Source organism: Elusimicrobiota bacterium, from assembly GCA_016182905.1.
Taxonomy (GTDB): Bacteria; Elusimicrobiota; Elusimicrobia; order UBA1565; family UBA9628; genus GWA2-66-18.
The window spans coordinates 1-55,755 of the sequence record JACPFR010000019.1 but is presented as its reverse complement, the minus strand read 5'-3'; the positions used below and the strand labels follow the sequence as shown (position 1 = coordinate 55,755).

Here is a 55,755-nt window from a genome sequence, read left to right as displayed (position 1 = left end):
CGCTCGGCGAGTTCCTGAGCCAGCTCGGGCCCGCGATCGAGCCCATCGAGCCGAACTACGAGGTGCTCATCGTCGACGGCGGCTCCACCGACGGCACGGTCGAGATCGCGAAGAAGGCGGGCGTGCGCGTGGTGCGCCAGAGCAAGCCCGGCTACGGCAACGCCTACCGCGAGGGCATCGCCCTGTCGCGGGGGAAGTACATCCTCGCCCTCGACGCGGACTCCTCCCACCCCAAGAGCCTGTTCGGGACCTTCTGGGCGAAGCGCGAGGACTACTCCGTGGTCATGGGCTCCCGCTACCTGCCCGGGGCGGGGGACACCCGTCCGTGGGGCCGGCGCCTGCTCAGCCGGATCCTCAACGCGGTCTACCGCACCGTGCTCGTCTGCCCGCTCACCGACATCTCCGGCGGCTTCCGCCTCTACAAGGCCGCGGACGTCCAGGCGGTCGAGAGCGAGGGCCCGTATTACGACGTCGTCGCCGAGATCATCGTCTTCCTGTGGGGGAGCGGCAAGAAGGTCCTGGAGATCCCCTACCTGTACGTCCCGCGCGAGCAGGGCGAGTCGAAGGCCCGCATCTTCAAGTTCGGCATGAGCTACCTGGAGACGCTCTACAAGCTGTGGCGACGGTTCAAATAGGCCGCAAGGCGCCGGCCGCCGGCGTCGTCCTGCTGGGGCTGGCGCTCGGCCTCTGGGGCATCCGCTGGGGGCTGCCCGGCCCGGAGCGCCTGGGGCGCGTGCTGCCGCCGGGGCTCGACGGCCCCGCCTTCCATCAGGAGCTGGCGAGCTCGTGGTCCGCGATGCACGCGAGCCTGGGCGAGAACCTGATGGTCAACCCGAAGTCGTTCGGCACCTTCACCGGGATCGTCGAGACTCCCGCGGGGTGGAAGACCCCGCCCAAGGAGCTGCTGAACTCCTACCGCTCGTTCTACCTCCGTTCCGAGCACGAGGACGAGCAGACCATCCTGCTCGCCCTGTCGCGCATGAAGCCGAGGCGGCTGCAGTTCAACCCGCACCTGTTCACCTACGGCGCCCTGCACATCTACTCGGTGGGCGCGGCGCTGGCGCTCGGCGCGGCGACGGGGCTGGTCACGCTGAAGAGCTCCCTGCTCCATTACCTGGCCAACCCCGCGGACATGGGCGGGATGTACCTCGCCGGCCGCCTCCTCTCGGTCGCGGCGTTCGTCGGCTGCGGCCTGATGCTCCTGCGCCTGGGCCGGCGCCACGCCGGGGGCGGCGAGGCCGGAGTCCTGGCCGCGGCGCTCTTCCTGATGACGCCGGCGGCCGTGGTTCAGGCCCACGTCCTCAAGACGCACACCTTCTGGGCCTTCCTCGCGCTGTGGACGGTGGACCGCTGCGCCGCGGTGCTCGCGCGCGGGTCCCTCAAGGACTATGCGGCGGCGGGGACCGTCGCGGGCCTGGCGACGGCGTCCTTCCTCGGCGCCTGGCCCGCCTGCCTCGTCGTCGGGGCGGCGGGGGCGATGCGCCTGGCCGGCCTTCACGCGCCGGACGGGAGGCCGCGCCCGCCGCGCGGCGAGATCGCGGGCCTGCTCGCCGCGGGACTGTGCGCCGTGGGCGTGTTCTTCCTCGTCAGCCCGTACTGGCTGACCAATCTCGGCGAGGCGACGGCGGAGATGAAGGTGCTCAGCGGCTTCAGCGCCATGAACCCCTCCCACGTGTGGCTGTTCGCGACGAACGCTCTGCTCCGCTCGGTCACGGCTCCGGTCCTGACCTTGATGCTGGGCGGCGCCGCGCTGGCCTTGCTCAAGGGCCGCCGCGAGCCGGTGCTCCTTCTTTGCGCCTTCGCCTTCCTGCTGGCGCTGGCCTCCACGGCGACCGTCGGCGGCGTGCTCGCGACGCGCCAGGCGCGCTACTTCATCGGGTGGCTCGCGGTCGGGTCCCTGCTCGCGGGGCGCCTGCTGGCCGAGCTGCGCGCGCTGAAAGGCCCCGCGGGCCGCTTCGGCACGGCGACCGCGGCGATCGTCCTGGCCGGCCTCGCGTGCCAGGGCTTCTCCTACGCGTACAATTTCTCCCTCGGCGAAGGCGCCCGTTCCAATCATTTCCTCTCCGGGGAGTGGATCGAGAAGAACGTGCCGGAAGGCGCCCAGATCGGCCTCCTCCGCTATCCCCAGCCGTCGAACAGCCCCTTCTTCCGCTACGACCGCTACCGGCTGAAGTTCATCGAGCCCGGGCTCGCCGCGTCCTTGCCCGAGGCCCAGCTGCCGCGCTGGCTGGCCTTGACCGTCCCCGATTACGACGACCGCCCGGCCCTGGCCCCCGTCCTGAGCCGCTACGAGCGCCGCGCCGTGTTCCCGCGCGCCCGCCTCTTCCCGTGGATCGCGCTCGACCCGAGCTCGACGACGGCGAACCCTCTCGTCGAGATCTACGCCCTGAAGGGGAAAGGCCCATGAGCCGGCGCGAGCTGACGATCGGCCTGCTGCTGGCGCTGGTCCTGCGCCTGGGCTTCACCCTCCACGCCTATCATAAGGACGTCCAGCCGACGCCGACCGGCAAGTACGAGTACGAGCCGATCGCCCGCGGCCTGCTGGCCTCCGGCGTGTACAGCGACCCGCCCGGGGGCGTGCCGACCGCGCGGCGCGAGCCGGGGTACATCCTCTTCGTCGCGTTGATCTACAAGATCTTCACGACGCACCGGATGTACGTCTTCCTCGCCCAGGTGTTGCTGTCGACGCTGACCGCGGGGATACTCTACGGTCTCGCGGCGAGGCTGTTCTCCCCGTTCGTCGGACGCTTTTCCTTCTGGGCCTGCGTCTTGTACCCCTACTTCATCTACTACGCCGGCTATTTCTTCCGGGAGGACTTCCTGGCGTTCCTGCTCGTCCTGCTCCTCTATGTCCTCGTCCGCTGGAAAGGCCCCTGGGCGGCTCTCGGGGCGGGGTTTTTGGCGGGATGGCTTTGTCTCGCCAACGGCGCCTGGGCCGTCGCCTGCTTCTGGTCGGTCCTGGCCCTGTTCGTCACGGGAACGCCCGGACTGAGGCTCAAGCGCGCCGCGGCCTTCGCTCTGCCCCTCGTCCTCATGATCGGCGCCTGGGCCGGGCGCAACTGGCTCGTGTTCCGCGAGGTGATCCCGTTCTCCTCCAACGTCGGCGCGGAGATCTACATCGGCATGACCGTCCCCTACGAGGCGCTCGGCACCGAGGAGCAGAACCGCCTCCTCACGTCCGACGCGACCTTCATGAGGATCGCCGCGCTCCAGGGGGAGATTCCCGTGCACAAGGCGTTCATGGCCGCGTCCAAGGCCTACCTCCTCGCGCATCCGTTCGAGTTCCTCGCGTCGATGGCCGAGCACGGCGTCAAGCTCTGGCGCCTGGTCCCGCACGCCCGCGCCTACACGCACTCCTACCTCGTCGTCGCGCTGACGGCCCTCGCGTCCGACGGCTGGCTCATCCCGCTGGCCTTGTTCGGCCTCTGGATCGAGCGCCGCGACGCCTGGGTGCGCTGGTTCTTCGCGCCGATGCTCGTCTCCGTGACCTTGTCCTTCTCGATCAGCCAGGCCCCGATCCGCTACCGCGTGCCGCTGATGATCATCGTCCTGATGCTCGCCGGAGCCGGGTGCGAGGAGCTGCTGCGGCGACGACGACGGCGCGCTTGACTCCGTTCCGTCGTCCTGCTATCATGAGAAGGCAGTCCTCGTTCCCTCCCAGGAGACCCCTCAGATGGCCGAAATCCAGCTCACCGACGACACCTTCGACAAGGAAGTTCTCGAGTCCGCCCAGCCCGTGCTGGTCGACTTCTGGGCTCCGTGGTGCGGTCCGTGCCGGATGCTGACGCCCATCATCGAGGAGATCGCCAAGGAGTACGCGGGCAAGGTCAAGGTCGGCAAGCTCAACACCGACGAGCATCCCAACGCGCCCGGCCGCTTCCGCATCTCGGCCATCCCCACGATTTTGTTCTTCAAAGGCGGCAAGATGGTCGAGCAGCGCGTCGGCGTGCAGTCCAAGGCCGACATCAAGAAGCTCCTCGACGGTCTTCTCGCTTCATAGCCGTTCCTTAAGACTTCCAGCCGTCCTCTATCCGACCTCCGGTCGATGAAACCCCGTCTTTACCTGATCGACGCCCACGCTTACCTTCATAGGGCCTATCACGCCTTGCCGCCCCTGACGAACTCCAAGGGCGAGCCGGTGGGGGCGCTGTACGGCTTCGCGCGGACCTTGATCCAGATCCTCAAGCGCGACAAGCCCGAGGGCATCGCCGTCTGCTTCGACACGCCGGGCGCCACCTTCCGCCACAAGGCCTACGAGCTGTACAAGGCCACGCGCAAGGAGATCGACGGGGACCTGATCACCCAGCTCGGCCAGGCCAAGCCGCTCACCGAGGCGCTGGGTTTTCACTGCATCGAGAAGGTCGGCTATGAGGCCGACGACATCATGGCGACCATGGCGGCCAAGGCCGTCGCCGAGGGTTGGGACGCGGTGCTGGTGACGGGAGATAAGGACGCGCTGCAGCTCGTGCGGCCGGGGATCAGGGTCTTCAACGTCTCGAGGGACGCCTGGATGGACGAGGCCCAGATCGAGGAGAAATTCGGCATCATGGCCAAGTCGGTGCGCGATTACCTGGCGATCGTCGGGGATTCGTCGGACAACGTGCCGGGGCTCAAGGGCGTGGGGCCCGTGGGAGCGGTGAAGCTGATCAAGACGTATGGAAGCCTGAAAGGCGCGATCGAGGCCGCGAAGAAAGGGGATAAGGCCCTCACGCCTAAATTGACGCAGGCGCTCATCGATGGGGAGAAAACGGCGGATCTGGCGCTGTCTTTGATCGCTTTGGATGAAAAAGTGCCGCTCGAGGCGAGCGTCGAAGACTGCAAGGTTAAAGATCCCGACCCCAAAACGTTGGCCGCCGGTCTCGAAAAATTCGAATTCCGAACCTTGGCCAAGGATCTTGGCGCTCCCCTGCCGCCACGCGCCGAAGGCATGCCGACCTCGCCTGCGCCGTCTGTTAAGGGGCCGATATCCGCGCCTGCCATTGCCGTTGAAAAAGTCGATTTGAAGTCGATCGCCAAGGATTTGGCCAAATCGAAGGCGGTTCTCGCCATCGCCATCCCCGACTCCGCCGGCGAAGGCGAGCTCCTGTCCGTGTCGCGCGTGCGCGCGGGCCTCGGCCTCGAGAACGGCAAGGTCGCCGTTCTGGACGAGCACCAGCTCAAGGAGAAAGCCGCGCTCGCTTCGCTCGCGGGTAATGCATTAAAAGTCGGCTGGGATCTCAAAGGGACGCGCCGTGCGCTGGACGTCGTTGGAGTCGACCTGAACGGCCCCGATTTCGACTATAAACTCGCCGCGTACTGCATCGACCCGACGTCCGCCCGCGATCCCAAGAACGGCGACCCCGAGGCCGCCGTGCTCGCGCGCGCCGCCCAATGCTCGGGCCGCGACGCCGTCGTCGCGAAGATGAAGGAGACGAAGGTCTACGATCTTTTTCAGAACGTCGAGATGCCCCTCTCTTCCATTCTCCTCGGCATGGAGCGCGCCGGCATCCTGACCGACGCGGACTATCTGCGCGGCCTCTCCAAGGAGTTCCTCCTCGCCCTGGCCGCGCTTCAAAAAGAGATCGACGCTCTCGCGGGCGCGCCCCTCAACGCCCAGTCGCCCAAGCAGCTGGGCGAAGTCCTGTTCGACAAGCTCAATCTCCCCGTCCTGCGCAAGACCGCCGGCGGCGGACGGTCGACGGACGAGGAGACCCTGCAGTCGCTCGCCGCCCAGCACGCCTTGCCCGGCAAGATCCTCGAGTACCGCGAGATCGCCAAGCTCGAGTCCACCTACGTCCGCGGCCTGCTCGAGCGCATGCGCATGCAGACGAGCCGCGTGCACACGACCTTCGACCAGACCGGCAGCGTGACCGGCCGCCTCTCGAGCCTCGACCCGAACCTCCAGAACATCCCGATCCGCACCGAGGCCGGCCGCCGCATCCGGCGCGCGTTCATCGCCCCGAAGGGCAAGGTCCTCGTCTCCGCCGACTACTCCCAGATCGACCTGCGCGTGCTCGCCCACGAGTCCCAGGACGCGACCCTCATGAAGTCCTTCGCCGAGGGCGAGGACATCCACCTGCGCACCGCCGCGGAGATCTTCCACCTCGATCCCAAGGCCGTGACGACCGACCAGCGCCGCGCCGCCAAGGCCATCAACTTCGGCATCGTCTACGGCCAGACCGCCTTCGGCCTCTCCAACCAGCTCGGCATCTCCCAGCAGGAAGCCTCGACCTACATCAAGAACTACCTCGTGCGCTACCCGGGCGTGTCCGCCTGGGTGGAGAAGAACCTGGCGCAGGCCAAGGCCGACGGCTGCGTGCGCACCTTGCTCGGCCGCGTGCGCTGGCTGCCGGAGCTGGCCGCGAAGAACGCCGCCGTGCGCCAGTTCACCGAGCGCGCCGCGCGCAACACGCCGATCCAGGGCGGCTCGGCCGACATCATCAAGCTGGCGATGATCGACATCGCCAAGGAGCTGGCGAAGGGCAAGAAGGACGCGGTCATGCTCCTGCAGGTGCACGACGAGCTCGTCTTCGAGTGCGCGAAGAGCGAGGCTCCCGCGTTCGGCGCCTGGGTCAAGAAGGTGATGGAGGCCGCGATCACGCTGCGCGTGCCCGTCGTCGCCGAGGTCAAGATCGGGCCGAACTGGCAGGACATGGAGAAAGCCAAGTGACGCGCATATTCCGCCACGATCCCGTCGATTTCCGCAGCCTGCCTCCGGCGATCCGGGCCCTGATGATCGCCAACGTCGTCGGCTTCGTCGCCGGCCTCGTGGTGCCCGACCTGCACAACCTGTTCGGCCTGGTGCCCCAGCAGGTCCTCTTCCACCGCTGGATCTGGCAGCCGCTCACCTACCTCTTCCTCCACGGCAACCTCTGGCACCTGGTCTTCAACCTGTTCGCGCTCTGGATGTTCGGCATGCCCGTCGAGGCCCAGTGGGGGGAGCGGGACTTCCTCAAGTATTACTTCCTGTGCGGGCTCGGGGCGGCCGCCGCGCACCTCGCGATGTCCCCGCATTCCGGCATCCCGGTCATCGGCGCCTCGGGCTCCGTGTACGGCCTGCTCGTGGCCTTCGCGATGCTGTACCCGGACGCGGTCGTCTACCTCTACTTCCTGATCCCGATCAAGGCCGCGCACATGGCGCTCCTGTTCGGCGCCATCGAGTTCTTCGCCGGCGCCACCGGCTCCACCCCCGGCGTCGCGCGCTTCGCCCACCTCGGCGGCATGCTCACCGGCTACCTCTACATCCGCTGGTGGTGGGTCGCCAAGATCCAGCTCAAGGCCCTCTGGCGCCGCGCGCGGAGCGCCGAGCCCGAGGACGACCCCGCCCCGCGCCCCGTCCCGCGCCGCGCGGCCAAGCCGAAGGCCGCCTCGCCGGACGCGGACATGGCCGAGGTGGATCGCATCCTCGACAAGATCTTGTCCGACGGGCTGGAGTCGCTCACCGACGAGGAACGCGGGATCATGCATCGCTATTCGGAGCGGAACAAGCTCTCTTGAAGCCGAAGCGCTTCGTCGTGGGGCTCACCGGCGGCATCGGGACGGGAAAATCGTCCGCGTTGAAGGCGTTCGAGCGGCTCGGGGCCGCGACGGTGTGTCTCGATCAGATAGCGAAGGAGCAGGCCAAGCCGGGACGGGAAGGCTACAGGGCCATCGTGAAGGCGTTCGGGCCGTGCATCCTGAACGACGACAAGTCGATCAACCGCGCGCTCCTGGGGCGCGTGATCTTCAGCGACAAGCGCGCGAAAGCGGGCCTGGAACGAGCGACTCATCCGTCGATCTTGAAAGAAATGAGACGGCTCATCGGTAAGTTGGAAGGACTCGTCGTCGTGGATGCTCCGCTCCTCTTTGAAAAGAACCTTCAGAAGGACTTCGACGCGACGATGCTCATCTCGTGCAAGCCTCAAAAACAGCTCCAGCGGATCATCAAGCGGGATGGCTTGAGCTCGAAGGAAGCACGGCTGCGAATCAAAGCCCAATCACCCTTGGATCAGAAACGGAAATTGGCCGATGTCACGATACGTAACGACAAAAACATCGAGGATTTGAACACAGAAATCAATTCTTACCACGAAGGCTTGACGCTCCTTCTTGGAGGACTCCCCCATGGAAACCACGACTAAACCTATGACCGAAACTCCCAAGATCCCGGCGCCGGTCCCGACCGCGGCGGCGGCCGCCGCGCTCAAGCCGCTGGAGACGGCCGAGATGGCCAAGAAGACCATGGCCGAGCTCAACGCGATCGCCAGGGAGCTCAAGCTCGAGGGCCTCAGCGGCCTGAAGAAGCAGGAGCTGATCGCGAAGATCGTCGAGGGCCAGCTCAAGGCCAACGGCATGATCTACGACGAGGGCGTCCTCGAGATCCTGCCCGACGGGTTCGGCTTCCTGCGCTCGCCCGACTACTCCTATCTCCCCGGCCCGGACGACATCTACATGTCGCCGTCCCAGATCAAGAAGTTCGGCCTCCGGCGCTGCGACACCGTCGCCGGCTTCGTGCGCCCGCCCAAGGACGGCGAGCGCTTCTTCGCCTTGCTGCAGGTCAAGAAGATCAACGGCATCGACGCCGAGACGATCAAGGACCGCCCGCTGTTCGACAACCTCACGCCGCTGCACCCGAACGCGAAGTACACGCTCGAGACGACGCGCGAGGAGGTCATCGGACGCCTGCTCGACCTGATCTGCCCGATCGGCAAGGGCCAGCGCGGCCTCATCGTCGCCCCGCCCAAGACCGGCAAGACCATCATCCTGGGCAAGATCGCCAACGCGATCGCCAAGAACCATCCCGGGACGGTCATCCTCGTCCTGCTCATCGACGAGCGGCCCGAGGAGGTCACCGAGTGCAAGCGCACGATCAAGGGCGAGGTCATCGCCTCCACCTTCGACGAGCCCGCCGAGCGCCACGTCCAGGTCTCCGAGATGGTCCTCGAGAAGGCCAAGCGCATGGTCGAGCTGGGCAAGGACGTCGTCATCCTGCTCGACTCGATCACGCGCCTGGCGCGCGCCTACAACACCTGCACGCCGTCCTCCGGGCGCGTGCTGTCCGGCGGCCTCGAGGCGACCTCGCTGCAGCGCCCGAAGCGCTTCCTGGGGGCGGCCCGCAACGTCGAGGAAGGCGGCTCCCTCACCATCTTGGCCACCGCGCTCATCGATACCGGCTCGCGCATGGACGAGGTCATCTTCGAGGAGTTCAAGGGCACCGGCAACTCCGAGGCCTACCTCGACCGCAAGCTCGCCGACCGCCGCATGTTCCCGGCCATCGAGATCAACCGCACCGGCACGCGCAAGGAAGAGCTGCTGATGACCGAGGACGAGCTCAACAAGATCTGGATCCTGCGCAAGGTCCTGGCGCCGCTGTCGTCCGTCGAGGCCATGGACCTCCTCCGCGAGAAGATCCTGGGCACCAAGTCGAACAAAGAATTCCTAAAATCAATGGAACTCTCCAACATGGTCGGTTGATGATCAAAGCCGTCATTTCGCTGGCGCTCCTCGTCCTTCCGGTCCGGTCCGCGGTCATCGCGTCCGGGGATCCGGGCGCCGCCGCGTTCCAGCGCTTCTCCGTCCTCACGCCGCCCGGCCCCGACGAGCCCCGCCCCGAGATCCTGGCGAAGTCCCGGCGCCTGCTCCACGCCGAGCACCGCGTGAGGAAGGGCGAGGGCTGGATCGGCAACCTGGCGAAGAACTACGGCTCGAACCTGGCGGCCTTCCAGGCCACCAACAACAACGAGTTCGTGCTGATGTACCCCGGCATGCGCATGACCGTCTTCAACGGCGACGGCCTGCTCTACGAGGTGCGCCGCTCCTCGGAGACGCTCGACACCATCGTCGCGCGGTTCAAGTCCGGGACCGCGGAGCGCCGGAAGTTCAAGGAAGACGTCATCAAGGCGAACAACTTCCCCGGCATCGCCCTGCTCGAGCCCATGGAGTTCGAGCGCGGCGAGCGCGTCCTCCTCCCCGGCATCCGCGTCAACTTCGACACCTACCGCTTCCCGTTCGAGTCCCAGGCCCCGCCGCGCATCTCCTCCCGCTTCGGCTCGCGCTACCATCCGGTGCTCAAGCGCCGCCGCAACCACGACGGCCTCGACATCCCCAAGCCCTACGGCACGCCCATCTACCCCGCCCGCTCCGGCCGCGTCATCGAGGCCACCTGGAACGACGGCTACGGCCAGGTCGTCGTCATCAAGCACAACAACGGCGAGTCCACGCGCTACGGCCACATGTCGAAGACGATGGTGAAAGTCGGCGATATGGTCCAGCGCGGCAAGACGATGATCGGCCGCGTCGGCTCGACCGGCATCTCCACCGGCCCGCACCTCCACTTCGAGGTGCGCGACCGCAACGGCAAGGCCGTCAACCCCACCTCGAAGATCGGCAAGCGATGAGGCTCTCCGTCCGCGAGTGGGGCGATCCGAACGGCCCCGCGGTCGTCCTGCTCCACGCCTTCCCCATGTCCGGCGCGATGTGGGAGCCCCAGATCTCCGCGCTCAAGCGCTTCCGCGTCCTGATCCCGGACCTGCGCGGCTTCGGGGGGACCCCGCTCGCCGCACCCTGGCTGATCGAGCACGCCGCCGCCGACGTCCTGGAGTCGTTCGACGGCAAGGCCGTGTTCGTGGGCCTCTCCATGGGCGGTTATGTCGCCCTGCAGATCGCCGCCGCGGCGCCGGAGCGCGTCGCCGGCCTGGTCCTGTGCGACACCCGCGCCGAGCCCGACGCCAACGAGAACAAGGCCAAGCGCGCCGCCGCCATCGACTTCGTGCGCAAGAACGGGGTGGAGCCCTTCCTCGGCCCGTTCCTCAAGGACGCGATCGCGAACCTCCAGGCGTCGTCTTTCCTGCACGGCGTGGCCGCCAAATCCTCGCCCGAGGCGGTGATGGCCGCCCTGGCCGCCCTCGCCGCCCGCCCGGACGCCGTCCCCGGCCTGTCCAAGATCACCGCCCCGACCGCGGTGCTCGTCGGCTCCCAGGACAAGATCACGCCCCTGCCGCTCTCGGAAGCCATGCGCTCCCGCATCCCCGGCGCGGAGCTGCACCTCATCCCCGACGCCGGCCACTTCACCAGCGCCGAAAACCCCGCCGCCTTCAACGAGCGCCTGCTCTCCTTCCTGAACCGCCTCTAAGGGAACAATTCGGCCCCCTCGATCGTATGAGAGGATGGATAACCGTTCCCTTGAAATGTATATACAGTTGTATTACAATGAATCGAAGATCGCCTGGTCCGAGGAGAAAAACCTCGAGCTGATCCGACTACGCGACGCATCGTTCCCGGAGCTGTTGCGGGCTCCGACGCTCGAACTTCGCGACAATGCCGCGAGGCCCCATCAGCGACTCGCTCGTCTGGTTTCGAGAGTACGTTTGGGTTCTCCCTTTCGTTCATGGGGAAAACGTGATCTTCTTCAAGACGGCATATCCGAACAGGCTCTATACGAGGGAGTGGAGACGCAGGAGGACGTCATGAAGCCGGTCAAATTATCGAAATACGAACGGCAGCTCGAGCGCGAGATCGAGCGTGGTGAATGGAAGCCCGTCTCCAGGGAGGAATTCGATTCCTTCGTCGCCCTGTTGAAGCGCGCGCGCAAGGACGTCGCCATCAGCCTGCGTCTCAACAGCAACGACCTGGCTCGCATCAAGGATAAGGCGAAAGCCCAAGGCGTGCCGTATCAGCGGCTGATATCGGAACTGATCCACCACTACGCCATGCAATAGCGTGGGAACAATTCGGCACTCTCGATCGTATGGAGGGATGAGCTCCATTTTCGAAGCCATAATTAAGTATGGCGATATATACATACCGCTGGCATGCTGTCCATGCGCGGTCCGTTCGCTTCACGTATCGCGGCGACCGCATCCGGATCATCGGCGCCGGATATTGGCGGAAGTGGAGGACCCTTTATGAGAAAGCGAATCGTTTACACGGATGAGCCTTCCGGGAAGCTGCGCGTCATCAAGGATTTCCTTCCTCCCCCCGAGGTCCTCGCGCACAGCCCGGTGCGGATCAAGGTCACCATCGCCCTGAGCAAATCCAGCGTGGACTACTTCAAGAAGGTGGCGCAGAAGTACCACACGCCCTACCAGACCATCATGCGCCGCCTCATCGACGCCTACGCCGCGGGGCACCTGGGCCCTTGACAAAGCGTACGATTTCCGGTACGCTTCTAAGGGAGACCAAAAATGACCACTCTAACCGCCAGCACTGCCAGAGCCAAGCTCTACAAGCTCCTCGACCAAACGGCTGCCTCGCATGAGCCTGTTCAAATCACGGGGAAGCGCTCGAGCGCTGTTCTCGTCTCCGAAGAGGATTGGCGCTCGATCCAGGAAACCCTCCACTTGCTTTCCATCCCTGGGATGCGTGAGTCCATCCGCGCCGGCCTCAAGGCGCCCGTCAGCAAGCTGTCCAAAAAGCTCGCTTGGTGAGTTGGCAACTCGTCTTCACCAAGCAGGCACAAAAGGACGCGAAGAAGCTGTCTTCCGCGGGACTAAGACCGAAGGCGGAAGCACTGCTTGAAGTCCTGCGGAAGAACCCGTTCCAGAACCCGCCCCCATATGAAAAACTGGTTGGGGATCTTGCGGGCGCTTACTCCCGACGGATCAATATCCAGCACCGATTGGTCTATCAGGTTTTAACGGAAGAAAAAACGGTTAAAGTCATCCGGCTTTGGACCCACTACGAATGATGTCGTCTGCGCATAACCAGATTCGATTCTGCTGACCGCCGCCTCGGATGGGGATGGACTTTGGATAGCGGCGGCAGCAGATCGTCTGCGTTATGCCGACAATCGCGCGCGCCCGATGATTTATAATACGTGTATGAAAAAACTCGCCCCGTATTCCGAGCACGCCTACGCCGCGCTGCGCTTCATGTCGGGCTGGATGTTCGCCTTCCACGGCGCGCAGAAGCTGTTCGGCGTTTTGGCGCCCGCGCAGATGCCTCCGCTGACCATCGGCTCGCAGATGTGGTTCGGCGGGATCATCGAGTTCCTCGGCGGCCTGATGATAGCCGTCGGCTTCCAGACCCGCTGGGCGGCCTTTATCTCCAGCGGCACCATGGCCGTCGCCTATTCTCAATTCCACTGGAAATTTCAGTTCAATTCCGGGTTCTTCCCGGCCGTCAACCAGGGCGAACTGGCGGTCGTCTACTGCTTCGTGTTCCTCTTCATCGCCTGCCAGGGGCCTGGAAAATTCTCCGTCGGGCGCGATTAATTTGCTATACTGACGTTATTATGAAGAAGAACCTGCACCCCCTCTATCGCACCGTCGTGTTCCAGGACGTCTCGGCCAACAAGGGCTTCCTGACCCGCTCGGCCGTCATCGCCAAGGACACCGTCGTCTGGGAGGACGGCAAGACCTACCCGATGGTCAAGCTCGACATCTCCGCTCTCTCCCACCCGTTCTACACGGGCCAGCAGAAGGTCATGGACACCGCCGGCCGCATCGACCGCTTCAAGAAGCGCTTCGTCTCGTCCGAGGGCAAGACCGTGGATCGCAAGGTCGCGAAGACGCAGGCCAAGCGCCTCGTCCACGTGGGCCATACCGCGAAGCGCGAAAAGGTTCTCTCCACCGCCGTGAAGAAGGAAGACAAGGACGCGAAGAAGGCCGCTCCGAAGAAGGACAAGCCCGCGAAGAAGGACTAGCGGTCTCGCTCCGAAACGGGCCCCGGCCAGAAATGGCCGGGGCCTGCTTCTTTTGACGGCCCCCGCCTCACCCCTTAAACCATGGATCCCAAGATCGCCAAGCTGGACAACGACTACCGCGAGCTCGAAGGAAAGCTCGCGTCGGGAGCGCTGTCGGCCGCCGAGATGAAGGAGCTGGCCGTGCGCCACTCCCAGCTGGCGCCGATGATGGCCAAGGTGCGCGAGTTGCTGCGCGTCGAGGGCGAACTCGAGGGGCTCAAGGCGATGGAGGCCGACCCGGACATGAAGGCCATGGCCGACGAGGAGAGGCCGAAGCTCGAGGAGCGCTGGAACGCGCTGTCGAGCGACATCGCGGCGGATCTTCTCCCCAAGGATCCCAACGACTCGAAGAGCTGCTATCTCGAGATCCGCGCGGGCGCGGGCGGCGACGAGGCCGGGCTTTTCGCCGGCGAGCTGCTGCGCGCCTACATGCGCTTCTGCGAGACCAAGCGCTGGGGCGTGGAGACCCAGGAGCTCAGCACGAACGGCAAAGGCGTCAAAGGGGCCGTCATTTTCGTGTCCGGCAAGGACGTTTATTCCTGGCTGCGCTACGAGGGCGGCGTGCACCGCGTCCAGCGCGTGCCCGCCACCGAGGCCGCGGGGCGCATCCACACCTCCACCGTGACCGTCGCCGTGATGCCCGAGGTCGAGGAGTCGGCCGAGATCGTCATCCGCCCCGACGAGCTGAAGGTCGACACCTACCGCGCCGGCGGCGCCGGCGGCCAGAACGTCAACAAGGTCGAGACCGCGGTGCGCATCACCCATCTCCCTACCGGCTTCATCGTCGAGTGCCAGGAGGAGCGCTCGCAGGGCCGCAACCGCGAGAAGGCGATGAAGCGCCTGTACGCGATGCTCGCCGACGCCGAGCGCATCAAGGCCGCCGCGGCCAACGCCTCCCAGCGCAAGTCCCAGGTCGGGACCGGCGACCGCTCGGAGAAGATCCGCACCTACAACTTCCCGCAGTCGCGCGTGACCGACCACCGCCTCGAGCGCTCCTGGCACAACCTCGCCGGGATCATGGAAGGCGACATGGGCCAGGTCTTCGAGGCCCTGCGCGACGAGCAGCGCCGGCTCCTGATGGCTGAGTCGAAATGAGGACCGACATGAGCGCCGAGACCCGCGGTGCCGTTGCCGCGGCGTCGAAATGAAGGCCGACATGAGCACCGAGACCCGCGGCGCCGTTGCCGCGGCATCCAAGTGAACGTCGCCGAGGCCCTGAGGAAGGGCGAGACCTATCTCGTCGACCGCGGCGTCCCCGAGCCGAGGGCCAACGCCGAGTTCCTGATGGCCGAGATGCTCGGCGTCGGCCGCCTCACCGCGGTCGCCCAGGGCACGCGCGAGCTGACGGCCAAGGAAGGCCATCAGTTCCTCGACTGGCTCAAGTGGCGCGGCAAGCGCATCCCGATCGCCTACATACTGGGACATCAGCCCTTCCTCGGCATCAAGATCGAGGTCACGCGCGACTCGCTCGTGCCCCGTCCCGAGACCGAGGAGCTCGTCATCGAGTGCGAGCGCCTGGTCAAGGCGTCGGGCGCCGCCTCGCCGAAGATACTCGAGATCGGCACCGGCACGGGCTGCATCGCCATCGCGTTGGCCCAGCTCCTCCCGTCGGCGACCATCTTCGCGACCGACCTCTCGAAGCAGGCCCTCGACCTCGCCCTGAAAAACGCCATCGCCCATCACGTCGGCAACCGCATCCGGTTCGTCCGTGAAGACCTGTTTTCGGACAAGCAGGGACTGAGAGGCTGGGCCGACCTGATGGTCTCCAACCCTCCCTACATCCCGACCAAGGACCTCGACGGCCTCGAGCCCGAGGTCCTCAAGGAGCCGCGCATGGCGCTCGACGGCGGCAAGGACGGCCTCGACGCGATCCGCGCCATCACCGCGATGGCGCCGAAGATGCTCAAGCCGGGCGGAGTGCTGGCCATGGAGATCGGCGCCAAGCAGGGGCCGGCCGTGACCAAGCTGTTCGCCGCCGCGGGGCTCAAGAGCATCGTCATCAAGAAGGACGCCCAGGGCCTCGAGCGCTTCGCGATCGGCGCGCTGCCGAACTGACCTCCCCGCGTCCTCCGGCCCCCCGACGCGCATGCAATTGTGGAAATCCTCAGAGCATGCAGAAATGGTAAATTGGCTTTCCCATGGATAAGCTCGTCATCGAAGGCGGAATACCCCTCAACGGAACGATCAAGGTCAGCGGCGCCAAGAACGCGGCCCTCCCGATCCTGATCGCGACCCTTCTCACCGACGAGCCGTGCGTGATCGAGAACGTCCCCTCGACCCTGCGCGACCTGCGCACCACGTTCCGCCTGCTCGAGAGCCTCGGCAAGAAGGTCGTCGTCGAGGGCTCGACCGTGAAGGTCCTGTCCACCGGGTCATTGAAGACTCAGGCGCCCTATGAGATCGTCAAGCAGATGCGCGCCTCGGTGCTCGCCGCCGGCCCGCTGCTGGCCCGCTTCGGGCTGGTGCGCGTGCCGATCCCCGGCGGCTGCGCCATCGGCCTGCGGCCGATCGACATCCACCTGAAGGGCTTCGAGGCCATGGGCGCGCGCCGCATCGCCGACCAGGGCGACATCATCATGTCCGCGCCGAGGCTCGACGCGACGGCGATCAAGCTCCGCTTCCCGAGCGTCGGCGCCACGCAGAACCTGATGATGGCCGCCGCGGCCACCGAGGGGAAGACGGTGATCAAGAACGCGGCGCGCGAGCCGGAGATGGAGGACCTCGGGCGGTTCCTGCAAAGCCTCGGGGCCTTGGTCCACGGCGCCGGGACGGCGACGGTGACCGTCGTCGGAAAGACGAAACTGCACGGCGCGCGGCACCGCGTCATACCGGACCGCATCGAGGCCGGGACGTTCTTGCTCGCCTGCGCCGAGACGCGCGGGCGCGTGAAGCTTTTGGGCGCCGACGCGTCGCACCTGACCGCGGTCCTCTCGGCGCTCAAGAAGGCGGGGGCGAAGGTCAAGACCGGCAAGGCGTGGATCGAGATCTCGATGGACCGGCGGCCCAAGGCGGTGACCGTCGTGACCAAGCCTCATCCCGGCTTCCCGACGGACCTTCAAGCTCCGTGGATGAGCTTGATGACCCTCTGCAGCGGCTTCGCCAAAGTGACGGAGACGGTTTTCGAGAATAGATTCCTGCACGCCGCCGAGCTCGGCCGCATGGGCGCCCAGATCGCCGTGTCGGGGCGCACCGCCGTGGTCGCCGGCCAGGAGCGCCTGTCGGGCGCGCCGATCATGGCCTCCGACATCCGCGCAGGCGCGGCTTTGCTCGTCGCCGGGCTGGCGGCCAAGGGCAGGACCACCATCGCGCGCGTCTACCACATCGACCGCGGCTACGAGGCGGTGGAGCAGAAGCTCTCCGGAGCGGGCGCCCGCCTCGAGCGGCAGAAATGACCTTCGCCGCCGCCCTCGCGGTCCTCGAGGAGCGCCAGGAGACGAAGATCGTGCTGGGCCTGGACCGCGTGCGCGCGCACCTCGCCGCGCTCGGCGACCCGCATCTGACCGTGCCCGCGTTCCACGTCGCCGGGACGAACGGCAAGGGCTCGACCTGCGCGATGCTCGCCTCGGTCCTGACCGCCTCCGGCCGCCGCACCGGGCTCTTCATCTCGCCGCATCTGCTCGACGTCCGCGAGCGGATCACCGTCGACGGGCGGAAGATCTCCGAGGCCGGGTTCTCCCGCCTGCTGGCGCGCGCGCTGCGGGCCGACGGGAAGAAGCGCCTGACCTACTTCGAGCTGCTGACCTCGATCGCCTTCCAGCACTTCGCCGCGAAGCGATGCGACGTGATGGTGCTCGAGACCGGGCTCGGCGGGCGCCTCGACGCGACGAACGTCGTTCCCGCGCCGCTCGCCGCGGTCGTGACCTCGGTCGACTACGACCATCAGGCGTACCTGGGGGAGACCTTGGCCGCGATCGCGCGCCAGAAGACCGGCATCTTCAAGGCCGGCCGCCCCGCCGTGCGCCCGGACCTCCCGGTCCTGCGCCGCGCCGCGCTGCGCGGCACGCCGGTCGTCGTGCGCAAGCCGTGGAAGGCCGTTCGCGCCGACTGGAGGAAGGGCTCCCAGACTTTGCGCGCGCCGTCCGGCCGTTCCTACGAGCTGTCCCTTCTCGGCTCGCGTCAGGGCCATAACGCGGCTTTGGCCCGCGCCGCCGTCGAGGCCTCGGGCCTCGAGGTCTCCGAGTCTGCCTGGACCACGGGCCTTGCGAAGGTGGCGTGGCCGGGACGCTTCCAGGCGATCAGGCTCGGCAAGAAGACCCTCATCGTCGACGGCGGCCACAACCCCGAGGCCGCCCGCGCGTTGGCCGCGACCTGGAGGTCGTCGCCGCTCTCGAGGAAGCCGGCGCGCTGGATCATGGGCATCATGAAGGACAAGGACGCGCGCGGCGTCCTCTCGCCCTTGGCGCCGTTCATCAAGGAGGCCGTGCTCGTCCGGCCCCCGAGCCCGCGCGCGCTCGAGCCTCTCGACTTCGCCGGGCACGTCCGCCGCGCCGCGCCGAAGGCGCACGTGACCATCGAGCGCGATCCCGCGACCGCGATCGCCGCGTGGCGAAAAGACAAGAGGGCCCCTCAGGTCGCCGTCTGCGCGGGTTCCTTGTACCTCGCCGGCGCCGCCCTGAAGGCCGTGAAATACAAATGAAGAAATTTTCCGTCGGTATCGACGTCGGCGGCACCTACACGAAGATCGGTTTGGTGACTCCGTCGGGTTCTATCGTGGAGTCCCTCCAAATCCCCACCGAGCCATCCAAAGGCCCCGCCGATTTCAAACGCCGCGCAGCGGCGATCGTGAAAGCATGGACCTTTGGATCCGTCGGGTTAGGCTTGGCGGGGGGCGTGGATGCAAAGACCGGTTCTCTTCTCTTCGTTCCTAATTTGAAGGGCTGGACGGGTTATCCGTTCAAGAAGGAGTTCTCGAAGTCGTTAGGCGTTCCCGTGCACGTGGAGAACGACGCCAACGCCGCCGTCTGGGGCGGCTACAAAGTCGCTTTGAAGGGCGTCCCTCGCACCGTCATCGGCGTCACCCTCGGCACCGGCGTCGGCGGCGGCCTGATCATCGACGGCCGCCTCCACCGCGGCGCCACCGGCTCCGCCGGCGAGATCGGCCATCTCACCCTCGAGCTGGACGGGCCCCCGTGCCACTGCGGCCGCCGCGGCTGCCTCGAGGCCTACGCGGGGACCTACGGCATCCTGCGCTCGGCCAAGGCGCACATGCGCCGCGTCCCGTCCCCGCTGACGCCGAAGGCCGTCGCCGATGCCGCCCTCGCCGGGGACCGCGGCGCGCTCCGGGTCTGGGACGAGGTCGGCACCCGCCTCGGCCAGGGCCTCGCCGGCCTGATCCTCGTCCTCAACCCCGACGCCGTCCTCCTGCTCGGCGGCGTGGCGCGCGCGGGCCGCCTCGTGCTCGACCCGGTCCGCCGCGTGTTCGCCGCCCAGCCGTTCCGCGAGCCTTTCCGGAAGGTCGTCCTGTCGTCCCCGGCGGAGCGCGACTGGGGCGTGGTGGGCGCCGCGCTCCTGTCCCGGGAGAAGCGGGGGTGATCCGAGCGGCCCTGCTGTTCCTGCTCCTCGGCGGCGCCGCGCGCGCCGAGGAATACGCCCTCCCCGAGCCGCCTCCCGGCCCGCGCCTGGACTACGCCGCCGACGAGGTCGAGTTCGACGCCGACCGCCAGCAGCTCCACCTCCAGGGCCACGTGGTGCTCAACGAGTCCACCTGGACCGTGAAGGGCCAGGAGCTGTGGATCGACACCGAGCGCCGCCGCGGCCGCTCCGAGGGCCCGCTCCTCGTCGAGGACGGCATCTCCGCCGTGTACGGCGAGTCCGGCGAGTTCGACTTCGCCAGGCACACGGGCCGCCTCCAGCGGACGAGCGCGGGCCACGCCGACTGGCGCATCCGCGCCAAGGAGGCGAAGGTCGGCGAGAACCGGCGCCTCGACTACCTGGGCGGAGAGTTCACGAGCTGCGGCAATAAGCCGCCGCACTACCACTTCCGCGCCTCGACCATCACGGTCAAGCCGAAGAAGCACATGATCGCGCGCAACGTCCTGTTCTACCTGGGCGAGGTCCCGGTCTTCTATCTCCCGTTCTTGTACAAGTCCCTGTCCCAGAGGCACTACCTGCGCTGGAAGAGCCAGCCCGGCTACGACCAGCGCAACGGGCCGTTCCTCAAGAACACCCTGACGACCGACCACGGCGACACGATGTACAGCAAGCTCTACGCCGACTACTACCTGAAGCAGGGAGGCGGCTTCGGCGGCGAGCTGCATCGCCGGGAAGGCGAGGACTCCCGCGGCGCGCTGTTCGGCTACACGATCAAGGAGACCTCGACCGGCGACCGCCGCTGGGCGGTGCTCGGCCAGCAGTACCAGGCGCTGTTCTCCTCGACCTCCTTCCAGGGGCGGCTGCAGGTGCAGTCCGACTCGGACTTCAACAACAACTACTCCCGCGGCAACTCCTTCCGCGTCACCTCCGAGCTCGTCAACGGCGGCGCTTTCACCCATCGCTTCGCGCAGGCCACCGCGCGCCTCTCGTACTCGCGCGTCGACACCGCCGACGAGAGCCGCGTCCGCTTCCTGAAGACCAGCGAGAGCTACCCTCGCCTCGACGTCATCAGCCAGCCCCTGCGCTTCGGCCGCCTGCCCTGGCTGAACACCCTGAACGGCTTCGCCGACAACACCTTCGCCCGGGGCCGGTCCTACATCGAGAAGACGGTCGGCGCCGGCTGGGAGGGGACGCGGACCTTCGCGCTCATGCGCGGCGTGAGCCTCACGCCGAAGCTCGGCTACCAGGAGACCTACTACAACCGCTTCGAGCAGGCGGCCGTCTCGGGCTCGACGGTCGCCGCGTTCGACGCCGTGATCGGCCGCCCGTCGGCGTCCGGCACTCTGCGCTTCGACACGCCGGTCGGCGGCGTCGACCTGACGCAGTCGTACCGCGAGCGGCTCCGCGCGGGGGAGTTCCGCCAGGACCGCGGCGCCGTCGACAAGGGCGTCGAGGAGAACCTGCTCACGCTCACCGACGTGTTCATCCCGGCGCCGCGCATGTACGCGCGGCTTTCCTCCGGCTACGACTTCCGCACCTTCCGGGACCGGACCATCGGCTTTCGCCGGCGCGTCCAGCCCATCACCGCCGACGCGAGCTGGGCGCCGACCTCGCGCCTGAACCTCACCGTGCGCGACACCTACGCGCTCGACGACGGCAACCAGGCGGCGATCGTGGACGCCCGCTGGGGCGACGACGAGGGAGCGGCGATCGGCGGCGGCTTCTCCTGGAACGCGCTCGATTCGCGCAAGTACGTCGGCAGCCTCGATTTCGCGATCGCGCCGTCGAGCCCGACCTGGCGCCTGGCGTTCGGCATCCGCGGCCAGGCCGAGAGCTCCCGCGGCGTCGGCGGCCTGCACGGCTGGCGCGTCTTCGAGAAGGAGTTCTCTTGGACGAAGCGCTGGCACGACTTCTACACCAAGGTCGCCGGCCGCTTCCGCCCCGGCGGCGTCGGCGAGGCGTCGGTCCGCGTCGACTTCAAGTTCGGCACCTTCGACCCCAAGCAGGCCCCGCGCCGCGACTGGGAGACCGAGCTCTTCCCCGAGCGCGCCGTCCAGGACGACCTCCGCCCCTAGAACGGAGGAGCTCCCCGTCCGAGCACGGGGAGCTCCGTGAAACGCGCCAAGTCCGAACGTCGGGCTCTTTCTATAGCGTGTCCTCCTGTTTCCGTCGTGATCAGGGTAGCAGGCGGACGCGGATCGGACAACCAAACATCCGCCAAACTTCGAAATGCTAATATGGCGTTCACCATGTCCAAACCACTCTGGCTCGTCACCGGCGGCGCCGGCTTCATCGGCTCCCACCTCGTCGCGGAGCTCGCGCGCCGCGGGGAGCGCGTCCGCGTCATCGACAACCTCTCCACCGGCTCCTTGGACAAGCTCGCCGCGGTCCGCTCGAGGATCGACTTCCTGAAGGGCGACATCACGCGCCCGGCGGACTGCGCGAAGGCCTGCAAGGGCGCGACCTACGTCCTGCACGAGGCCGCGATCCGCTCGGTGCCGAAGTCCATGGACCGGCCGCAGCCGTCGAACGAGGCGAACGTCACCGGCACGCTGAACATGCTCGTCGCCGCGCGCGACGCGAAGGTCAAGCGCTTCGTGTACGCCTCGTCGAGCTCCGCCTACGGCGCCTGCAAGGTGTTCCCGCAGCGCGAGGACATGCGGCCCCAGCCGATGTCTCCCTACGCCGTCTCCAAGCTCGCCGGCGAGCACTACGCGATCGTGTTCGCCAAGTCCTTCGGCCTGGAGACCGTCTCCCTGCGCTACTTCAACGTGTTCGGCCCGCGCCAGGACCCCGAGTCGCTGTACTCGGCCGTGATCCCGAAGTTCATGGAGCAGGCCTACCTCGGCGTGCCCCTCGACGTGCACTGGGACGGCAGGCAGTCCCGAGACTTCACCTTCGTCGCCAACGTGGTGCGCGCCAACCTCCTCGCCGCGAAGGGGCCGAAGTCGACCTCCGGCGAGGTCTACAACGTGGCCAACTCCGAGACCTACAGCCTCCTCGACGTGGTCGAGGGCATCGAGGCGATCATCGGCCTCAAGCTGAAGCGGCGCCACCACCCGATGCGCGGCGGCGACGTCCGCCGCACCTGGGCCGACAACCGCAAGATCCGCAAGCAGCTCGGCTACGAGCCCCTGGTCGGCTTCGACGAGGGCCTGCGCGACACCTGGAACTACTTCGTGAACGAGTACTTCCCCAAGAAGCACGGTAAGAGGAAATGAAGGTCCTCGTCACCGGCGGCCTCGGCTTCATCGGCGCGAATTTCATTCGCTTTCTTAAGACACAACGCCCTGACTGGAAGATTGTAAATCTGGACAAGCAGACCTACGCCGGCAACCCCGAGAACCTGAAGGGCCTCGAGGTCGAGACGGTCAAAAAGGACATCTGCGACGCCAAGGCGGCGGACGCCGCCATGAAGGGCTGCGATCACGTCGTCCACTTCGCGGCGGAGACGCACGTCGACCGCTCGATCCTCGACGCGGGCGCGTTCCTGAAGACGAACGTCATCGGCACGCAGGTCCTGCTCGACGCGGCCCTGCGGCACAAGGTGAAGCGCTTCCTTCACGTCTCCACCGACGAGGTCTACGGCTCGATCCCCAAGGGATATTCGAAGGAGGGCGACCACCTGGAGCCGAACAGCCCGTACGCCGCCTCCAAGGCCGCCTCGGACCTGCTGGTCCGCTCCTATTTCGTGACCCACAAGGCGCCGGTGCTGACCACGCGCGCGTCGAACAACTACGGCCCGTACCAGTATCCGGAGAAGGCCCTGCCCCTCATGATCACCAACTTCATGGAGGACAAGCCCTTCCCGCAGTACGGCGACGGCAGGCAGGTGCGCGACTGGCTGCACGTCCGGGATCACGCGCGCGCGATCTTGACGGTCCTCGAGAAGGGAACGCTCGGCGAGGTGTACAACATCGGGGGCTCGTACACGTGCCAGAACCGGGAGCTCATCGAGAAGGTCCTGCGGCTCATGAAGAAGCCGAGCGGGTTGGTGACGCGCGTCGAGGACCGGAAAGGCCACGACCGGCGCTACGCCCTCGACTGCTCCAAGCTCAAGCGCCTCGGCTTCAAGCACGAGTACGATTTCGAGCGCGGCCTGGCGCAGACCATCTCCTGGTACATGAACAACGAGGCCTGGTGGCGGCCGCTGAAGGTCGCCGGCGGCTACCGCGCCTACGTCCAGAAGGCCTACAAGAGATGAGCAGGAAGAAGAAGACCCTCGTCAACGGCCACCGCCCCGCGGCCCCGATGTCCTGGAGCCACGGCGGCTGGATGGAGATCGTCGTCGGCTCGATGTTCTCCGGCAAGACCCAGGAGCTGATCCGGCGCCTGCGCCTGGCCCAGATCGCGCGCCAGAAGGTCCAGGTGTTCAACTCCGCCCTCGACGTGCGCTACGCGAAGGACCACATCGTCTCCCACGACCTGGTCAAGACGCCCTCGATCGCGGTGGCCAAGGCGAAGGACATCCTGACCCGGATCGACCCGGAGACCCAGGTCGTCGGCATCGACGAGGTCCAGTTCTTCGACGCCGACATCATCGGGGTCTGCGAGAGGCTCGCCGGCGAGGGCCGGCGCGTCATCGTGGCCGGCCTCGACCAGGACTTCCGCGGCGAGCCCTTCGAGACGACCGCGCGCCTGATGGCCCTGTCCGAGTTCGTCACGAAGAACCTGGCCATCTGCATGCTGTGCGGCAACCCCGCCAACCGTTCCCAGCGCCTCTCCGGCGGCCGCAAGGTCGTCGAGGTCGGCGCCGCCGACAAATACGAAGCCCGCTGCCGCCGCTGTTTCAAACGCTAAGAGCGCTAAAAGAGGAGATCAACATGGCCGACCGCCCCTATAAGACCGACAATCCCGTCGTCGAGATCGCGAGCACCCTCGGCAAGATCGCCGTGGAGCTGTTCCCGAAGGAAGCGCCCGATACGGTCGCGAACTTCCTGAAGCTCGTGGAGAAGGGCTATTACGACGGCGTGCTGTTCCACCGCGTGATCCCCAAGTTCATGGTGCAGACCGGCGACCCGACGGGCACCGGCCGCGGCGGTCCCGGCTGGACCATCCTCGACGAGTTCCATCCCAAGCTCAAGCACAGCAAGGCGGGCGTCCTGTCCATGGCGAACGCGGGCCCCGACACCGGCGGCTCCCAGTTCTTCATCACCTTGGCCGCGACGCCGCACCTCGACAACCGCCACGCGATCTTCGGCCAGGTGATCGAGGGCCAGGACGTCGTCGTCAAGATCGGGGATTCCCCGCGCGACGGCTCCGACCGGCCGAAGACGCCCGTCAAGATGGAGAAGGTCAAGCTCGTCCAGCCGGCAAAGCCACGTTGATCTCGAGCCAGTAGCGCCCCAGCAGCCGGGCGATGTCGAGGAATTGCCCGAAGTCCACGGGCTTGCGCACGAAGCTGTTGGCGCCCAGCGCGTAGCAGCGGACCAGATCGGCGGTCTCGATCGAGGAAGTCAGTATGATGACCGGGACCGACTTCGTCCCGTGACCCGCGCGGATGCGTTCGAGGATCTCGTGGCCGCTGAGCTTGGGCAGATTCAGATCCAGCAGGATGAACGCCGGCGGTTCCTCCGCGTCGCGCAGGTAGTTCAGCGCCTCGGAGCCGTTCGTCGCGACGGCGAAGCGCGCGCGGACTCCGGCCGCCTTGAATGCCTCCAAGGTCAGGTGCGCGTCGTCCGGATTGTCCTCGATCAGCAGTATCGTCTTTTCGAGCATGGGATCCCTCAGGTTTCCGGCAGGATGAAATGGAACGCGGCGCCGAGGCCGACCGCGCCTTCCGCCCAGATCCGGCCCCCGTGGCGCTCGATGATGCGCGCGGCGGTGGCCAGGCCGACGCCCGTTCCGGCGAATTCGCCCTCGGTATGGAGGCGCGAGAAGGGCTTGAAGAGCTTGTCGGCGTAGGCCGGGTCGAAGCCCGCGCCGTTGTCGCGCACCGAGTAGACCGTGCGCCCGCCCTCCCGCCGGGCGCGCACTTCGACGCGGGGCGCGGCCGTTCGCGAGGTGAATTTCCACGCGTTGGACAGCAGATTCTCGAGCAGCAGGCGCAGCAGGCTCGGGTCGCCCAAGGCCGGCGCGCCCGCGTCGATGACGACGTCCACCCGCCTCTCGGGCTCGCGCGCCTGCAGCTGGCCCGCGATGTCGCGGGCGAGCGCGCCGAGGTCGACGGGGACCGGCCTCATCGCGGTGCGCGTGACGCGAGAGAGATCGAGCAGGTCGTCGATGATCTCCGACATGCGGCGGGCGGCCGCGGCGGTGCGCGCGAGGTGGTCTTTTCCTTCGGCATCGAGCCGGCCCGAGTAATTGGCGAGCAGCAGGCTGCTGAAGCCGTTGATCGCGCGCAGGGGCGCGCGCAGGTCGTGAGAGACGGAATAACAGAACGTCTCGAGCTCCTTGTTGAGGGCGAGAAGCTCGGCCGTGCGTTCCGCGACCCGCCGCTCCAGCTGGTCGGTGAGGCTGCGGAGCTCGTCCTGGGCTCGCTTGCGCTCGGTGACGTCGTCGACCATGGAGGCGACGGCGATCACCTTGTCCCCGGCGCCCACCAAGGGCGTGTTGTACCAGTCGCAGATGATGGTCCGTCCGTCCTTGGCGACGTTTTCGTTGGTGAATCGCGAGCCGCCGCGCCGCGCCAGCAGATCCTCCCAAACGGCCTTGACCTGAGTGGTCCACGTGCGCTCGCTCAAGATGAACGTGCCCTCTTTTCCACTCGCTTCCCCGGGCGGGTAGCCGAAGATCCTCTCGGCGGCCGGGTTCCATTCGAGGACGCGGAAGTCGGGGTCCCACACGATGACGCCGAGAGGCGTCGACTCGACCAGGAGGGCCAGCCGCTGCCGCGAATCGCGCAGGGCCGCGTCTCGCCGTTGGATCTGGGTGAGCATCTCGTTGAAGGCGGCGACGAGGACGCCGAGTTCGTCGCCTCCGCGCGCCGCCACGCGGGACGAATAGTCGCCCTGCTCGGCGATCGCCTCGGCCGCGCGCGTCAGGTCGAGGATCGGCTCCGATATCACGCGCTGCAGCCGGGCCGCGAGCGCCAGCGCGGTGAGCGAGGAGCCGAGGAGCAGCACGAGCGAGATGCTGAGGACGGCGGCCAGGCTGCGACGCATCTCGCCGAGGTCTCTCGTCAAGACCACCGTCCCGATGCGCCGGCCCGCCAGGTAGACTCCCGAGGCGGTCGTCTGGCGCTCCCATGAGAAAACGTGGCCGTCGCTCGCCGGCCGCGGAGGCGGACCCCCGCGCCCGTCCTCGCGGACGTAGGAGGCGAAAAGGCTCCCGTCGCTCGCGTAGAACTGGGCCGCGGCCGCGTACGGATCGGCCCGAAGAATGGCGAGCGTTTCCATCGCGTCCTTCTCGTCCGAGAAGGCCAGGGCGGGAGCGCCGCCGGCGCCGAGCATCGCCGCCCGCAGGTCCATGTCCCGTCCGGCGCGGGCGCGGAAGGCGGAGATCTCGTAGGCGATGAAGCCCGCGCAGGCCAGCGACAGGGCGAGCACGCTGGTGCCGGTGATGACCATCAGAAGCTTCGTTCCGAGCTTCAGGCCCGCGAAGCGCCGTCTCATGAGCGCCTCGGGCGGACGGCGCTGGCCAGGTTGAGGAGGCGTGCGCTCACCCTGAGGCCGGCGTCGTCCACCGCCTCCCGGCTGATCTCAAAGCGCATCCGGCCGCCCTCGACCCGGAGCTCGATGGCCCCGCCGCGCGTCGCGAATCCATCCATGTCCGCGACGGTCAAAGTCGCCGTTCGGCGCAGGCGGCTGAGGATCACCGGCACGCGCTCTTCCTGGGAAGCCGAGATGAAGAGGATGTGGCACGGCAGCAGGTCCGCGAAACGCGCGAAGCGCCGGATCTCGATGGGCCGGCCGTTGACGGTTTCGCCGGCGACGGTTTGGTCCAGGACGGCGCCGAAAGGGTCGGAGCCCAGCACGCCGATGACGATGGGCGACCGCGGAGACGGGAAGGACTCGGGCGGCCATTCGACGAACTTCGTGAAATTGTAAAGGAAGACCGCCTTCACCTCGGCCGCCGCGATCGGCGGGGCCGCGGCCGCGGCGGGCAGCGCCAGGATCACCGTCAGCAGAAGGCGCGGAGCCATCAGAACTCCAGCTCCAGGCCGCCGGCGACGCGGAGAGGGTCCTGCGGGACCGCGGGGAAGCCCACCGAGCCGGCGGTGAATGCGGCGTTGCGGTAGCGCAGGTCGAAGAGGTTGGTGACGCCGATGTACGAGGACAGGCGGAACGGCGTCGTGACGATATCCTTGTATCGGACGTGGACGTTGACGAGCGCGTAGGGGGCGGCGCTCTGCAGGCCGCCCTGGGGATCTTTTGTCGCGCTGTAGGTGCGGCTGCGATAGATCACGCGGGGGTACATGGTCAGCTTGCCGCGCCCCGCCTCGAGGCCCGCCTGAACCGAGTGTCTGGCGCTGTAGGCCAGGACGCCTCCGTCCACGCTGCCCGCTGAGCAGGTGTAGGCCGCGTTGGGCTTGAAGGACCAGGCGCCCGCGTGCGCCAGCGCGTCGATGCGTGCCGTCCCTCCGTAGGTCCGCGAGAAGCCGCGGTTGACGGAGTTCGCGATCGCGGCGACGGGCCAGCCCTTGAAGACGCCGGGTCCCGAGACGACGTCGTCCTGGATCAGGTGCGTGACCTCCGTGTAGTATCCGTTGAGATTTCCCCAGACCGCCTCGGTGAAGCGGTACGAAACGCCGGCGTCCCATTCCCTCAGCTTCTCGGGCCGCAGGCCGGGGTTGGGCAAGGTGAAGAAGAAGCTCTGCAGGCCGGTGATCTGGCCGAGGCCGTTGGTCGTCGGCGTGAAGGATCCGAAGTGGCCGTGCGTACGGAAAGGGGAGGGGGCCACGAAGGCCTCGCCGTAGTTGGCCTTGAGCGTGAGCCTCTCGACGGGCTCGAAGACGGCGCCGATGCGCGGATTGGCGGCGTCGCCGTAGCGCGTGTTGTGGTCGAAGCGCGCCCCGAGCGTGACGCTCGCGCGCTCCTGCTTGAGCCCCAGCTGGACGAAGGCGCCTATGTTCTGATATTGGAGATAATGGAAATCCACCGGGATTCCCAAGGGCTTCCCGTTGAGGTCTACGACGTCGGAGCCGGGATAGAGGAAACCCTGGGATGGCGCGCTTCGGCCGGTGTCGAAGGGGCGATCGAGGTCGGACGAATAGGCGAGGGACGAATGATCCTCGTAGCTGATCCCCGCGACCAGGGAAGATTCGGCCGCGAGCCGGTAGGCGACCTGCTCCCGGAACTCGAACGTCCGGTCGTAGGCGTACTTGTAGGCGTCCCGAAAATTCGAAAAGGAGTTGATGAAACGGCTCTTGGGGTCGATCTCGTAGGAGTGGAAGGCGGCGTGGGTGTCGAGCTTCCAACTTTCGTCGTCGGTGAGAAAGGAGTGCTTGGCGTAGAAGGTGTCGTAGACGGTCAGGAACCGGGCGTCCTTGTCATAAAGCGAGAACTCGGGCTTGACGCCCGTGGCCGATGAATGCGACTCGTCCATGCGCAGGTAGCCCGTCTCGAGGAGGCCCAGATTGAGACGGCCGTGGAAGAACAGGGAGCCGGTGCCTGCCTCGTAGGGGCGCGCGGGGATCGGCGGCGCCGCGGCGAAATCGCCGGGGTAGCGGCTCGGCAGGAACGGCTCGTCCGACGCGTAGCGGTGGGCGGCCGCGGAGAACTCCGCGCCGCGCAGGAACGAGATCCCCCCCGACGCCGAGACGTCCGACGTCCCGTAGGATCCGCCCCCGCCCGAGAGGCGGGCCCCTTCGAGCTCTCCGCCCTTCTTCGTGACGATGTTGATCGCGCCGCTGAAGGCATCGGGGCCGTAAAGCGCCGACATCGGGCCCACGACGATCTCCACGCGCTTGGCGCTGCGCAGGGAGAACTGCGTGCTCAGCGCGTAGATGTCCCCGGACGGGGGCGTGACGCGGACGCCGTCGTAGAGGATGAGCAGGCGCTCGTTGCCGAAGAGGCCGCGGACGCTGACGATGTTCCGGCGGGTCTCCGAGTCCTTGTGCTGGATCTCGAACTGAGGCACGTCCTCGAGCAGGTCGAGCAGCGTGGCGTAGCCGCGGGCGCGGATCGTCTCCTCCGTCACGACGTGCGCGCTCCATGGCGCGCCGGAGGGCCGCTCGGATAATCCCGAGGCGACCGTGATCGGGACGTCGAGAAGCTCCTCGAGACTGAGCCGCTTGAGGCTCTGGATCTCCTCGCCGGGGGCCGCCCGGGCGAGCGCCGCCAGCAGGAGCGCGGCGAGATCGAGGCGGCGGGGGGGCCGGGCTGGCTTCATGAGCAAGGTATAACTCAATCGTGAGCGTACCTGACATGACGCCCGGGCAAATTAATATTATAAATCTTATACTGACCGTGCCGCGACGGTCTTTCCGCTCCGCGCGCTTAAGGCTCGAGGCCCTTCAGGCCTTCTTCGAGGACCTCGAACGCCTCGGCCAGCTGCTCGTCGGTGATCACGAGCGGGAAGAGCAGGCGCACGCAGTTGCCGTAGGAGCCCGCCGTCATGATCACGACGCCGCGCTCGTAGCAGCGCTTGACGAGGGCCTTCGCCCCGTCGGCGAAGGGCTCCTTGGCGGAGCGGTTCTTGACGAGCTCGAAGGCGAGCATCGGCCCGAGGCCGCGCACGTCGCCGACGACGGGATATTCCTCCTTCCAGGAGGACAAGGTCTCGAGCACGGACCGGCCGAGCGCCTGGACGCGGGGCAGGAACGCCGGGTCCTCCATCAGGCCGATCACGGCGAGCGCCGAGGCGACCGCCACGGGGTTGCCGCCGAACGTGCCGCCGATGCCGCCCTCGATCGGGGCGTCCATGATCTCGGCGCGTCCCGTCACCGCCGAGACCGGCATGCCGCCGCCGAGACCCTTGGCGGTCAGGATGAGATCGGGGGCGAAATCGAGCTGCTCGGACGCGAATAAGGTTCCGGTGCGGCCGAAGCCGCATTGGATCTCGTCGGCGATCAATACGATGCCGTTTTGGGCGCAGAACGAGGAAAGATTCGCCAGAAATTCCTTCGGCGCCGGTATGAATCCTCCTTCGCCGAGGACGGGTTCTATGATGACGGCCGCCGCGTTCGAGGCTTTCTCCTTCTCCACGAGGTCGGTAAATGCCTTAAAAGCCGTCTCCGCCGTGACGTCGTGATAAGGGTAGGGATAAGGAGCCCTCAAGACGTTGCCGTTAAAAGGCGCAAAGCCGGTTTTATAGGGCTTCTCTTTCGCCGTCAACGTCATCGCCATGTACGTTCTTCCGTGAAACGCATGTTCAAAGGCGATGACGGACGGTCGGCCCGTATGAGCCCGAGCGATCTTTATCGCGTTCTCCACCGCTTCCGCTCCGCTGTTCGCCAAAAAGGACTTCTTCGCGAACCTCCCCGGAGCGAGGCCGTTGAGCTTCTCGCACAGCGCGACGTACCCCTCGTACGGCGTGACGTTGAAGCTCCCGTGGATCAGCTTCCCAGCCTGGTCGCCGATCGCTTCGACGAGGGCCTCCGGCGTGTGGCCGCTATTCACCACGCCGATGCCCGCCGCGAGGTCGATCAGCACGTTGCCGTCCACGTCCGTGATCAAGGCGCCGTGCGCGTGGTCGACGAAGACGGGGGTCCCGTGGAACGGTCCCCGCGCGACGGCGGCCCTGCGCCGGGCCATGAGCGCCAGGCTCTTGGGGCCGGGGACCGCGGTCTTGAGGACGATGCTCCTGACTTTAGTACCAGCCAAGAGGAGTCTCGTCGAGGTTGATGTTGATCTGCTTGGTCTCGAGATAGGCCTCTATGCCGTAAAGCCCGAGCTCGCGGCCGTGGCCGCTTTGCTTATACCCGCCCCAGGGCATCTCGTTGAACGTCGGATGGTAGGTGTTCAGCCAGGTGATGCCGGCGCGCAGCTCCTTGAGCACGCGGATGCCCTTGTTGACGTTGAGCGTCCACACGCCGGCGGCGAGGCCGTACTCGGTGTCGTTGGCGAGCCGGATCGCCTCCGCCTCGTCCTTGAACTCGATGACGGACAGCACCGGCCCGAAGATCTCCTCGCGGGCGATGCGCATGGTCGGCTTGACCTCGTCGAAGATGGTGGGCTCGACGAAATTCCCCTTGGCGAACTCCGCGCCCTTGGGGCGGCCGCCGCCGCAGACGAGCTTGGCGCCCTCGTGGAGGCCGACCTTGATGTAGCCCTCGACCTTGTCGCGGTGGGCGGCGGAGACGAGTGGGCCCATCTTGACCCCGGCGCCGAGGCCGTGGCCGAGCTTGACGCGGTGGATCTTCTTGACCATCGCCTCCACGAACTTCTTGTGGATGGACTTCTCGACGAGCAGGCGCGAGCCGGCGGAGCAGACCTCGCCCTGGTTGGCGAAGGCGGCGAACAGCGCGCCGTCCACGGCGGAGTCGAAATCGGCGTCGGCGAACACGATGTTCGGGTTCTTGCCGCCGAGCTCGAGCGTGAGCTTCTTGAGGTTGCCGGTGGCCGCGGTCGCGATCTTGCGGCCGGTGACGGTGCCGCCGGTGAAGGCGAGCTTGTCGACGAGGGGGCTCTCGGCCAATTCCTCGCCGGCGCCCGCGCCGGGGCCGGAGACGACGTTGACGACGCCCGGGGGCAGGCCCGCCTCGACGGTCAGGCGCGCCAGGACCAGCGCGGTCAGCGGCGTCATCTCCGAGGGCTTGAGGATCACGGTGCAGCCCGCGGCGAGCGCGGGGGCGATCTTCCACGCGGACATCAGGAGGGGGTAGTTCCAGGGGATGATCTGCCCGCACACGCCGACCGGCTCCCGCACGACGATGCTCATCGAGTTCGCGGGCACCGACATCGTCTCGCCGTGGATCTTGGTCGCCAGGCCGCCGTAGAACTCGAAGCAGTTGGCCGCGTCGGCGACGTCGTACTCCGCCTCGGCGAGCGGCTTGCCCATGTTGCGGACCTCGAGCTCGGCCAGGGACTTCGCGTTGGCGCGGATCAGGTCGCCGATCTTGAACAGGAACTTGCCGCGGTCCTGCGCGGAGGTCTTGCGCCAGGGGCCCTCGTCGAAGGCCTTGCGCGCGGCCTCGATCGCGAGCTTGACGTCGGCGCGGCCGGCCTCGGGCACGACGGCGAGGAGCTCGCCGCTGGCGGGGTCGACGATGTCGCGCAGGCCGCCGTTCTTCGCCTTCACGAACTTGCCGTTGATGAGCATCTCGTACGTCTTGACGGCGGTCTTGACCGCGGTTTTCATGGGCTGTCTCCTAATCGGCGTGGTATTTTGGGCCCTGGAAGCGGGCCCGGGACCAGAAGAACCAGATGGCGAGAAGAACGACGAGCAGGCCGGACATCGCCTTGCCGGCGCCCTCGTTGGGGGGTAGGACGAACACGACGGTGATGAAGGCGATCCAGAGCAAAGCGACGACGGCGATCGCGGTGCTGAAGCGGCCGAGGTGCCACGGGCCTATCTCCCCGCCGCGACCCGTCGCGCGCGCGTACAGGCGGGCCGCGACGGGCAGGCCGTAGGAGAGGTACAGCGAGAGCACGGCGATCGAGAGCACCGCGCTGTAGGCCTTGACCGAGAGGGCGATCAGCATCGCGCAGGCGAACAGTCCCCAGATCGCGTTGACCGGCGTGTGGTACTTCTTGTGCACCTGGGCCCAGAGCGCGTGGCCCGGCAGGCCGCCGTCGCGCGAGAAGGCGAAGACCATGCGCGAGGCCGAGGTCATGGCGCCCAGGCCGCACAGCCACATCGCGCCGCAGACGAGCCACACGAGCAGGGAGCCCATCGCGGGACCGAGCCGCAGCTTCATCACCTCGATGAGCGCGTTGTCCCCGAACGCCGTCGCCTGGGCCAGGTCCGGGATCGAGAGCGTGATCGCGGCGAGCATCAGGAAGCCGAAGACGATGGAGACCGCGACCGCGATGAAGATGCCCCAAGGGGCGTTGCGCCGGGGGTCGTGCGTCTCCTCGGTCACGTGCGCCGAGGCGTCGTAGCCGGTCAAGGTCCACTGCGCCAGCAGAAGGCCGACGATGAAGCTGTAGGACGGCTTGAAGCCGTCGGTCGCGCTGAACTGGAAGAGGAAGCCGACGGGCTGCGCGAAACCCTTGAGCCCGAGCACGATCAGGATCAGGAAGACGACCGCGATGTGATACAAGGCCGAGAAATCGTTGAGCCAGGCGACGACCTTGATGCCCAGGTGATTGAGAAGGGCGTGGGAGAAGAGGAGCGCCGCGTACACCGCGACGGTCGTCGACGGCCGCGCGGTCCAGCCCAGGAGGCCGATCACGAAGTTGGCCAGCCCCCAGTCGATGCCCGCGAGGATCGCGAACTGCCCCATCGTGTTGAAGCAGGCCGTGAACCAGCCCAGCGCGCGGCCGCCGAGGAAGCTCGACCAGTGGTACAGCGCGCCGGCGGTCGGATAGGCCGAGGCTAGCTCGGCCATCGATAGGGCTACCGTCATCGTGAAGAAGGAGACGATCAGCCAGCCGGCGCTCATCTGCAGCGGGCCGCCGTGCTGGAGGCCGTAGCCGAAGAGCTGGGTCGCCCCGGTCAGGATCGAGATGACCGAGAAGCTGATGGCGAAATTGGAGAAGCCGCCCATGTCGCGCAGGAGCTCCTGCGCGTAGCCCATCTTCCGGAGGTCCTTCGCGTCCTGGTCGTGTTGGCTTGTCACTCTCGTCATTTTAGCAGATGAGAAGGCCCCGCCGGGATCTCTCCCGGCGGGGCCTGGTCCGTCCTTTTTGGACGCTTGTTAGGGGATGATGCGGGCGGTCTTGATGTAGTCGAGGCGGGGGAAGTTCGCCTTGAGATAGGCGTTGCCCTGGCTCTGGATGGCGCCCTGGTCGGGGGCCTCGCCGTACTCGAGGTTCAGCGCGCCCAGGACGGGGCTGCCGTCGACGACCTTGCCGAACGGCGTGAAGCCCTGTCCGTCGAGGAAGGCGTTGTCGCCGAAGTTGAAGAAGAACTGGGTGGTGCGGCTGTTCGGCATCCCGGTCTTGGCGAACGTCACGTAGCCGGGCTTGTTGGACTGCCCGGCGGAGGGGTCGTCCGCGATCGTCGAGGGGCGCCACTTCGCGTTGACCGCCGGGTCGCCGTGGATGCCGATCTGCGCCATGAAGCCGTTGACGATGCGGAAGAAGGCGGTGTCGTCGTAGTAGCCGATCTTGACGAGGTTGTAGAACCGGTCCGCCCCGTTGGGCGACCAGGCGCGGTTGACCTCGATGACCATATCGCCCTTCGTGGTGACGATCTTGACCTTGAACTTCTCCGGGGCCTTCTCGGTCGCCTTCTCGGGCGAGAGCAAGGCGGGGTTCGCGGCGGCGACCGGCATGGTCTGGGCCGGGGCGGCGGCGGGAGCGGAGGCCGGGGCGGAGGCCTCGGTGCCTTCGGTCTTCTTGTCGCAGGCGGCGAGGGAGAGGGCGGTCAGCAGGGAGAGTATCGGGAGCGCGAAGCGCTGGTTCTTGTCCATGGGGCCGAGTCTAACAGATTGTCCGGCGTCATTTCCAGACAAGCCCGATTTGCCGATGAAAAACAAGCGGAAAACAGACGGTTAACAGAGGGGCCGTGGGTCTTTACTTCACGCCCCGGCGCTGTTATCCTTCAGACGTGAAGGGACTCGCCCTTGACGACCGCGCGACCGTCCTCGCCTTCCGCGGCGTCCTCTTCCTCTCCATGGTCCTGATGCTGGTCCATAGCCGGCACCAGGCGCACGTCTTCGAGCCGGCCCCCTTCGTCCTCGCCGCCGCCTATCTGCTGACGAGCCTGGGATTGTGGAAAGCGTCGAAGCGCGCCCTGGGCGCCCCGTTCGCCCAGGCGGCCGCCTTCCTGTGGGACATCGGGGCCGTGGCCGGCGTCATGTACTTCAGCGAAGGCTTCGACTCCGAGTTGTACCTCATGTTCTTCCTGATCCTGTTCATGTCGGCCTTGATGACGAAGGTCTGGCACAGCTTCCTCATCGCCGCCGTCGCGTCCTTGATCTACGCCGGCCTCTGGTCCGAGGGCAAGGTCGCCGCGGACCTCCCGGCGACGAACCTCCTCCTCCGCTTCGCCTTGTTCCAGGCGACGGCCTTCTTCAGCGCGGTGACGGCCGCGCGCGCGCGCGACCGGGACGAGCGCATCCGGAAGCTGGAGATGCGCCTGGCCCTGGAGAAGCTGGCCAACGGCGGCTGGGGCATCCGCTTCGAGGACGACATCGATCCCGAGGTCGCCCGCTCGGTGAAGGCGGTGAACTCGGTGATGGACAACCTCGCGCGCGCGCTCGAGCGCGTCGTCAAGCAGAACGAGGAGCTGCGCGAGGCGGCGAGGGAGGCTCTCAACCAGCTCGCCCACGAGAAGGAGCGCCTCGAAGTCGAGGCTCCGAAGCCCCGGACCCCCGCCGAGTGAACGAACCGTCCTTCGAGCCTCCCCGGAAGGCGTTCTTCCAGCGCGCCAGCGGCGCGGCGATCCTGTCCGTGGACTGGCTCTGCTTCGGCCTCGAATGGCAGCTGGGTCCCCTGTCCACGGCGGTGATGAGCGTCGCGGCGTTCGCCGTGACCTACGCCGTCGTCTGGAAGGTCCAGACCCGCCTCGGGGGAGACGACGCGCGCCGCGCGCACGGCAAGGCCTTCCTCGGCGCGCTGGCGGCGGGCGTGCCCTTCCCGGTCACCGGCACCGTCGTCGGCGGGCTGATCCTCGCGCTGTCGGGGCTCAAGCTGCCGGGGCGCTAGAACCGGCGTTCCCAGACCAGGCTCGTCTTTTCCGCCGCCGGCCCGGACGCGCCCCACTCCGCCCGCAGGCTCAGCGGCGAGCCGCGCCGCGAGAGCTCGAGTCCGGCCAGCCGCCGCCCGCCGCCCTCGGCGGCCATCCGCCAGCGCCAGCCCGGCGCCAGGCGCACGCCGACGCGCACGTGTCCCGCGTCCCAGTCGGCGTCCACGCCCGCCGCCCACAGGTAGGCGCCGCCGAGGACGGAGGCCGAGGCCAGGAACCCCGGCTCCCAGTTCCCCGGATCGAGCGCGTAGGCGCCGGAATCCTCGCCGAAGCGCTCCAGCTGATAGCGGTCGACCAAGGTCGAGGCGAAGGCGTCGGCGACCGCGTCCTGCTCCTCGTCGCGGACGAGGTCCCGCCACTGCGCCTGGGCGGAGGGCGTGGCGGCCGACCCGGTCGGCCGCGCCTCCATCGCGCGCCGCGCGGCGCGGGCGTGGGTCTTGGCGAGCCGGGCGCGGAAGACGCCGTAGGAGTCGCGGTCCGGGGCCTTGGCCATGCGCCCGACGAGCCGGCGGGGGAGAAGGGCGGAGAACAGGTGCCCGCGCATCAGGCCGTAGACCCCGTCGGAGACGCTCTCCGCGAGCCGGTAGACGGGGCGGCCGGCCTCGGACTGAGCCGAAGCCGGGACGGCCAGGGTCGCGGCGAGGACGGCGGTGAAAGCGGCCTTCATGCCCAGAGTGTAGCCGGGGAGAGCCCCGGCCTTCACCCAAACAAACCCTAAATCGGCGGAAACTCCCGGTTAAGCGGCGACGGCGGCGGGAGCGTCGAGCCAGCGGAACTTCCAGGTCAGGTCGAAGCCGCGCTTGCGGGCCTCGTCGATGAAGGACTCGGCGGGAACGCCGAGCTCGACGGGATAGGCGCCGGGCTTGATGCGCCCGCGCCCGTCGGCGGCCATCTGCGCGACGATCGAGGCGGGCCAGCCCGTGGTGCGCATCATCGCGGTCATGCCGTTGGCCTTGTCGCCGCGGTCCACGAGGCGGTGCACGATCTCGGCGGGCCGCCCGTCCTTCACGCCGCGCACGATGTTGTTGATGACGACCATGTCCTCGTCGCCCGGGCGGTGGAAGTGGCGGCGGAAGAGCTTGGCGGCGATCTCGCGCGGGGCGACCTTGACGCCCTTGCGCACTTCCATCGGGGCATCATCGAAAAAGCCCATGGCGGCCATCGCGTTGATCACCGCGATATGGCCCGGATAGCGGATGAGCTTGTTGTCCATCGTCTTGACCTTGCCGGCGTAGGTCTCGGCCATGGTGGAGAGGCCGCCGGCCGCGTGCGCGGCCTCGCAGCGCCCGAGCGGGGCGGGCAGGTCGATGATCTCGGTCTCCGAGAGCCCGGGGAGCTTCACGAGCTTGCCGTCGCGCAGGGCCGTGGCCGGGGCGACGTACTCGTTGATGAGGCCGTGCTCCGAGAACGTCAGCATGTAGTTCATCGGCGGCACGGGCTTCTGCGGCAGGCCGCCGTCGCGAATGAGGACCTCGTCGGCGCGGTCGAGCATCGACATCGCGTGAACGGCGAGAGTCGAGATCATGCCCGGTCCCAGCCCGTTGTCGGGCAGGACGCAGACGCCCGCCTTCACGGCGAGAGGGTGCAGGGCGATCTCTTTCTTGACTATGTCGGTGTTGCCGCCGAGGTCGACGTAATGGACGCGCGCGGCGATCGCGGCCTTGGCGAGGGGAAGGTTCAGGAAATAGGGGACGCAGGACACGAGGGCGCTGTAGCCCTTGAGCGCCTTCTTGACCGCGGCCGGGTCTCCGGCGTCGAGGCGCTTGAACTTGGCGCGGCCGCCGGACACTTTCGCGAGGAAATCCTTCGCCGAGGCGAGGTTGGCCGCGGACATGTCGCACAGCGCGACCTCCGTGACCGCGGGGTTGCGGAGCATGTCGTAGGCGCAGGCGCGCCCCTGGAAGCCGGAGCCGAGGATCAGGAATCTCATGCGGCTATTTTAGCACTCGCCCGCGCCTGTCCGCATCCGGCGCGCCTAGTTCTGCGGGATCAGGCGCTCGATCGTCTTGACGAGCTCCTCGATGTGGACGGGCTTGGCGAGGTATTCGACGGCGCCCATCGCGATGACGGCGCTCTTCAGGAATTGGGCGTCGGAGGGGTAGGCCGTCATGACGACGACGGGTATCGCGCGGGTCGCCTCGTTCTCCTTGAGCGCCTTGATGACCTCGAGGCCGTTGAGGCCCGGGAGCATCATGTCGAGGAGGATAAGGTCGGGCTTGAACTTCCGGGCCTGCGCGAGGCCGTCCGCGCCGTCATAGGCGTAAACGACGTCCCACCCTTTTTTCGCCAGGGCATAAGTGATGACCTGCTGAAGGTCGACGTCGTCCTCGACGCTGAGTATGCGCGGCATGGCGACAGTGTAGCTAAATCCGAGGAATGAGTCAGCGGGATTCGGGCGGCGCGAGCGCGGCGCGGACGCCGCGGTACAGGCCGATCAGGAAGGCGATGCCCGACAGGTTCATCGCGACGGCGCCGATGAGCCAGGCGAGCTGGACGAAGCGCGCGAGCAGGAACGCGCCCGCGGCCTTCGCCGTGGGCCGGCCGGTCTCCGCGGTCGCCTCGTCCATCGCGGGCGTCAGGCCCGAGACGAGGCGGTCGAAGAGCCGCTTATTGCCGTCGGATGAATCCCGCCAGGCGTCGACGAGGCCTGTGGCGAACAGCGCGGCCTTGGAGCCGGATTTGGCGTCGCGGAACGCGGCCGCCGCGAAGGCGAACGGCGCGCGGAGCAGGCCGGCGACGGCGCCGAGGGCGACGGAGAGGATGAACTCGGCCGCCTGGACCAGGCCGGTCGGCACCCAGATCGCGGAGAGCCACACGCCGTTCCAGTAGGTCTTGCCGAGCCAATGGCGGGCGTGGCGCTTGAGGTTGGAGCGGAAGCGGGTGTCCTCGTGCCAGAAGCCGAGGACGTCGTGGAAGGCCTCCATCGAGCGCCAGACGGACTTGACCGCGCCGCGCAGGCCTTCCCAGACCCACGACGGCAGGTGCATCAGGAGGAAAGGGCTCGTGGCCGCGGCGAGGGCGAGCGTGCCCCAGCCGATCCAGCCGCCGAGGAAGCCGGCCCAGGCCGCGCCGACGGCGGCCGCGGAGCCGAGCACGCCGAAGAACGCGCCGATCTCGGCCTCGTCGAAGGTTCCGCCCTTCTCCTGGGTCTTCTTCACCCAGCGGTCGAAGCCCCAGCCGCCGAGCAAAGCGATCAGTCCGACCCAGATCGCCGAGCCGTTGAGCAGCAGGACGAGGCCGTTGTAGAACAGGGCGCGGCCCGCGAAGGACTTGGCCCACAGCGGGGCCTTGCCGAGGAAGGGCATCGCGGCCAGCGGCAGGACGAGCGCGAAGTACAGCGGGATCTGGATGAAGGACGCGCCCGCGAGGACCGGCAGGCCGAAGAAGTACGCCGGGACGAGGGCGAGGGCGACGGCGATCAGCTTGGGGACGATCGTCGCCTTCGACGGGTTCCCTGGCTCGGGGTCCGTGGGCTCGGTCGGCTTCTCCGAGGGCGAGTCGTCCTTGTCGACGCGCAGCGAGCGGCGGTCGTGGCGCTTCTCGTCGTAGGTCCCGGCGCGGCCGAAGGCGAGGATCAAGCCCGCGACGGAGAGGAGCGGGGTCGCGACCGCGGCGTAGACGAGCCAGCCCAACTGCAGCGCGCGGATGCCCAGCGAGCCGGCGGCGCTCACGAAGAACTTGGGCGAGTTGGCGAGCGGGATCAGCTTGGCCTCGAGCGGGTTGAAGCGCGCGACCTTGCCGTTCTGCACGTTGTCGAAGACGAGGCGGGCTGACTCCGCGAAGTAGACGTTCGTCTTGGAGCCGGGCCGCAGCTTCGCGGAGGCGCCCCACAGGAAATTGACGGGCGCGGCGACCAGGCCGACCGCCAGGCCGGCGACGCCGGACAGCGCGTACATCACGGCCTCGGCGAGCATGATCGGCGTCCACATCACGGCGAGCCAGACTCCATTCCACTTGGACGCGTTCCAATGCCGCTCGCTGAACTTCGACAGGCGGTCGAAGAGGACGGTGTCGCGGTGGATCGCGGTGAGCACGCGCGTCATGCCGAGGATGCCGTGCCACAGGCCTTCGACGGCGGCGGTCATGCCCTTGCCCACCCAGCCCGGCAGGTGGAACCAGAGCAAGGTCGCCAGCGGGTAGGAGACCCAGAGGACGGCGGTCGCGGTCCAGCCGAGCGGGGTGGACGCGGCGAGCGCTACGCCCGTCATCGCGGCGAGGCCGCCGAAGAAGGCGGAGAGCGTCTCGACCGAGCCGTAGGAGCCGTAGCGGCCCTCGGTCTTGCCGAGGCCGTAGCGGGTCAGGCCCCAGCCGCCTATGATCGCGAGCGCGCCGGTCCAGATCAAGGCGGGGGCGACGGCTACGCCGAGGCCGAAAGACAAGGAGAGAGCCACGCCGGCGGAGGCGACGCCGAGGGCGGAGAGCGCCAGGCCGGGCGCGGCGCGCAGGGCCTTCGGAGAGGCCTCGCTCAAGAAAGGCATGACGGCGAGTGCCACGCTCGTCGCGATCACGAGGCCGCCGACGAGGTAGGCCGACGCGGCGAGCAGGGGCAGGCCGAGGAAGACGGCGGGGGCGAGCGCGAGACCGGCGGAGAGCAGGCGCGGCCAGAACGGGCCCTTGGGCGCGCGCGGGGCGGGAGCCTTGCCCGCGGGCGGCGTCGGGATGTCGGACTCCTGGACGGACGCGGCGACGGCGGCGCGGATCGAGTCGCCCGCGGGACGCGCGAGCAGGCCCGAGTCGCCGAGGCCCACGCGCTCGCCGACGGCGGGGGCGGAGACGTCCGAGCCGCGGCGCAGGGCCGGCGCGCCCGTCAGGATGTCCTCGAGCTTTTGGCCGACGCCGCTGGCGGAGGCGGGGGAGGCGTTCGCGATCGGGCCGGCCTCCTCGAGCGCGGTCACGGTCTCCTTCGCGGCGGCGGAGACGGTCCTGGCGAGGGCGGCGGGACGCGTGACCGCGGGCGCCGCGACGGGAGCGGCCGCGGCGGTCAGGGCGGAGGGGACCGCGAGGGCCTTGGCGGCGGCCGCGGGCGCGAGGACGGCGGGAGCGGGGGCGGCGGCGGGGGCCCCGAGGCTCGCGGTGAGGCCCAGCGCGGAGGGCATTAAGGAAGGAACCGAGAACGAGGCTCCGCCGAGGGCGGAGACGGGGGACATCGCCGGGGCGGCGCTCGTCGCGGTCGCGGCGGGCGCGGTGCGGATGGACTGCGCGGCGGCGTAAGGGGCCAGCCCGGGGCAGGTGGAGACGAGGGAAAGGGAGAGGGCGGCGGCGACGGCTCGGCGAAGAGGGAGTTGGCTCATGCCCCGATATTACGAAAGCGCGCGCCGGGCATGAAGGGTCCTTGGTCCCTTTATTATCGGGACAATGGGCCTAGCCGCGAAATGGTAGATTTTTTCGCATGAAGCTCCCGCGCGGCCGGCTCCTCGACGTCTCGGTCGCGGCGGTGCTCCTCCTGGCGGTCCTCGCGGCGTTCTGGCCCATCCTCGGGCACGGCTTCGTCTTCGACGACTTCGCGCTGATCGTCGAGAACGCCGGCATCCGCGGCCTCGACGCCGCGCGCCTGCGCTGGATGTTCCTCTCCACCCACCTGACCACCTACATGCCGCTGGGCTGGGCGGCGTTCGCCTCGGTGTTCTCCCTCGCCGGGCTCGACCCGGCGGCCTTTCACGCGGCGAACATCGCCGCGCACTGGCTCGCCGGCGTCGCGCTGTTCGCGGCCTCCCGGCGCCTGTTCCGCGCGGCGGGGGACCCGAAGCCGGACGTCCCGGCGTTCGCCGCGGCCCTCTTGTTCTGCGTGCATCCCATCCAGGTCAACACGGTCGCCTGGGCCATCGAGCTCCCGGACATGCTCTCGACCGCGTGCTTCCTGATCGCCGTGACCGTCTATCTGGGCGGGACCGGCCGAGCCCGCCTCGCGGCCGTGTTCGGCCTTTACGCGGTCTCCTTGCTCTTCCGCTGGCGGAGCCTCAGCCTTCCTCTCGTGCTCGTCGCGCTGGATTATTGGCCGCTCGGGCGGCTGCGGGCGAGGCCCGGGGATATGTTCGACCGCGCGCGCGTCGGCGTATGGGCCGAGAAGGTCCCGTTCGTCCTCCTCGCCGTGGCGGCGGCCTCGATCACGCAGCTGGCCAAGAGCCGCGAGCTCTACGAGCCGTCCTTCGCCCCGGTCGCGGCCGCGCGCGCCCTCTGGCTGTATCCCCGGGCCTTGCTGTGGCCTCGGGACTATCTCGCGGTCTACGGCCTTCAGGGCGGCTGGAGCCGGCCGTGGCCGCCCGCCTGGGCCGTCCTCGGCCTGACCGCCGCCGCCGCGGCCGCCCTGTGGCTCCAGCGCCGCCGCCGGCCCGCGCTGCCGCTCGCGGGGGTCTTCTACGCGGCGGCGGTGCTGCCGCCGGCGCTCGGCGCGCAGGACGGGATGGTCTACGTCTACCTGGCCTACGGCTACCTGGGCTGCATCGCCTTCTTCGTGCTCGCCGGGTCCGCGGTCCGCGGCGGCCGCGCGCTGGCCGTCGCCTGCGCGCTGGGGCTGGCCTTGATCGCGGGCTCGAGGCGCGAGGTCCGGCATTGGAGCGGCCCCGTGACCTTCTGGAGCCGCGCGGTCGCCCTCGACCCCGGCTTCGCTCCCGCCCGCGGCCAGCTCCGCGAGGCCCTGCTCAAAGAAGAAGCCGCGCGGTAGGCGACCCGCGCGGCTTTTCTCCCGTCTCGAACGCGCTCTATTAAGGCAGCAGGTCCGTGGTGCAGTTCGTCTGGCTGCAGCTCAGCGTGCCGGCGGGTCCGACGTAGGTCACGGTGTAGGCGCCGTACGGGGCCGGGGCCGCGGGGCTGCGCAGCAAGGTCGCCGAGTACGTGGCGGCGCTCCTGGGCGCCCTTGAGCGTGGAGAAGCAGGACGTCGCCTCGGAGAAGCGGCCCTTCTCGACGACCTTGAAGTACTGGGGAACGGCGATCGCGGCCAGGATGCCGATGATGAGGACGACGACGAGCAGCTCGATGAGGGTGAAGCCCGCCGTGGACCGCTTGATGTTCCGTTTCATTGTTCTCTCCCGGTGCGTCAGATGAAATATTTTAGCAGAAGCGCGCGACATGATACACAAATTCGCGCCGGCTGTTAAGTAAATATTCTCATATGCCGCTGGCGGAATGCATATCCGAGTCTCGCCTCGGCTCCCGGGGAGCGGGGGAGCTTTAAGGCAGGAGGTCCGTGGCGCAGTCGGTCTGGCTGCAGGTCATCACGCCGGACGGCCCGACGAAGGTCACGGTGTAGGCGCCGTACGGGGCCGGCGCCGCGGGGCTGCGCAGCAAGGTCGCCGAGTAGGTCGCGCCGCCGGTCAGGGCCGGGACCGCGAAGTTCTTGCCCGCGGCGCAGGCGGTGTCGAGGGCGGCGAGGGTGCCCGCGTAGGAGTTGTTCTTCAGGTAGTAGCGCTCCTGCGCGCCCTTGAGCGTGGAGAAGCAGGAGGTGGCCTCGGCGAAGCGGCCCTTCTCGACGACCTTGAAGTACTGGGGGACCGCGATCGCGGCCAGGATGCCGATGATGAGGACGACGACGAGCAGCTCGATGAGCGTGAAGCCGGAGCGGGCGCGTTTTCCAAGGTGGATGTCCATCCTCATAGCTCCCCCTAGACGACATATCCTACAAGCCGGAGTCTAACACAATTTCGACGCGAAACCGCAAAAAAAACCCCCGGAGCGGCGCGAGCCGCCCCGGGGGGGTTTTCTCGACCGGGCCGTTAGGGCAGCAGGTCCGTGGTGCAGTTCGTCTGGCTGCAGCTCAGCGTGCCGGCGGGTCCGACGTAGGTCACGGTGTAGGCGCCGTACGGGGCCGGGGCCGCGGGGCTGCGCAGCAAGGTCGCCGAGTACGTCGCGCCGCCGGTCAGGGCCGGGGCCGCGAAGGCCTTGCGCGCTCCTGGGCGCCCTTGAGCGTGGAGAAGCAGGACGTCGCCTCGGAGAAGCGGCCCTTCTCGACGACCTTGAAGTACTGGGGAACGGCGATCGCGGCCAGGATGCCGATGATGAGGACGACGACGAGCAGCTCGATGAGCGTGAAGCCGGCCTGGGGCCGCTTCAGCGCGCGCCACGTTTTGAGTTTCATTCTTTTCTCCCGCGGAAAACGACCGAACCGCTGTCCCGAGAGTAGCAGTTCGCCCGGCGGGGCGCCTGTGCGAATTGTGGTTGAAATGTGAATTCGCTATGATGGCGCATGCCCCGCGTCTTGGTCATCGAGGATGACCCCAAGATCGTCGAAGCCATCGAGAAGACCTTCTCCATGGCCTCCGGCTTCACCACGCGCTGGGTCTCCGAGCCGGGGAAGGCCCTGGGCGAGGCCATCGACTCCAAGCCCGACCTGATCCTGCTCGACGTTCGCCTGCCGGGAGGCGACGGGCGCGTGGTGCTCAAGTCCTTGAAGTCCAACGCCGCGACGAGTTCGATCCCCGTCATCATGCTGACCGGCATGTCGAGCGAGGGCGACAAGGTCCTGGCCCTGAACCTCGGCGCCGACGACTACGTCGTCAAGCCGTTCGGCGCGATGGAGCTCCTCGCCCGCGTCCAGGCGGTGCTCCGGCGCGCGGGTCCGGGACCCGTCTCCGGCCGCTCGGCGGCGGCCGGCGGCCTGCGCATGGACGCCGAGTCCCGCCTCGCCGAGATCGACGGCAAGCCGCTCAAGCTCCAGGCCCGCGAGTTCGAGGTGCTTTTCCTCCTTCTCTGCCACGCGGGCAAGGTTCTCTCGCGCCAGTTCCTCATCGAGAACACCTCCGCGTACGGTGAGGCCGTCGAGACCCGCAGCCTCGACACGCACATCAAGAACCTGCGCAAGAAGCTCGGCAAGCGGGAGTCGCTCCTTCAAACCGTCCCCAAAGTCGGCTATCGCCTTGCGCCCTGAACGCCGGGCCGTCTACTTCGCCTTCCAGGGTCTCCTGATGTCGGTCGTCCTCCTGCTCTTCCTTTATCAGGGGCCCGGGCACGAGGGCTGGGTGTCCCGGCTGTTCGTCCTGCTCGCCTATCTCGCGTCCTCGATGACCTTGATCCGCGTCGTCCCGGACTCGACGCTCGCGCGCGGCTGGTTCCAGGCCGGTCTTTTCCTCTCGGACGCCGTGCTCGCGACCGTGATCCTGAGGTGGATCCAGCCGCGCACGGAGCTGTTCCTCATCTACACCTTGATCGTCTTCGGCTCGGCGCTGACGCGGAGCGCGCGCCAAAGCCTCGTCGTGGCGGCGGTGACCATCGCCCTGTACTTCATCCACTGGTGGCAGCCCGGCGCCTGGGTCCCCCAAAGCCCCGTGTTCTGGCTGCGGGCCCTCTTCCTGGTGGTCTCCGCGGCGGTCCTGGCCATCCTCGCCCGCGACTCCCAGGTGGCGCAGGAGGAGGACAAGCGGCGCTACGACGAGCGCCTGATCCAAGTCGAGCGCCTGGCGACGCTCGGGCGCGTCGCCGCCGAGGTCGCGCACCGCATCAAGGGGCCGCTGACCACCATCGCCGTCAACGCCGAGGTGGCCGCGCACCGCCACGGGGACGACCCGAAGACGCTCAAGGAGCTGGCCCAGATCGCCGAGGAGGTCCAGCGCTGCAAGGAGATCCTCAAGAACCTGCTCGACCTCGGGCGCATCGAGGAGATGGACATCGAGTCCCTCGACCTGCGCGTGCCCGTGGAGCGGGCCCTGAAGTTGATCGGTCCTCAGGCCGCCGACCGCCGGCTCAAGCTCGAGACCTCGGGGCTCGAGCGGCCGATGAAGACGCGGGGCGACGAGTCGCTCGTCCAGGAGGCGCTGCACGCGCTCCTGCAGAACGCCGTCGAAGCCTCCTCGCGCAACGGGCGCGTCCGGGTATCGGCCCGGACCCTCGGCGGCCGCCACCGGCTGAGCGTCGAAGACGACGGCGCGGGCGTGGAGCGCGGCGACCTCGAGAAGATCTTCCAGCCCTTCTTCACGACGAAGAAGGACGGGTCCGGCCTCGGCCTGTCGGCCGCGCTGCGCATCGCGCAGAAGCACGGCGGCACGGTCGAGGTCGACAGCGCCGGCGCCGGCCGCGGCGCGACCTTCACGTTGGTCCTTCCCGCCGCCTAAAACGGGATTTTCACCACAAAGACACAAAGAACGGCAACGGGAAGAATGGTAACGGCATAGGCGTTGCCGTTAACTCTTTATCCGTTGCCGTTCTTTGTGTCTTTGTGGTGAATCGCCGTCGCCGTTATCGGCCGACGGGGGACCAGTGGGGCGTGACGCTGGAGCCCGGCACGTCGGCCATCAGACGGGGCGCGGAGCCGTCGGCGTCCATCACCCAGACCTGCGCGCGCTTGCCCCGCGTCGAGGAGAACGCCAGGAAGCGGCCGTCTGGCGACCAGGCCGGGTCCTCGTTGGAGCCCTCCCCGTGAGTGAGCTGGCGCAGCTGCCCGCCGGTGATGTCCACGAGGAAGATGTCCATCTTGTCCTTGTTGTGGGCGCGGCCCGCGAAGGCGATCCACTCGCCCGTCGGGGACCAGGCCGGGGCGTCGCACCAGTTGAGGCTCGTCAGGCGCGTGACTTTCTTCGTCGGGATGTCGAGGACGTGTATCTGAGGGTTGCCGGAGCGGTCGGAGATGAACGCCACCTGCCGCGCGTCGGGGGAGAAGGTCGGCGTGCTGTCGGCGCCGAAGTGCGAGGTCAGCCGTTCGGCCGCCCCGCCCGCGACCTCCTTTAAATAGAGGTTGGGGCTCTTGCCTTTCGACAGCGTCATCAGGATCTTCGTCCCGTCGGGCGAGAACCCGCCGGCGATGTTGAGGCCCTGCTCGCTGGAGAAGACCTTAGAGTGGCCGGTCTCGAGGTCGAGGAACCAGAGGTCCGGGTTGCCGTCCTTGTAGCTGGTGTAGGCCAGGCGGCGCCCGTCGGGGGAGAAGCGCGGCAGCAGCGAGATCGAGCGGTTGTCGGTCAGGCGCTTGACCGAGTCGCCGTCGTAGTCCATGACCCAGATCTCCTTGTGGCCGGACTTGTTGTTGGCGAAGGCGATGCGCGTGCGCGCGATCCCGTCGCGCCCCGTCGCGGCCTTGACGATGTCGTCGGCGATGCGGTGGGCCAGCGCGCGCATCCAGGCCGCGTCCTGGCGGTAGTAGCGCTCGAACACCGTCTCGCCGCCCTCGGCGTTGGCGAGCTTCACGCGGACGGAGACCTTGTCGGCGCTCTTCGACGCCTTGGCGGTCAGGCGCCAGGTCGCGCCTTTCACGGGCTCCGCGGCGACGTCCTCGTCGGTCACCTCGAAGCGGCGGGAGAGCATCAGGTCCTGGCGCACGACCTCGCGCAGCTCCTTGGCGAGCAGCGCGTCGGCGGCGACCTTGGGGTCCTCGGCCTCGAACGGGGGCAGGGCCAGCCCGGGGTTCGGCTGGCCGGCCGTGCCCGTCAGGGCGAGCTTGACCTCGGTCTGGGCCGAGGCGGAGGCGGCGAGCAGCAGGACGGCGAGCAGCGCGCGGGAGGTCATTTCTTGGGCTTGGCCAGGCGCTTGAGCACGGCGGCGGCTTCCTTGGCCTCGGGACTCTTCGGGAAGTCGGCCTGCACGCTCTCGAGATAGGCGCGGGCCTCGTCGCCGGCCTTCTTCAGGTTGATCAAAGACAGCGCGTAGTGCAGGCGCGCTCCCGGGGTCTGGCCGCTCTTCGGGTATTTATCCAGGACGATGGCGAACTGGCGTCCGGCCTTTTCCCACTGCTTAAGGCCGTAGTAGGCCAGGCCCAGGTCGTAGGTCGCGACGTCGAGGAGCTCGCCCTTCGGGAAATCGCGCAGGTACGCCTCGAAGCCCTTCGCGGCCTGCCCGTAGTCCTTGGCCTGGAGGCGCTTCTCGGCGGTGTAGAACACGTCGGTCGCGCCGCTCTCCCGCTTGGCCTCGGCGAGCGCCGCCTTCTGGTCCTCGAGCCCCTTGGTCTGCGCTTGGGTGATGGTCTGGCCGAGCGCGGCCACCTTGCCCGAGAGCTGCGCGCCGAGGTCGTCGAGCTTGACCGAGAGCTTGCTCATGTCGCCCTGCGACGCCTTCACGGTCTCGGTGTAGGCGGTCAGCTCCTCGCGCAGCTGCTTGATCGAGACGGACAGGTCGGCCTGGTTGGCCTGCAGGGAGCCGACGGTCTTCTTGAGCTCCTCGACCTGCTCCTTGAGCTCGTCGGACTGCTGGGAGAGGTCGAGCACGTCCTTCTGCGTGGCGATGCAGGAGGACAGCATCAGCGCGGCCGCCGCGAGGACGGCGGAACGGCCCGCGTTCACTGCGCCGACGCGCCGGCCTTGGCGCGCACGCCGGTGACGGCGCGGCGGTTCTTCGACCAGCACTCCTCGGTCTGCTCGGAGCATTCGCCCTGCTCCTTGCCGAAGGAGATCGTCGCGATCTTGCGGCCGTCGACGCCGAGGCGGATGTAGTAGTCCCGGACCTCCTTGGCGCGCTTCTGGCCGAGGGCCAGGTTATAGGCCACGGTGCCGCGGTCGTCGCAGTGCCCGGCGACGAGGAACTCGGTCCCCTTGCGCTCCTTCATGACGGCGGCGTTGGCCTTGAGGATGTCGAGCGTCTCTCCCGAGAGCTGGGCGCTGTCGTAGTCGAAGCGGACGGTCTTGATGTCCGCGTCGGCCTCGAAGCCGGAGCCGCGCAGGCTGGCCTCGACGACCTCGGCGCCCGGCGGAAGAGGGGCGGCCTCGGTGCTTTCGCCGGCGGCGGCGGCGCCGGCCTTCCCGTTCTTGCCCGCGGCCGTCTTCTTGGCGGGGGAGGTGCACGCGGCGAGGAAGGCCGCGGCGAGCGCGAAAGAGAGTAGTTTCTTCATGGGCCTATCATACAACAAACGAAATGGGGCTCGCTCAGGACGCGGTCGAGGCGGTCTTCTTGAGCACCTCGCCCTTGGGGCCGATGTCGTAGTAGATGGGCAGGCAGGTGCCGATGTTGACCTGCATGATCTGCTCGGGCGTCAGCTTCTCGAGCTCCATCAGGATGGCGCGCAGGGAGTTCCCGTGCGCCGAGACCAGGACGTTCTTGCCGGCCTTCACCTCGGGGAGGATGTGGGCGTCGAAGTAGGGCAAGGTCCGCGCGGCCGTGTCCTTGAGGCTCTCGCCGTTCGGCGGCTGCACGTCGAACGACCGCCGCCAGATGTGGACCTGCGCGTCGCCGTACTTCTTCGCCGTCTCGGCCTTGTCGAGGCCCTGGAGGTCGCCGTAATGCCGCTCGTTGAGCGCCTTGTCCTTCTTGACCGGGAGGTCCTGCTGGCCGATCTCCTCCAAGATGATGCCCAAGGTCTGCTGGGCGCGCTTGAGCTCCGAGGTGAAGGCGACGTCGAACTTGATGCCCTTGAGCTCCTGGCCGGCGCGGCGCGCCTCGTTCTCCCCGAGCGCGGTGATCGGAACGTCCACCCAGCCGGTGAAGCGGTTCTCCAGGTTCCACTGAGACTGTCCGTGGCGGACGAGAACGAGTTTGCCCATGTCAGGCCTCCTTAGGTCCCGCGAGCATCTCGCGGATCGTGCGGCGGAATTCCTCGAGCCTGACCGGCTTCGGCAGGAAGCGGGCCCCGGCGGAGTCCGACACCTCGCTCATGATGTGCTCGGGGTCGGCCTCACCGCTCATGAAGAGGATCGGGGTGCTCTTCGTGGCGTTGTTGCGGCGGAAGGACTCGAAAAGGTGGGAGCCTGTGTTGCCCGGCATGTGGTAGTCGAGGATGATCAGGTCGGGCTTGACCTTGCGGGCCATCTGCATGCCCTCGACGGGCTCCCCGGCGGAGGAGACCTCGTGGCCCTCGTGCTTGAGGATCTCGGTCAGGATGGAGACGATCTCGAAGTCGTCGTCGATGATGAGGACCCGGGCCATGGACCTCATGATAGCGGATTTTCGGGGCGCAGACGAGTCTTGACGCCGGCCGTTCCGGGGCTACACTAAGGAAGTGACACGCGCGGGCCGAGCCGGCGCCCTCATGGCCGTGGTCTGTCTCGCCGCCGGGTGCGGCCGGACGAAGGCGGTGATCGTCTCCGAGGAGCGGGGCGGCTTGTCGGAGCCCCCCGTGGCGCTCGTCGGACGCAAGTCGCCGCTGCCGCCCGTCGAGGGCCGTGACCCTCCCGTCGAGCCCGTCGCCGTCCCCCGCGCCCCCGCCGCGGACGCGTCCCGCGACAAGATGAAGGCGGCGCCGCCCCCGCCGCGCGCGCCCGAATCACCGGCCGGGCCCGCCGGCGGCGAGGCCCTGGGCCAGGAGGCGTCCGCCGGGCGGCCGCCCGGCCCGGCCGGGCCGCGCCCGGGCGCGGGCGGCGTCCAGGGCGAGCCCGAGGTCCGGCGGCCCGACGAGCTCACGCCCCTGCCGACGGAGCGGCCTCAGCGCTACGCCTCGCCCGCTCCGCTCAAGAAGGTGCTGACGCCGCTGCGCATCGGCGACCAGCCTCTGGGCGACGCCGCGGCCGCCGACGCGGACTCCGAGATCGACGTCTCGGCCGAGCCGGCGGCGTTCCCGCCGCAGCGGACCGCGGCGCTCGACGACGCGGTGCCGGACAGCGTCGTGGTCGACCCGGAGGAACTGGGCTCCTACCACGTCCAGGTCTCCTCGAGCCCCTCGTTCGGCGGGATCCTTTTCGACAAGGAGTACCCGTTCATGGCCGACATCGACCTGCGCAAGGACCTGCTGACGATGGAGGTCAAGTCCGGCCGCTACTGGCTCCGCTACGGGCTGGTGGACCTGCTCGGCTTCCATCACCCGTTCTCGAAGCCCCGGCGCATCCTGCTGAGCCCGGCGGCGCGCTAGCCCGGCTATCCTTCGAGCTTCGGGTACGGACGCGGCGAAGGCCAGGTCACGAGCGCGGCGAGGAGCAGGCAGGCGACCCCGAACAGATCGAACCACTCCTCCCCGGAGGGGCTGTTCCAGTCGGGCTTCCAGCGGCAGTAGTCCAGCGTGATGGGGCCGGTCTTGAACCGCGAGACGGTGAGCGCCGTGTCGGTGAAGGTCTTGCCGCCGGCCGAATAGGTGAACGTGATCCAGGGGCCGTTGATCCCGGGGCCCCAGCTCGTCCGGTATCGCTGGAGGTCGAAGTTCACCACCTGCGCGGTCGTCTGCTCCCTCCACAGCAGGATCGAGAGCGCTTTGAACGCGGTGAAGGCGGCGAGGAAGAGCAGGAAAAAGGGGAGGAGCTTCCGGCGAAAGTCGCGCATGCGCGCATTATAGACTTTATCGCGGCGTCAGACGCGGCGCGAGCCGCGGCCTTCGGCGGAGTAGGCGCGGGCGAGGTCGGTGCCGCGGCGGCGGACGCCGGACTTGCCGGCCTTCATCTTGTACATCGCGGAGTCGGCCGCGCGGACGAACTCGGAGGCGTCGCCCGAGGGGGGGAGCTGGGCCACGCCCCAGCTCGCGGTGACGCCCTCCTTGGCCAGCGGCTCCGCGGTCTTGACGATGCGGCGCGCGACGCGCGCGCCCTTGAGGGCGGTCGTGCCCGGGAGGAGGAGGACGAACTCGTCGCCGCCGTAGCGGAAGCAGAGGTCCACCTCGCGGCGCACGCTCTCCGTCACGGCGCCCGCGAAGGCCTGGAGGATGCGGTCGCCCTCGAGGTGGCCGCGCTTGTCGTTGACCTGCTTGAAGCCGTCGAGGTCGAAGACGACCATCGCGAGCGGGTCTCCCTGGCGGCGGGAGCGGGCGGCCTCCTCGCGCAGGCGGTCGTGGAAGTGGCGCTGGTTGTAGAGCCCGGTCAGGTCGTCGGTGCGGGTCATCTCGCGCAGCCGGCGCTCGAGCTCGACGCGGTCGCTGATGTCCTTGGCGATGCCGAGCGTGCCGATCACCCGGCCGCGGGCGTCCTTCAGGAAGGAGAGGGACATGCTGACGTGGAGGATCCGGTCGCCCGAGGCCTTCACGCGCATCTCGTGGTTGTGCAGGCGCCCGTCGGGGCTGGCGCGCAGGAGCTTCATGAGGTTCTCCGCGCCGGCGCGGCCGTCGGTGTAGAAGTCGTGGGCGGGGCGGCCCGCGGCCTGCTCCGCGGTGAGGCCGAGCATCGCCTCGGCGCCCGGCGAGAAGTAGATGATCCGGCCGGTGATGTCCGTCGTGCAGATGAGGTCGCCGGAGGAGGCCACGATGGCCTCGAAGTACTCCTTGACGCGGATGAAGTCGGTCGAGAGCGCGATCAGCGGCCCGCGGGTCCGCTGGTGATTGGGAGGCATATCGCTAATTTAGCCGGATTACCGGACCGTCGACAGGGGCGTAGGTCCCGACGGGCGGGGGGTCAAAGGGCCCAGGCATAATAACAACAGTTACCAATAAAAAAGGCCCGCCGTCTAGGGGGTCTTCTTGCGGCGCTCGAGGGCGGCGAAGGTGCGCTCGATCTTGGCCTTGAGCGCGTCGATCTCGACGGGCTTGACCAGGTAGTCCACCGCGCCGAACAGGAGGGCGTCGTTGAGGGTGCCGGCGTCGGCGAGGCCCGAGACAACGATGATCGGTATGTCCGAGGTCTTGGCGTCGGCGCGCAGCTCGCGCGTGAAGCTGATGCCGTCCTGGTCGGGCATCATGATGTCCATGAGGATGAGGTCGGGGCGGCGCTTGGTCAGGGCCTCGCGGGCCTTGGCCGCGCTGGGCGCGCACTCCACGTCGAAGCCGCCGAGGCGCAGGGCCTGGTCGTAGAACTCGCAGATGGAGGCGTCGTCGTCGACGGCGAGGACGCGCTTCTTAGCGTTTGTCATGATCGCGTCCAGTATAGCCGCCTTCCGCCCAGCTGTCCAGGCTCAGGCGCGAGGGACCGGCGCTCCACGCGAGCCAGCACAGGCCGGCCAGCGCCGTGTCGAAGATCAAGCCTTGGGTCAAGGTCAGGTGGACCCCGTCGCCGAAGCAGCCGCAGTTGGGGAGCTCGATGCCTTTCGCCTTCACCGTCAGGAGCGCGAACAGGAAGGCCGCGAACAGGGCGCCGGCGGCGGCGGCGGCGGCGCGGAGCCTCAGGCCGAGGATCAGGGACCAGCCGACGACGATCTCGACCCAGGGCAGGAAGGTCGCGGCGGTGAGGACCATGTCCCGGGGGAGCACGTCGTAGGAGCCGATCACGACCGCGAACTCCTCGGCCGGGCCGGCCGCCTTGGCGGCGCCGGCGTAGACGAGGACCGCGCCGACGATCACGCGCGCGGCGAGGCCCAGGGCGGGGGGGATATTCACGCTCATTTCTTCAGCTCCTTCTCGACCCAGGGCGTCCCCATCTCGGCGAGCTGCCGCGCGCCGACGAACCGCTTGCCGTTGATGAAGAAGGTCGGCGTCGAGCCGACCCAGGCGTTGTCGCCGTCCTTGGCGTCCGCGCTCACGGCGGCGTCGACCGAGGGATCCCGGCGGCAGGCGCTCCAGGCGGCCAGGTCGAGCTTCGCGTTCTTCGCGTAGGCGGCCATGCGCTCCTCGAACTTCTCGGCCGGCCATTCCGACTGGCGGTCGTACAGGTCGTGGTGGAACTCCCAGAACTTGCCCTGCCGGCCGGCGCACTCGGAGGCGATCGCCGCGGGGCGGGCGAACTTGTGCATGCGCTCGAGCGGGAAATGCTTGAAGACGAGGCGGACCTTGCCGTCGTAGAGCTTCAGGAGGCCGCGCATCGGCGGCTCGGCGACGCGGCAGGCCGGGCACTCGAAGTCGGAGAACTCGACGATGGTCACCTTCGCGCCGGCGGGGCCGAGGGTGCGGTAGTCGGGCGCGGCGGGCGAGTAGGGCTTGACGCGCCCGCGCGCGACGAAGAAGGAGCCCGCGCTGGCGGCGAGCACGAGCGCGGCGGCGGCGATCCGGCGGGTCAATCGGTCCATGGCTGGAGGCATCATAGGAAATTAAAAGCCCCCTTCGCCGCGAGGGCGAAGGGGGCTTTCTCGGAACGGACGATCAGCGGACGAGCTTGTCGGCCGTGGGCAAGCCGGCGCCCTGGCCGATGTCCGGCACTCCCGGAAGCTTGACCGACGCGGCCGCCAGGGCCGCGCGCGCCTGCTCCGGCGTCGCTCCCTTGTGGGTCGCGACGTACAGCGCCGTCAGGCCGGCCACGTGCGGCGTGGCCATCGAGGTGCCCGACAGCGTGTCGTAGTCCCCGCCCATGTACGTGGACTTGACGTTGACGCCGGGGGCGATGACCGCGACCGATGGGCCGCGGCTCGAGAACGAGGCGAGCTTGTCCTTCGAGTCCGAGGCCGCGACCGCGATCGCGCCCGGATACGCGGCGGGATAACCCACCGAGCCCCCGGAGTTGCCGGCCGCCGCGATCAGGATCACGCCGCCCTTGCGCATCGCCTCGACGGCGTCGGCGAGGGCCTGGTTGCCCGAGTTCGCCCCGAGACTCATGTTGGCGACCTCCATCTTGTTCTCGACGGCCCACAGCATGCCGGCGATGACGTCGTCGAAGGTCCCGGAGCCGTTCTCATCGAGGACCTTCACGCCGTACAGGTCGACCTGCGGCGCCACGCCGACGACGCCCGCCGAGTCGTCCTTCGCGGCGATCGTGCCGGAGACGTGCGAGCCGTGGCCGTTGTCGTCGTTGAAGGTCGCCGCGGTCGAGATCGCGTTCCAGCCGCCCTTGAGGATGCCCGAGAGCTCCGGGTGCGTCATGTCGACGCCGGTGTCGATGACGACCACCTTGACGCCCTTGCCCCGGGTCGTGCCCCAGGCGGCGGGCGCCTTGACGCGGGCGATGCCCCACGGCGTCTCCTGCGCGCCGGGAGCGGTCGGCGCCGGCTCCTCGGCCTGCTGCTTCACGGCCTTGAGCCCCTCGATGCCCTTGAGGATGCCGGCCGCGCTCGGGACGGCGAAGTCGACGCCGCGGGCGTCGGCCATCTTGAGCCAGTCGATCCTCGGGTCCAAGTCCACGCGCTTGACCTCCGCCAGCGCGCGCAGCTTGCTCTCCGCGATGCTCACCTGCGTCGGGTGCTCGATGACGACGGCGTTGATCAGCCGCAGCTCGCGCACGACCGTGCCGCCGGCGGCCTTGGCCAGCGCCACGCGCTGAGCCGGGCTCGTGCCCGGCTGGAAGACGACGATGCGGCGCTCGCCCGCGAACGCGGATGAGGAAAGACCCAGGAGCGACAGGACCAGGAGTCCCGCCAGTTTGAAGCCTCGAACCATATACACCTCCGTAACGTTCTCGCCGCGACCCCTCGCGGCGCCCGACCAAAAACCATATAACATATTTCTAGGCCGCAAGTCCTATATTGATATAGGTCTTTAGGGTAACCTTATCCACAGGGTGGATATCCTGTGGATAAGTCCCGGGGGCTCGTCGGGGGAGGCCCGCCTCGAGGCCGCGCCCGGCCGAGCTATGACGCCTCTTCAGCGCGTCTCTTCGAGCTTGCGGCGCGCGAGCGCGAAGCCCGGGTCCAGGCGGACGGCCTCGGTGTAAGCGTCGGCCGCCTCCCGCCCGCGCCCCAGGGCCGCCAGCGCGTTGCCGTGGTTGTAGAACGCGATCGGCCACGTCGGCGCGAGCTCCGTCGCCCGGCGCAGGGCCGCCTCGGCCCGCCCGTGCTCCCCGGCCCCGGACAGCGCCACGCCCAGGTTGTTCAGGATCTTGTAGTCGGAGAAGTCGAGGCGGGCGGCCTGCTCGAGCCGCTTCAGGGCCTCGCCCCGGCGTCCGAGACCGGTCAGCGCGGAGGCGAGATTGAGATGCGCGGCCGCGACGCCGGGGTCGGCGGCGACGGAAGCCCGGAGCAGCCTTTCGGCCTCGGCGTAGTCCTTGCGTCCCACCGCGTCGGCGCCGAGGTTGTTGAGCTGGACGGCCAAGGTCGGGTCGAGCGCGACGGCGGCCCGCTCCTCGCGGAGCGCCTGGTCGACGAGGTTCGCGCGCCGGTAGTAGGCGGAGAGGTTCACGCGCGCCATGACCGAGGCCGGGTCGACGGCCAGCGCGCGGCGCCACAGCGCCTCGGTGGAGCTCCAATAAGAGGAAGCGCGCGCGGTCAGCCCCGCGCAGGCCAGGAGCGCGGCGGCCGCGGCCGCCGTGGCCGGGGCGCGCAGCGCGGCGCGCCGCCGCGCGGCCCATAGGCC

The 55,755-nt window shown here is 68.2% G+C and carries 56 protein-coding genes and 3 pseudogenes (1 of these 59 only partly in view); 32 read left to right on the top strand and 27 right to left on the bottom strand.

Annotated features, from left to right (window positions below):
* The 26 genes from HYV14_07580 to HYV14_07455 form a co-directional block, all read left to right on the top strand.
* Positions 1–635, top strand: the 3' portion of a protein-coding gene (locus HYV14_07580; protein ID MBI2385858.1) for a glycosyltransferase family 2 protein. It extends 49 nt beyond the left edge of the window; 635 of the gene's 684 nt are visible here — the last part of the coding sequence; the start codon falls outside the window, past its left edge; its stop codon occupies positions 633–635.
* Entirely contained in the window at positions 617–2,407 is a 1,791-nt protein-coding gene (locus HYV14_07575; protein MBI2385857.1) for a hypothetical protein, read from the top strand. The genes HYV14_07580 and HYV14_07575 overlap by 19 nt, the downstream gene beginning before the upstream one ends.
* Positions 2,404–3,609 carry a hypothetical protein gene (locus HYV14_07570; protein ID MBI2385856.1) on the top strand — a complete coding sequence of 402 codons (1,206 nt, stop codon included), beginning with the start codon at positions 2,404–2,406 and terminating at the stop codon, positions 3,607–3,609. Before HYV14_07575 ends, HYV14_07570 begins: the two co-directional genes overlap by 4 nt.
* Positions 3,610–3,673: 64 nt before the next feature.
* Positions 3,674–4,000, top strand: a complete 327-nt coding sequence (gene trxA / locus HYV14_07565; protein ID MBI2385855.1) for a thioredoxin — start codon at positions 3,674–3,676, stop codon at positions 3,998–4,000.
* Between the two features lie 45 nt (positions 4,001–4,045).
* Positions 4,046–6,649, top strand: a complete 2,604-nt coding sequence (locus tag HYV14_07560) for a DNA polymerase I (protein ID MBI2385854.1) — start codon at positions 4,046–4,048, stop codon at positions 6,647–6,649.
* A complete protein-coding gene (locus tag HYV14_07555; GenBank protein MBI2385853.1) occupies positions 6,646–7,476 on the top strand; it encodes a rhomboid family intramembrane serine protease in 831 nt (276 codons plus the stop codon). The genes HYV14_07560 and HYV14_07555 overlap by 4 nt, the downstream gene beginning before the upstream one ends.
* A complete protein-coding gene (locus HYV14_07550; protein ID MBI2385852.1) occupies positions 7,473–8,099 on the top strand; it encodes a dephospho-CoA kinase in 627 nt (208 codons plus the stop codon). Before HYV14_07555 ends, HYV14_07550 begins: the two co-directional genes overlap by 4 nt.
* A 4-nt stretch (positions 8,100–8,103) precedes the next feature.
* Positions 8,104–9,432 carry a transcription termination factor Rho gene (gene rho, locus HYV14_07545; GenBank protein MBI2385851.1) on the top strand — a complete coding sequence of 443 codons (1,329 nt, stop codon included), beginning with the start codon at positions 8,104–8,106 and terminating at the stop codon, positions 9,430–9,432.
* Positions 9,432–10,355 (top strand): M23 family metallopeptidase, encoded by a 924-nt coding sequence (locus tag HYV14_07540; protein MBI2385850.1) that lies wholly within the window; start codon positions 9,432–9,434, stop codon positions 10,353–10,355. The genes rho and HYV14_07540 overlap by 1 nt, the downstream gene beginning before the upstream one ends.
* Positions 10,352–11,089: an alpha/beta fold hydrolase gene (locus HYV14_07535; protein ID MBI2385849.1), complete on the top strand. Its 738-nt coding sequence runs from the start codon at positions 10,352–10,354 to the stop codon at positions 11,087–11,089. The genes HYV14_07540 and HYV14_07535 overlap by 4 nt, the downstream gene beginning before the upstream one ends.
* 34 nt (positions 11,090–11,123) lie before the next feature.
* Positions 11,124–11,675, top strand: a complete 552-nt coding sequence (locus HYV14_07530) for a hypothetical protein (protein ID MBI2385848.1) — start codon at positions 11,124–11,126, stop codon at positions 11,673–11,675.
* 186 nt (positions 11,676–11,861) lie between these two features.
* A complete protein-coding gene (locus HYV14_07525) occupies positions 11,862–12,098 on the top strand; it encodes a CopG family transcriptional regulator (GenBank protein MBI2385847.1) in 237 nt (78 codons plus the stop codon).
* 42 nt (positions 12,099–12,140) lie between these two features.
* Positions 12,141–12,383 carry a type II toxin-antitoxin system Phd/YefM family antitoxin gene (locus HYV14_07520; protein ID MBI2385846.1) on the top strand — a complete coding sequence of 81 codons (243 nt, stop codon included), beginning with the start codon at positions 12,141–12,143 and terminating at the stop codon, positions 12,381–12,383.
* Entirely contained in the window at positions 12,380–12,643 is a 264-nt protein-coding gene (locus tag HYV14_07515) for a Txe/YoeB family addiction module toxin (protein MBI2385845.1), read from the top strand. Before HYV14_07520 ends, HYV14_07515 begins: the two co-directional genes overlap by 4 nt.
* A 133-nt stretch (positions 12,644–12,776) precedes the next feature.
* Entirely contained in the window at positions 12,777–13,169 is a 393-nt protein-coding gene (locus tag HYV14_07510; GenBank protein MBI2385844.1) for a DoxX family protein, read from the top strand.
* 20 nt (positions 13,170–13,189) lie between these two features.
* Positions 13,190–13,600: a type B 50S ribosomal protein L31 gene (locus HYV14_07505; protein ID MBI2385843.1), complete on the top strand. Its 411-nt coding sequence runs from the start codon at positions 13,190–13,192 to the stop codon at positions 13,598–13,600.
* Between the two features lie 81 nt (positions 13,601–13,681).
* The gene (prfA, locus tag HYV14_07500; GenBank protein ID MBI2385842.1) at positions 13,682–14,734 is read left to right on the top strand and encodes a peptide chain release factor 1; all 1,053 of its coding nucleotides are present in this window, start codon (positions 13,682–13,684) and stop codon (positions 14,732–14,734) included.
* Between the two features lie 102 nt (positions 14,735–14,836).
* Complete coding sequence (gene prmC, locus HYV14_07495) at positions 14,837–15,694, top strand: peptide chain release factor N(5)-glutamine methyltransferase (protein MBI2385841.1); 858 nt, start codon at positions 14,837–14,839, stop codon at positions 15,692–15,694.
* A gap of 83 nt (positions 15,695–15,777) precedes the next feature.
* Positions 15,778–17,031: a UDP-N-acetylglucosamine 1-carboxyvinyltransferase gene (gene murA, locus HYV14_07490; GenBank protein MBI2385840.1), complete on the top strand. Its 1,254-nt coding sequence runs from the start codon at positions 15,778–15,780 to the stop codon at positions 17,029–17,031.
* Positions 17,028–18,275 carry a bifunctional folylpolyglutamate synthase/dihydrofolate synthase gene (locus HYV14_07485; protein MBI2385839.1) on the top strand — a complete coding sequence of 416 codons (1,248 nt, stop codon included), beginning with the start codon at positions 17,028–17,030 and terminating at the stop codon, positions 18,273–18,275. The genes murA and HYV14_07485 overlap by 4 nt, the downstream gene beginning before the upstream one ends.
* Positions 18,272–19,171, top strand: a complete 900-nt coding sequence (locus tag HYV14_07480) for an ROK family protein (protein ID MBI2385838.1) — start codon at positions 18,272–18,274, stop codon at positions 19,169–19,171. The genes HYV14_07485 and HYV14_07480 overlap by 4 nt, the downstream gene beginning before the upstream one ends.
* The gene (locus HYV14_07475) at positions 19,168–21,246 is read left to right on the top strand and encodes an LPS-assembly protein LptD (GenBank protein ID MBI2385837.1); all 2,079 of its coding nucleotides are present in this window, start codon (positions 19,168–19,170) and stop codon (positions 21,244–21,246) included. Before HYV14_07480 ends, HYV14_07475 begins: the two co-directional genes overlap by 4 nt.
* Before the next feature lie 174 nt (positions 21,247–21,420).
* The gene (locus HYV14_07470) at positions 21,421–22,392 is read left to right on the top strand and encodes an SDR family oxidoreductase (protein ID MBI2385836.1); all 972 of its coding nucleotides are present in this window, start codon (positions 21,421–21,423) and stop codon (positions 22,390–22,392) included.
* Positions 22,389–23,375 (top strand): dTDP-glucose 4,6-dehydratase, encoded by a 987-nt coding sequence (rfbB, locus tag HYV14_07465; protein MBI2385835.1) that lies wholly within the window; start codon positions 22,389–22,391, stop codon positions 23,373–23,375. Before HYV14_07470 ends, rfbB begins: the two co-directional genes overlap by 4 nt.
* Before the next feature lie 47 nt (positions 23,376–23,422).
* A complete protein-coding gene (locus HYV14_07460; protein MBI2385834.1) occupies positions 23,423–23,971 on the top strand; it encodes a thymidine kinase in 549 nt (182 codons plus the stop codon).
* Positions 23,972–23,994: 23 nt separating this feature from the next.
* Positions 23,995–24,498, top strand: coding sequence for a peptidylprolyl isomerase (locus HYV14_07455; protein ID MBI2385833.1), 504 nt, complete (start codon positions 23,995–23,997; stop codon positions 24,496–24,498).
* Here the strand turns inward: HYV14_07455 and HYV14_07450 are convergent.
* The 8 genes from HYV14_07450 to HYV14_07415 all read right to left on the bottom strand — a co-directional run bounded on the left by HYV14_07450 (position 24,467) and on the right by HYV14_07415 (position 34,433).
* Positions 24,467–24,889, bottom strand: a complete 423-nt coding sequence (locus tag HYV14_07450) for a response regulator (GenBank protein MBI2385832.1) — start codon at positions 24,887–24,889, stop codon at positions 24,467–24,469. The genes HYV14_07455 and HYV14_07450 overlap by 32 nt on opposite strands.
* A gap of 8 nt (positions 24,890–24,897) precedes the next feature.
* Entirely contained in the window at positions 24,898–26,724 is a 1,827-nt protein-coding gene (locus HYV14_07445) for a PAS domain S-box protein (protein ID MBI2385831.1), read from the bottom strand.
* The gene (locus HYV14_07440) at positions 26,721–27,254 is read right to left on the bottom strand and encodes a YfiR family protein (protein MBI2385830.1); all 534 of its coding nucleotides are present in this window, start codon (positions 27,252–27,254) and stop codon (positions 26,721–26,723) included. The genes HYV14_07445 and HYV14_07440 overlap by 4 nt, the downstream gene beginning before the upstream one ends.
* A complete protein-coding gene (locus tag HYV14_07435; GenBank protein ID MBI2385829.1) occupies positions 27,254–29,443 on the bottom strand; it encodes a TonB-dependent receptor in 2,190 nt (729 codons plus the stop codon). Before HYV14_07435 ends, HYV14_07440 begins: the two co-directional genes overlap by 1 nt.
* A 107-nt stretch (positions 29,444–29,550) precedes the next feature.
* Positions 29,551–30,807, bottom strand: coding sequence for a 4-aminobutyrate--2-oxoglutarate transaminase (gene gabT, locus HYV14_07430; protein MBI2385828.1), 1,257 nt, complete (start codon positions 30,805–30,807; stop codon positions 29,551–29,553).
* 55 nt (positions 30,808–30,862) lie between these two features.
* Positions 30,863–32,314 (bottom strand): aldehyde dehydrogenase family protein, encoded by a 1,452-nt coding sequence (locus HYV14_07425; GenBank protein ID MBI2385827.1) that lies wholly within the window; start codon positions 32,312–32,314, stop codon positions 30,863–30,865.
* A gap of 49 nt (positions 32,315–32,363) precedes the next feature.
* Positions 32,364–33,785 carry an amino acid permease gene (locus tag HYV14_07420; protein ID MBI2385826.1) on the bottom strand — a complete coding sequence of 474 codons (1,422 nt, stop codon included), beginning with the start codon at positions 33,783–33,785 and terminating at the stop codon, positions 32,364–32,366.
* A 69-nt stretch (positions 33,786–33,854) separates the two neighbouring features.
* Entirely contained in the window at positions 33,855–34,433 is a 579-nt protein-coding gene (locus HYV14_07415) for a peptidylprolyl isomerase (GenBank protein ID MBI2385825.1), read from the bottom strand.
* Between the two features lie 275 nt (positions 34,434–34,708).
* Between HYV14_07415 and HYV14_07410 the strand changes: the two genes are divergently transcribed.
* Both HYV14_07410 and HYV14_07405 read left to right on the top strand, forming a co-directional pair.
* A complete protein-coding gene (locus tag HYV14_07410; GenBank protein ID MBI2385824.1) occupies positions 34,709–35,485 on the top strand; it encodes a hypothetical protein in 777 nt (258 codons plus the stop codon).
* On the top strand, positions 35,482–35,808 hold the full coding sequence (locus tag HYV14_07405; GenBank protein MBI2385823.1) for a phosphoribosylaminoimidazole carboxylase: 327 nt from the start codon (positions 35,482–35,484) through the stop codon (positions 35,806–35,808). The genes HYV14_07410 and HYV14_07405 overlap by 4 nt, the downstream gene beginning before the upstream one ends.
* Here HYV14_07405 and HYV14_07400 read toward each other — a convergent pair.
* From HYV14_07400 to HYV14_07385, 4 genes are all read right to left on the bottom strand, one after another.
* Positions 35,805–36,515 (bottom strand): hypothetical protein, encoded by a 711-nt coding sequence (locus HYV14_07400; GenBank protein MBI2385822.1) that lies wholly within the window; start codon positions 36,513–36,515, stop codon positions 35,805–35,807. The genes HYV14_07405 and HYV14_07400 overlap by 4 nt on opposite strands.
* Before the next feature lie 69 nt (positions 36,516–36,584).
* Positions 36,585–37,778 carry a saccharopine dehydrogenase NADP-binding domain-containing protein gene (locus HYV14_07395; GenBank protein ID MBI2385821.1) on the bottom strand — a complete coding sequence of 398 codons (1,194 nt, stop codon included), beginning with the start codon at positions 37,776–37,778 and terminating at the stop codon, positions 36,585–36,587.
* A gap of 45 nt (positions 37,779–37,823) precedes the next feature.
* Positions 37,824–38,198 carry a response regulator gene (locus HYV14_07390; protein ID MBI2385820.1) on the bottom strand — a complete coding sequence of 125 codons (375 nt, stop codon included), beginning with the start codon at positions 38,196–38,198 and terminating at the stop codon, positions 37,824–37,826.
* 31 nt (positions 38,199–38,229) lie between these two features.
* Positions 38,230–41,139, bottom strand: a complete 2,910-nt coding sequence (locus HYV14_07385; protein MBI2385819.1) for a hypothetical protein — start codon at positions 41,137–41,139, stop codon at positions 38,230–38,232.
* Between the two features lie 98 nt (positions 41,140–41,237).
* Here HYV14_07385 and HYV14_07380 point away from each other — a divergent pair, with 98 nt between their 5' ends.
* Positions 41,238–42,509, top strand: coding sequence for a hypothetical protein (locus HYV14_07380; protein MBI2385818.1), 1,272 nt, complete (start codon positions 41,238–41,240; stop codon positions 42,507–42,509).
* A 251-nt stretch (positions 42,510–42,760) separates the two neighbouring features.
* On the opposite strand, the pseudogene HYV14_07375 reads toward HYV14_07380, so the two are convergent.
* The 3 pseudogenes from HYV14_07375 to HYV14_07365 form a co-directional block, all read right to left on the bottom strand.
* Positions 42,761–42,865 (bottom strand): annotated as a pseudogene (locus HYV14_07375) (prepilin-type N-terminal cleavage/methylation domain-containing protein).
* A 460-nt stretch (positions 42,866–43,325) separates the two neighbouring features.
* A pseudogene (locus HYV14_07370) lies at positions 43,326–43,433 on the bottom strand (prepilin-type N-terminal cleavage/methylation domain-containing protein).
* A 370-nt stretch (positions 43,434–43,803) separates the two neighbouring features.
* Positions 43,804–43,920, bottom strand: a pseudogene (locus HYV14_07365) (prepilin-type N-terminal cleavage/methylation domain-containing protein).
* A gap of 108 nt (positions 43,921–44,028) precedes the next feature.
* Here HYV14_07365 and HYV14_07360 point away from each other — a divergent pair.
* A complete protein-coding gene (locus HYV14_07360; GenBank protein MBI2385817.1) occupies positions 44,029–44,709 on the top strand; it encodes a response regulator transcription factor in 681 nt (226 codons plus the stop codon).
* Positions 44,699–45,889, top strand: a complete 1,191-nt coding sequence (locus HYV14_07355; protein MBI2385816.1) for an ATP-binding protein — start codon at positions 44,699–44,701, stop codon at positions 45,887–45,889. Before HYV14_07360 ends, HYV14_07355 begins: the two co-directional genes overlap by 11 nt.
* Before the next feature lie 124 nt (positions 45,890–46,013).
* Here the strand turns inward: HYV14_07355 and HYV14_07350 are convergent, their stop codons facing one another.
* The 5 genes from HYV14_07350 to HYV14_07330 are packed head-to-tail and all read right to left on the bottom strand — an operon-like array spanning position 46,014 to position 49,619.
* The gene (locus HYV14_07350) at positions 46,014–47,273 is read right to left on the bottom strand and encodes a PD40 domain-containing protein (protein MBI2385815.1); all 1,260 of its coding nucleotides are present in this window, start codon (positions 47,271–47,273) and stop codon (positions 46,014–46,016) included.
* A complete protein-coding gene (locus tag HYV14_07345) occupies positions 47,270–48,043 on the bottom strand; it encodes a tetratricopeptide repeat protein (GenBank protein ID MBI2385814.1) in 774 nt (257 codons plus the stop codon). The genes HYV14_07350 and HYV14_07345 overlap by 4 nt, the downstream gene beginning before the upstream one ends.
* Complete coding sequence (locus HYV14_07340) at positions 48,040–48,588, bottom strand: OmpA family protein (GenBank protein MBI2385813.1); 549 nt, start codon at positions 48,586–48,588, stop codon at positions 48,040–48,042. Before HYV14_07340 ends, HYV14_07345 begins: the two co-directional genes overlap by 4 nt.
* 34 nt (positions 48,589–48,622) lie before the next feature.
* Positions 48,623–49,237: a 2,3-bisphosphoglycerate-dependent phosphoglycerate mutase gene (locus HYV14_07335; GenBank protein ID MBI2385812.1), complete on the bottom strand. Its 615-nt coding sequence runs from the start codon at positions 49,235–49,237 to the stop codon at positions 48,623–48,625.
* A gap of 1 nt (position 49,238) precedes the next feature.
* Complete coding sequence (locus HYV14_07330; GenBank protein ID MBI2385811.1) at positions 49,239–49,619, bottom strand: response regulator; 381 nt, start codon at positions 49,617–49,619, stop codon at positions 49,239–49,241.
* A 73-nt stretch (positions 49,620–49,692) separates the two neighbouring features.
* Here HYV14_07330 and HYV14_07325 point away from each other — a divergent pair, with 73 nt between their 5' ends.
* The gene (locus tag HYV14_07325) at positions 49,693–50,538 is read left to right on the top strand and encodes a hypothetical protein (protein MBI2385810.1); all 846 of its coding nucleotides are present in this window, start codon (positions 49,693–49,695) and stop codon (positions 50,536–50,538) included.
* Positions 50,539–50,543: 5 nt separating this feature from the next.
* On the opposite strand, the gene HYV14_07320 is transcribed toward HYV14_07325, so the two are convergent.
* From HYV14_07320 to HYV14_07290, 7 genes are all read right to left on the bottom strand, one after another.
* Positions 50,544–50,942, bottom strand: a complete 399-nt coding sequence (locus tag HYV14_07320) for a hypothetical protein (GenBank protein ID MBI2385809.1) — start codon at positions 50,940–50,942, stop codon at positions 50,544–50,546.
* A gap of 27 nt (positions 50,943–50,969) precedes the next feature.
* Entirely contained in the window at positions 50,970–51,938 is a 969-nt protein-coding gene (locus tag HYV14_07315) for a diguanylate cyclase (GenBank protein MBI2385808.1), read from the bottom strand.
* 114 nt (positions 51,939–52,052) lie between these two features.
* Positions 52,053–52,454, bottom strand: a complete 402-nt coding sequence (locus HYV14_07310; protein MBI2385807.1) for a response regulator — start codon at positions 52,452–52,454, stop codon at positions 52,053–52,055.
* On the bottom strand, positions 52,441–52,923 hold the full coding sequence (locus HYV14_07305) for a DoxX family membrane protein (GenBank protein MBI2385806.1): 483 nt from the start codon (positions 52,921–52,923) through the stop codon (positions 52,441–52,443). Before HYV14_07305 ends, HYV14_07310 begins: the two co-directional genes overlap by 14 nt.
* A complete protein-coding gene (locus HYV14_07300; protein ID MBI2385805.1) occupies positions 52,920–53,543 on the bottom strand; it encodes a thioredoxin domain-containing protein in 624 nt (207 codons plus the stop codon). Before HYV14_07300 ends, HYV14_07305 begins: the two co-directional genes overlap by 4 nt.
* Before the next feature lie 73 nt (positions 53,544–53,616).
* A complete protein-coding gene (locus tag HYV14_07295; GenBank protein MBI2385804.1) occupies positions 53,617–54,843 on the bottom strand; it encodes a S8 family peptidase in 1,227 nt (408 codons plus the stop codon).
* 204 nt (positions 54,844–55,047) lie between these two features.
* Positions 55,048–55,755 (bottom strand): tetratricopeptide repeat protein (locus HYV14_07290; protein ID MBI2385803.1); only part of this gene is annotated, 708 nt, incomplete at its 5' end.

Bases quoted from the DNA above. Each gene is read 5' to 3' on its own strand.
- HYV14_07570 (MBI2385856.1), top strand. From the start codon at position 2,404: ATGAGCCGGCGCGAGCTGACGATCGGCCTGCTGCTGGCGCTGGTCCTG.
- trxA (MBI2385855.1), top strand. From the start codon at position 3,674: ATGGCCGAAATCCAGCTCACCGACGACACCTTCGACAAGGAAGTTCTC.
- HYV14_07560 (MBI2385854.1), top strand. From the start codon at position 4,046: ATGAAACCCCGTCTTTACCTGATCGACGCCCACGCTTACCTTCATAGG.
- rho (MBI2385851.1), top strand. From the start codon at position 8,104: ATGACCGAAACTCCCAAGATCCCGGCGCCGGTCCCGACCGCGGCGGCG.
- HYV14_07540 (MBI2385850.1), top strand. From the start codon at position 9,432: ATGATCAAAGCCGTCATTTCGCTGGCGCTCCTCGTCCTTCCGGTCCGG.
- HYV14_07535 (MBI2385849.1), top strand. From the start codon at position 10,352: ATGAGGCTCTCCGTCCGCGAGTGGGGCGATCCGAACGGCCCCGCGGTC.
- HYV14_07530 (MBI2385848.1), top strand. From the start codon at position 11,124: ATGGATAACCGTTCCCTTGAAATGTATATACAGTTGTATTACAATGAA.
- HYV14_07525 (MBI2385847.1), top strand. From the start codon at position 11,862: ATGAGAAAGCGAATCGTTTACACGGATGAGCCTTCCGGGAAGCTGCGC.
- HYV14_07520 (MBI2385846.1), top strand. From the start codon at position 12,141: ATGACCACTCTAACCGCCAGCACTGCCAGAGCCAAGCTCTACAAGCTC.
- HYV14_07510 (MBI2385844.1), top strand. From the start codon at position 12,777: ATGAAAAAACTCGCCCCGTATTCCGAGCACGCCTACGCCGCGCTGCGC.
- HYV14_07505 (MBI2385843.1), top strand. From the start codon at position 13,190: ATGAAGAAGAACCTGCACCCCCTCTATCGCACCGTCGTGTTCCAGGAC.
- prfA (MBI2385842.1), top strand. From the start codon at position 13,682: ATGGATCCCAAGATCGCCAAGCTGGACAACGACTACCGCGAGCTCGAA.
- murA (MBI2385840.1), top strand. From the start codon at position 15,778: ATGGATAAGCTCGTCATCGAAGGCGGAATACCCCTCAACGGAACGATC.
- HYV14_07485 (MBI2385839.1), top strand. From the start codon at position 17,028: ATGACCTTCGCCGCCGCCCTCGCGGTCCTCGAGGAGCGCCAGGAGACG.
- HYV14_07480 (MBI2385838.1), top strand. From the start codon at position 18,272: ATGAAGAAATTTTCCGTCGGTATCGACGTCGGCGGCACCTACACGAAG.
- HYV14_07470 (MBI2385836.1), top strand. From the start codon at position 21,421: ATGTCCAAACCACTCTGGCTCGTCACCGGCGGCGCCGGCTTCATCGGC.
- rfbB (MBI2385835.1), top strand. From the start codon at position 22,389: ATGAAGGTCCTCGTCACCGGCGGCCTCGGCTTCATCGGCGCGAATTTC.
- HYV14_07460 (MBI2385834.1), top strand. From the start codon at position 23,423: ATGTCCTGGAGCCACGGCGGCTGGATGGAGATCGTCGTCGGCTCGATG.
- HYV14_07455 (MBI2385833.1), top strand. From the start codon at position 23,995: ATGGCCGACCGCCCCTATAAGACCGACAATCCCGTCGTCGAGATCGCG.
- HYV14_07450 (MBI2385832.1), bottom strand. From the start codon at position 24,889: ATGCTCGAAAAGACGATACTGCTGATCGAGGACAATCCGGACGACGCG.
- HYV14_07445 (MBI2385831.1), bottom strand. From the start codon at position 26,724: ATGAGACGGCGCTTCGCGGGCCTGAAGCTCGGAACGAAGCTTCTGATG.
- HYV14_07440 (MBI2385830.1), bottom strand. From the start codon at position 27,254: ATGGCTCCGCGCCTTCTGCTGACGGTGATCCTGGCGCTGCCCGCCGCG.
- HYV14_07435 (MBI2385829.1), bottom strand. From the start codon at position 29,443: ATGAAGCCAGCCCGGCCCCCCCGCCGCCTCGATCTCGCCGCGCTCCTG.
- gabT (MBI2385828.1), bottom strand. From the start codon at position 30,807: ATGGCCCGGCGCAGGGCCGCCGTCGCGCGGGGACCGTTCCACGGGACC.
- HYV14_07425 (MBI2385827.1), bottom strand. From the start codon at position 32,314: ATGCTCATCAACGGCAAGTTCGTGAAGGCGAAGAACGGCGGCCTGCGC.
- HYV14_07420 (MBI2385826.1), bottom strand. From the start codon at position 33,785: ATGACGAGAGTGACAAGCCAACACGACCAGGACGCGAAGGACCTCCGG.
- HYV14_07415 (MBI2385825.1), bottom strand. From the start codon at position 34,433: ATGCCGGTCGCCGCCGCGAACCCCGCCTTGCTCTCGCCCGAGAAGGCG.
- HYV14_07400 (MBI2385822.1), bottom strand. From the start codon at position 36,515: ATGAAGGCCGCTTTCACCGCCGTCCTCGCCGCGACCCTGGCCGTCCCG.
- HYV14_07395 (MBI2385821.1), bottom strand. From the start codon at position 37,778: ATGAGATTCCTGATCCTCGGCTCCGGCTTCCAGGGGCGCGCCTGCGCC.
- HYV14_07390 (MBI2385820.1), bottom strand. From the start codon at position 38,198: ATGCCGCGCATACTCAGCGTCGAGGACGACGTCGACCTTCAGCAGGTC.
- HYV14_07385 (MBI2385819.1), bottom strand. From the start codon at position 41,139: ATGAGCCAACTCCCTCTTCGCCGAGCCGTCGCCGCCGCCCTCTCCCTT.
- HYV14_07380 (MBI2385818.1), top strand. From the start codon at position 41,238: ATGAAGCTCCCGCGCGGCCGGCTCCTCGACGTCTCGGTCGCGGCGGTG.
- HYV14_07360 (MBI2385817.1), top strand. From the start codon at position 44,029: ATGCCCCGCGTCTTGGTCATCGAGGATGACCCCAAGATCGTCGAAGCC.
- HYV14_07350 (MBI2385815.1), bottom strand. From the start codon at position 47,273: ATGACCTCCCGCGCGCTGCTCGCCGTCCTGCTGCTCGCCGCCTCCGCC.
- HYV14_07340 (MBI2385813.1), bottom strand. From the start codon at position 48,588: ATGAAGAAACTACTCTCTTTCGCGCTCGCCGCGGCCTTCCTCGCCGCG.
- HYV14_07335 (MBI2385812.1), bottom strand. From the start codon at position 49,237: ATGGGCAAACTCGTTCTCGTCCGCCACGGACAGTCTCAGTGGAACCTG.
- HYV14_07330 (MBI2385811.1), bottom strand. From the start codon at position 49,619: ATGGCCCGGGTCCTCATCATCGACGACGACTTCGAGATCGTCTCCATC.
- HYV14_07320 (MBI2385809.1), bottom strand. From the start codon at position 50,942: ATGCGCGACTTTCGCCGGAAGCTCCTCCCCTTTTTCCTGCTCTTCCTC.
- HYV14_07315 (MBI2385808.1), bottom strand. From the start codon at position 51,938: ATGCCTCCCAATCACCAGCGGACCCGCGGGCCGCTGATCGCGCTCTCG.
- HYV14_07310 (MBI2385807.1), bottom strand. From the start codon at position 52,454: ATGACAAACGCTAAGAAGCGCGTCCTCGCCGTCGACGACGACGCCTCC.
- HYV14_07305 (MBI2385806.1), bottom strand. From the start codon at position 52,923: ATGAGCGTGAATATCCCCCCCGCCCTGGGCCTCGCCGCGCGCGTGATC.
- HYV14_07300 (MBI2385805.1), bottom strand. From the start codon at position 53,543: ATGGACCGATTGACCCGCCGGATCGCCGCCGCCGCGCTCGTGCTCGCC.
- HYV14_07295 (MBI2385804.1), bottom strand. From the start codon at position 54,843: ATGGTTCGAGGCTTCAAACTGGCGGGACTCCTGGTCCTGTCGCTCCTG.